Source organism: Limnoraphis robusta CS-951 (assembly GCF_000972705.2).
Window position 1 is genome coordinate 1 of sequence record NZ_LATL02000235.1, and the last position, 41,440, is coordinate 41,440.

Genomic DNA, 41,440 nt, shown 5'->3' on the forward strand with positions numbered 1-41,440 from the left:
CCCGCCCCCTCGCCGTAACCAGCAAACCGTTTTGTAGGGGCGGGTTCTGCAATGATGTATTTCACTCACTAATAACTAATAAAATATTTAATTTTGTTAGGGGGTGGGGCGGGTTTATAAAAGTTGTCAGTTAGTGACATATCTAATTGCAGAACCCGCCCCTACCGATCCGGTGTTCCCTATAAATTACCAACCTAAAGCAGAATAAAAAGCTGTATTTTCTGCATTTTCAGACTCAGAAGAAGCCTTTGAGTCTGTCTCCTCAATCCGAATTTCTGTACAGAATGTAGAAGTATTAAACCCACCGAACCGTTTAACTGCACTGGTTCGCATTCTGACATTAGGACTGGCAAACCAAAAGCGTTCAATCGAACTCATCGTTTCATATTCAGTGACTAAGATTAAAGCATCATCTTCATCCATCTCAAACTGTCCGACAACCGGAACAATTTCCGCATAGCCTCGTTCTCGCAACATTCGACCTTTGCGGGGATTATCCGCATCAGGAACAATAGCAAAAACCGTCGAACCGGAGTGATTTTCATCATCCTTATCCCAAGCCATTTCACCATTCCAAGTCACATAGGCACCTCCGGCTGCAATTGCCGGATCGACATCGTGCATTTTGCAGATTTCAACCACTTTTGGATCATCCGCACTCAGGGCTTCAACGTTGATTTTAGAATGACCCTTTTCAGCTTGTCTAAAAGCTAAATGATGGGTAGTTCGTAAAGACTGCCACTGTCCCGCACTCTGCCGAAAGAATTGCATTGCATCCATGCAGAAACTCTCCCTTTGATTGATTTTATAGGCTAATACCTTTTCTATGATAGGGCTATTCGGGTTCCGGGGGAGACAGTCATCGCTCACCCCCGTCAGCAATTTTTTACCTATTCCCAGTACCCAGTACCCAGTACCCTGATCTAACTATAAACTTTTGCAAAGTATATTAGTGAAAAATTGTACATCATGGACAGATTGTCAAGTAGTTGTTACGATAATTTACAAACAGAGAAGAGCAGAGTAGACGGTCCCACGTTACCTGCTAATTCTGTAGGTAGAAGTTGCACGTCCAAGAGGAGAACACAATGAAAGCACCTGGAAATCTAAGTTTAGAGCAACAGTTCAAGCTCCAAGTCCTGCGGGAGCAAGTTAAGGGTCTGAGCCTAGAAGAAGCTCAAGACTATTTGCTGGAAGTCTTACGCCAAAGTATGGTTAAAGATAATTTGATGCGTCACTGGATGAAAAACCCTTGACGAAGGACAACACAAAAAAGAAGTCAGAAGCACCTCTGTCCTCTGACTTCTATAGATTCTCAATGTAGAGTAGCAATGTTAGAGGTTCTCAAAGTAAGACTGTACCCAAACAAAGAACAAGAAGTGGCTTTAGCTAAAAACTTTGGCTGCTGTCGCATGGTATGGAATTATTATTTAGAGAAAACCAACACTCAGTACAAGGAAACAGGAAAAGGGTTAAGTTATTGCGACATGGCTGCATATTTAACTCAACTTAAAAAATTACCTAATTACTCGTTCCTACAAGAAGCTACTGCTGCTACATTACAGCAATCATTAAAGAATTTAGAAACTGCTTTCAAAAACTTCTTTGCTCACCGAGCTAGATTTCCTAAATTCAAAAACAAGCAGAAAAAACAATCAATTCGTTATCCCGAAAGTTGTTCGATTAAAGGGAATGGAGTCAAACTTCCCAAACTAGGGATTGTTAAAGCCAAACTCTCAAAAACAATTAGCAGCCCAATTAAATCTGTTACCGTGTCTAAGACAAGTACAGATAAATATTTTGCTGCTATTCTGTTTGAATCTGACAATTTACCCCTTGATATCACTGGGAAAATCTCAGGAATCGACTTAGGGTTAACAAGTTTGGTCACCGTGTTTGACGGTGAAACTTACACGAAAGTCGATCCAATTAAACCCACTAGAAAATATGCCAAGCGATTAAAAAGAAGGCAGCAAGCATCATCTCGAAAGACAAAGGGTTCTAATAACCGTAAGAAGCAAGTCAAAAGGGTTGCTAAAGTCCATGAAAAGATAGCAAACACAAGAGTTGACTTCCTTCATAAACTTTCCAGAAAGTTAGTTGACGAGAACCAAGTCATTGTAGTGGAAAACCTTTGCGTTAAAGGATTAGCACGCACCAAGCTAGCAAAATCTGTGTTAGATGCTAGTTTTGGAATGCTAATTAATTTCCTGGGCTACAAAATTGAAAGAGAGGGAGGAAAGTTGATTGAAGTTGACAGATTTTTCCCAAGTACAAAGCTTTGCAATTGCTGCAAATTCAAAAACGATTCATTGAATTTAAGTATTCGTGAATGGGTTTGTCCAAACTGTAAAACTCACCATGATAGAGATGAGAATGCAGCGAAAAACATCAGGGAAGAAGGTCTAAGAATACTGTCAACAAATACTGTGGGACACACAGAAATTCAAGCTTGTGGAGAAGAAATAAGACTCAGTAGTGCTTGCACTAAAAAGCATTCTTCCGTGAAACAAGAATCCCCCGTCACAGCTTAAGCTTGACGGGGGAGTGTCAACAACCCACCTCAAAGTTGAGGTAGAAAGAGTAAAATTGTTCTGTTTTATCCAAAACGACCACTTACATATTGTTGAGTAGATTCTTCTTGGGGATTTTGGAAAATCGTCTGGGTGTCATCAAACTCAACCAAATACCCGAAACGCTTACCCCCTTCAATCGCTTTGGCATTAAAGAAAGCTGTCAAATCTGCAACCCGTGTTGCTTGCTGCATATTGTGAGTTACGATAATAATCGTGTAATTTTCCTTGAGTTCGTGAATTAAATCCTCAACCGAGAGTGTAGAAATCGGGTCGAGAGAAGCACAAGGTTCATCCATCAATACAACATCAGGGTTCACCGCAACAGTCCGAGCAATACAGAGACGTTGTTGCTGACCTCCAGAAAGAGCAAAACCACTTTGACCGAGTTTATCTTTAACTTCATCCCAGAGTACTGCTTGACGGAGCGATCGCTCTACGATCTCATCCATTTGTTCTTTGGTTTTCGCCAATCCGTTCACCTTCACCCCGTAGGCAATATTATCATAAATCGATTTAGGGAAAGGATTCGGTTTTTGAAACACCATCCCTATCCGACGTCGGACTTCTACGGGGTCAATATCGGGGTCGTAGAGGTTCTTATTTTGATAATAAATCTTCCCATCTAAATGGAAAATCGGAATCAAATCATTGAGGCGATTAAAACATCGTAAGATTGTACTCTTACCACATCCAGAAGGGCCGATAAATGCGGTGACTTTATTTTTGGGAATATTCAGAGAAACACCCCGAACCGCCTTAAAATCGCCATAGAAAACGTCTAAATTCTCAGCTTGTAGAACCGTTTCCGTTTCGTTGACCGTTTTTTGATAGCTATAGTCCTTCATAACCCCTAACTTCCTGTAAATTTTTCAAGATTGAATCGTCCAGCACCCAGTGGTACAAATCTCCCAATTATTGAGTTTTCTGACCTTAAAAATCACCTTGACGAGAAGCCCAACGAGTCAGAATACTCGTGATCAAAACCAAAAGAACCAACACCAGGGAGGCAGCCCAAGCAAATTCCTGCAAAATCTTATCGAATCCTCGGGCAAATTCGTAAACCAAATAAGCCAAGGAAGGCAAAGTCGGTGCAAACGGCCCTCTAGGCCAGTTGTTGGTGTAAACCACAGTAAACAGCAAGGGAGCCGTTTCTCCGGCCGCCCGGGCGACTGCTAACGTTACCCCGGTCAAAATCGCCGGAATAGCTGCCGGAAGAACCACTTGTAAAACCGTTTGATAGTTGGATGCGCCAATTCCCACAGAAGCTTGACGGATATCTTGGGGAATAATTTGTAGAGCTTCATCTGTAGTTCGGACAATGGTTGGCAGCATCAATACTGCTAATGCAATGGCTCCGGCGATCACCGAAAACTGTCCGGTTGTCAAGACAATTGAACTATAAGCGAAAACCCCGGCAATAATCGAGGGAACTCCACTCATCACGTTCGTGGCGAAACGAATAGACTGAGCGACTTGACCCCCGCTAAACTCTGATAAGAAGATAGCGGCTAGCACTCCAAACGGAACCGCAATTAAAGCAGCGATCCCAACCACCATGAGCGTACCTAAAATAGCACTGGCAATTCCACCCGTAGTTTGACCCGCAGCAGGAGGCAACTTGGTAAATAAGTCTATATTGAGGCGGCTTCCACCTTTGAGCAAAACGTAAAACAAAACCGCAAACAGAGGAATCACCGTCAGAGCGATGCAAGTCCCAGCAAGGCCCGTCATTGCAACATCTAAAATATCTCGGGGACGACTGCGATCGCGAATTAAACTTTTAGCACCTGAATCGGTGTAAGGTTGAGCATAATTTGACATAGCGACTATGAGGATAACTTCAGTTTAACAACTCGAAACAATTTGCCCATCAGTCTTTGAGCGTAGATTTGTGCCTGAGTTACTGGTATTTTGATTGAACTCGGCTGACAATCATTTGAGCCAGAACATTAACGATCAAAGTCAGCAGAAAAAGCACCATCCCGGCATACATCAACGCCGAAACTTGCAAACCCGAAGCTTCAGGGAATTGGTTAGCCATCAGAGAAGCAATGGTGTTACCAGGAGCAAATAGAGAAATATTGACGTTGTTGGAGTTGCCAATAATCATGGTTGCCGCCATTGTTTCTCCCATCGCCCGCCCCAGTCCGAGCATCACTCCCCCAACAATCCCAGAAAAAGCAGCCGGAATTAAAATTTGGAAAATCGTGATCCAACGAGTTGCACCCAAGCCCATCGAAGCTTGCCGTAAGTCCGAAGGTAAACTAGCCAGAGAGTCCCGAGCAATAACAGTGATAATTGGCAAAGTCATAATCGACAAAATCACACCCGCCGGAAACATACCGGGGCCAGCAGGAGGTGTACTAAAGATGGGAATCCAGCCCAAGCTTTTGTATATAAACATTTGGATGGGTCGTAAAAAGGGAATCAACACAAAAATTCCCCATAAACCATAGACAACACTGGGAATAGCAGCCAGCAGTTCGACGAGAAACGTTAAGATTCTGCGAACTCCGGGAGGAATAAAATCTTCACTCAAAAAAATCGCCGTTCCTAAACCCAAAGGAACAGCTATCAGCAAAGCAATAAAGGAACTAACTAGGGTTCCATAAATCATCGGCCAAGCGCCATAGGTTTCTTGAACCGGGTTCCAGGCGCTCGTAAACAGAAAACCTAAACCAAACTTTTGGAACGCGGGAATCGCTTGCTGGGCAATGGGCAATGCAATCAAAAGCAAAATTCCAGCAATACCCCAAGCAAAAATGCGCGTTAGCCAAATAAAGCCTGAGTCTAGTTTCTTCTCGACATCTGTGCGAGCTCGTCCAACATCTCGAACATTATTTGCGGGTGCAACCATAATTCAGTATTTCGTGAAGGGTTTGTGTGTTTATTGTTTTGATGAATTCTAGAAAACAGAGGAAGATTTTCAAGTAGGCGTGAGCTATGGCAGGCAAAAGGCGTTCATGCAAAAGGCAGTGAAATACTTGCTGTAATAACGAAAAACCACAGTTAACGGTTGGTTTGACAATTGCACACCAGGGTGATCTTTGGCGATCGCCGGATCGTTCCAGTTTCTAATCTGACCGAGAAAAATATCTGCATAAGTCTTCTGAGACAATCTCAGATTCTCCACCCCTGGAAAATTGTAAGCTAAAACAATGCTCTTTGCTGTCATTGGCAGCAAGAAAACCCCTCTTTGAACTCGGGCAATTTCTTCATCGGTCATTGCCACATCACGAGCGCTAAACTGTACTAACCGTTGATACAACGGAGCGGGAAAAGATGCACCCGCGCCCACTAAGTTAACTCGTTGGCCATCGAACGAGCCGATCATTACCAGAACCATTGGTACTGTCGTTGCCTCCACAAGAGGCTAGCACCAACACCGAAGCGACTGCCAAAACCTGAGTGATCCGACTTAAGAGATTGATTAGATTGAGACAAAAGAGTAACCATAATTTAGTGTTTTGAGCGTCCGTTTGTTTTCCTAATCAATCTTGCGAAACCATCCATAAACCGTTTTTCGGGTTAGACAAGCCATTTCAACTGTCTGTTTCGCAGATAATTGACCTGGAAACAAACAGCTTCCCAGTGATCATCACCACCCAGTTAATTTACATTGATCTGGTAATCGGGGCTAATTTGATCGGCAACTGCTGCAACTTTCTCTCTGACGTTCTGAGGCAGTTTAATATAGCCTAAATCGGGGCCGATTTCTTGACCTTTAGTTAAGCCGTATTCCACCATCGCCTCAATGGATTTAGCAACTTCTGGATCGGGGTATTCTTCGTAAATTAGGAGCCAGGTATAGCTAACAATGGGATAGGATTCTTCTCCCTCTGGATCGGGAACAAATGCTCGTAAGTCTGCCGGTAATTCAATGGCTTCTAGTGTTTTGGAGGTTGATTCATCGGTAAGTTCAATGAACTGACCCGACTTGTTTTCTAGGGCTGCCAGAGGTATACCCGCACTCTTAGCATAACCATATTCAATGTAACCAATAGCGCCGGGGGTTTGACTGACCTGAGCCGTTACGCCTTCATTCCCTTTACCGCCAATTCCTACCGGCCACTGTACGGTTTTACCATCTCCGACGCTGTTCTTCCATTCTTCACTAGCAGCACTCATGTGCTTGGTGAATACTCCTGTAGTTCCACTACCGTCAGAACGATAGACTACCGTAATCGGTTGATCGGGTAATTGCAGGCCGGGGTTATCTTCGGCGATCGCTGGGTCATTCCAGTTGGTAATCTTACCCAGAAAGATGTCTGTATAAGTTTGCCGAGATAGCTTGAGTCCTTCCACTCCAGAAAGATTATAAGCTAAACCGATACTTCCTGCTGTTACAGGCAGCATTAAAACCCCTTTTTGAACTTTGGCAATTTCTTCATCGGTCATTGCCACATCGCTAGCGGCAAACTGCACCAAGCCTTGGGTAAACCGTTCGACTCCCGCTCCACTACCCACAGACTGGTAATCAATTTGCAAGTTCTGTGTACCTTGAGAAAATTCTTGAAACCAACGCTGATAAAGAGGAGCCGGGAATGTTGCTCCTGCACCCACTAAGTTTACTTGTTGGTTGAGAACGAGTCTAGCATCGGCCGCATCCCCAGATGCAGCCGGGGCTGTGCCACCACCACCACCTGTTGTATTGGTTGCGGTATCGGTGCCCCCTCCACAAGCGGCTAACGTCGCCACGAGAGCCACAGCCGAAACTTTTGCGATCAAGCTAGAGAGATTGATTGAATTGAGATGAAAAACCATAACAATGGGATTGTTGTGTTGACTGCACGAATACCCTAGAGGATAGCGTCTCACTAACAAATCAAGGTAAAGGAAAGGTTAAAGATTCAGCAAAATTATTAATCAAGAAGCAAATCTTAATCAATCGTCTCAGAAGGAGGCAAAATTTTATAGAATCTCTTTCAATCAACAGATACAACATACAAGCTCAACAGGAACAGGGGTAGCGGGTAACAGCTCCGGGGTGATAAATCACTGAAAAAGTAGTAAGATGGTAAAATTTGGATGAATTTAAAACTACAGAAGCGTAACGTGGTTCAAGTCCCACTCTCAACCCATCTTCAAGGCGACGGCTCAATCTCTTCTCTAGAGAACGTTCCAGCACAGGGAATCTCGCAATCCCTTCAAACCTGGCTGAAGGATCTAGCCGATCGGATCATTTCGGGAGATTCCATCAGTCGCTCAGAAGCGATCGCCCTGACCCAACAAATCACAACGCAAGATGAGATTCTGCTGCTGTGTGAAGCCGCCGATCGCGTCCGTCAAGCCTGTTGTGGTAATATCGTTGATCTCTGTAGCATCATCAACGTTAAATCAGGAAACTGCTCAGAAAACTGTGGCTTTTGTTCTCAGTCGGCTCATCATCCCGGTGACAATTCCCCGGTTTATGGCTTAAAATCCCCTGAAGAAATTCTAGCCCAAGCGAAAGCCGCCGAAGCTGCCGGAGCCAAACGCTTCTGTTTGGTTTCTCAAGGACGCGGCCCCAAATATAGTAGTCCAAAGTCTACTGAATTTGAACAAATTTTAGAGACGGTCAAGCGTATTCAGACTGAAACCCACATCAAACCCTGTTGCGCCCTGGGAGAACTCACCCCCTCACAAGCCACGGCTTTAGCTGAAGCTGGCGTTACCCGCTACAACCATAACTTAGAAGCCTCAGAAACGTTCTATCCCCAGATCGTCAGTACCCACAGTTGGCGCGATCGCGTCGAAACCGTGAAAAACCTCAAAGCAGCCGGAATTCAAGCCTGCACAGGCGGTATTCTCGGGATGGGTGAATCTTGGGAAGATCGCATCGACTTAGCCCTAGCCTTACGGGAACTGGAAGTTGAGTCAGTTCCGTTGAACCTCTTGAACCCCCGAGAAGGAACGCCCCTCAGTGATCAACCCAAACTAGACCCCTACGAAGCCTTAAAAGCGATCGCCATCTTTCGACTGATTCTCCCCAAACAAATTCTTCGCTACGCAGGAGGACGAGAAGCCGTCATGGGTGAACTGCAAAGCCTGGGGTTAAAATCAGGGATAAACGCTATGTTAATCGGAAACTACTTGACGACTCTCGGCCAGTCCCCTGAACAAGATCAGGCGATGCTAGAGTCTTTAGGACTGATCGGAGGAGAAGCACCTGTTTTACAGTGAACAGGGAACAGTCAACAGGGAACAGTCAACAGGGAACAGGGAACAGGGAACAGTGAACAGGTAATAGCTGATAACTGATAACTGAAATAACTGATAACTGATAACTGATAACTGTAAAAGCTGGTAACTGATAACTGATAACTGATAACTGTAATGACTCCTCCCTTGGAATTGCTGTGGGCAATTATTGGCGTTATTTTAACCATCGGTGGCACATTTTTAGAAGCATTTGCTGCCGATCCATCTTGGCTATGGGAACAACAAGAAATCTCGGTTTATTCTTTAGGAGTCACTTATCAAATAGGGGCTGTTTTGTTGGTCGGTTGTATGGGCGGAAAAAATGCAGCCGCTATCTCACAAATTGCTTATCTCGTCCTCGGTTTAACGGTTTTACCTGTCTTTTCTGAAGGGGGCGGGATTGGCTATTTACGAGAACCTACCTTTGGTTATTTACTGGGTTTTGTTCCCGGTGGTTGGGTTTGTGGCATGATCGCCTTTAAAGCTAGCCCAAAGTTAGAACTTTTAGCATTTAGTTGTTTGTGTGGTTTGTTAATCATTCATGGAGTCGGAATCACCTATTTAATTGGTAATCATGTTTTTGAAGGATTCACCACTCAAAATCTATCTTTAATAGACTCCATTCAAAAATACTCCCTTCATCCTCTGCCCGGTCAACTTGGTGTCGCCTGTGCGATTACCGTGTTATCCTATGTATTGCGTGGGTTAATGTTTTATTGAATCAAAATCCCCTAAAAATAGACAGTTGATGTCCGCTTTTCTTTCCCGGTTCCCCGTTTATAAGAAGAATTCAGAACTCAGGAGTCAGAATTCAGTATGAATTCTGTACGAGTGGGTGACGAATATTGGTTAAAACCTCGCCCTCAGTCAAGCGAAAAAAATTAAAATATTCTCGCCTTAAAACTCTATCCCTTTATGGGTAGAGTATTCTGAATTCTGAATTCTGTATTCTGACTCCTGTTTTATGCAATTTCAAAAAAATCCGATTTTTTGGATCGCTGGAATTCTCAGTTTAATTGTCGATCATCTCACGAAATTTTGGATCGTTCAAACCTTAGAACTGACCAATCCTCCCCAAACAATTCCCCTGTGGCCAGATGTTTTTCACTTGACCTATGTGATTAATACCGGGGCGGCATTTAGTTTATTTAGTAATGGGGGGGTATTGTGGTTGCGATGGTTATCGTTGGGGGTAAGTTTAGGATTAATGGGGTTGGCCTGGTGGGGGCCAAGGGTAAATCGTTGGGAACAAATTGGATATGGCTTAATATTAGGGGGAGCGTTAGGAAATGGCATTGATCGATTTGTCTCCGGTCATGTGGTCGATTTTTTAGATTTTCGCCTCATTCAATTTCCGGTGTTCAATTTAGCCGATGTTTCGATTAATATTGGGATTGTTTGTTTACTAATTGCGATGTTTATTGGAGAACAACCCCGCCGCCCTCCGACTGATCCATCCGACAGAAGACCTTAATTCCTCTTTCCCCAACACCCGACATCCAACACACCCCAAGTTCGAGAACTTGCGAGTAAAATGAGTGAAACGCTTTGTGCTGCTTGCCGATCATCGCTCAGTATGACATCAACGAAGCCTCCACAGAAGCCTAGAACCCTTCTGGGTGCTATCACTCAAGTTGTTCAGACCCTTCATGCGAAGGTCAATTTTTCTCGGCTGGTTCTCCAACCCAATGCCCGAGTCCCTGAATTGTGGGTACAAAATGCCGACGCGGATACTGCTGATGTATATCCCCTACTCGGCGATCGCTACACTTTGGGACGTTCCTCTCGTTCTTGTGATATCGTGGTGCGAAACCCGGTTGTCAGTCAGGTGCATCTGTGTCTCGTCCGTCGTGGGCGATCAAGATCGCGACAATTTGTCATCCAAGATGAAAACTCCACCAATGGTATCTATGTCGGGAGTCGTCGCATCGGTCAACTTCCCTTGCGTCATGGAGATTTAATCACTCTCGGCCCTCCTGAACTCGCTAACGGGGTGCGACTGCAATATGTTGATCCCCCCCCTTGGTACAGTCGTTTGCTGTGGTACAGCTTTTTAAGCCTCTGTGGGGTGAGCGCTTCAGCGACGGTGTTGGTCTTAGTTGAGTGGCAAAAATTCTCGGTTCGACCCCTCCCTAAAACGATCACGGGGCCTGTGATTGTATTTTCTCAGGACAATAGCCCCCTACGTCAATCGAGTAATAATGCTCATTTAGAAGTTGAAAATCTCTCGGACGTTTCCAAATATCTCCCCCAAGCCGTAATTGCCTCTGAGGATAGTCGTTTTTATTGGCATTTAGGAGTTGACCCGATTGGCATTACTCGAGCCTTTCTGACGAACGTGGAAGGCGGTACAATTCGTGAAGGCGGCAGTACAATCTCCCAGCAATTGGCAAGAAGTTTGTTTCGCGATTATGTGGGAACAGAAGATTCTGCGGGTCGGAAGTTGCGAGAAGCGATTGTTGCTTTAAAATTAGAAACGATTTATAGCAAAGAGAAGCTGTTATTAACCTATATTAATCGGGTTTTTTTGGGTTTGGATTTGTACGGTTTTGAAGATGCAGCCCAGTTTTATTTTGATAAATCCGCGAAAGAATTAACGCTTTCAGAAGCGGCAACTCTTGCCGGAATTTTACCCGCTCCGAATACGTTTAACCCGATTCAAAATTATCAGCTTGCTGTAGAATATCGCGATCGCGTGATTAGCCGGATGTTAGAATTGCGAATGGTCAGCGAAGAAGAAGCGGATCGAGCGAGGCGATCGCGAATTGAAATTAACCCCAAAGCGAAAGAACTTTTACAAAGCACGGTTGCACCCTATTTCTATGACTATGTATTCACCGAAATTGAAGAACTTTTAGGGGAACAACTCGCCCGAGAAGGCAACTTTATCGTCGAAACGGCGTTAGACCCTCAGTTTCAAAACAAAGCTGAAACTTCCCTTCGCAACAGTCTCAACACAGCCGGGAGGGCGGCGGATTTTTCCCAAGGGGCAATTGTGACGTTAAACTCGACGACGGGGGAAGTGGTTGCGATGGTTGGGGGTGTAGACTATCAAGAAAGTCAGTTTAACCGGGCGACTCAAGCTTTGCGTCAACCGGGATCGACTTTTAAAATTTTTAGCTATGCGGCGGCTTTAAATCAAGGTATTCCGCCGGGAAGTACCTATTCTTGTGAACCGTTAACTTGGCAGGGTCAAAGCTTTCGAGGTTGTGAACGCTCAGGCGGTAGTGTAGATATGTATCGGGGGATGGCATTATCTGAAAATGTTACCGCTTTGCGAATTGCTCAAGAAGTGGGTTTAGATCGAGTGATCACTATGGCACAACAGTTAGGAGTTCGTTCTGATCTTAAAGCGGTTCCGGGGTTAGTCATCGGTCAAAGTGAAGTAACGTTGTTAGAAATGACAGGTGCATTTGGTACGATTGCTAACGCAGGAATATTCAATCGTCCCCACGCGATTAAACGCATTTTAGATAGTAGTGATTGTACGGATATTAACGATATTACCAGTTGTCGGGTGATTTATTCTTATGATCGTGAAAACCCGGTTCGCCCTCAAGCTTTACAGCCGTTAGTTGCCAGTACAATGACTCAATTATTGCAGGGTGTGATCAGAGGGGGAACGGGTCAAGGTGCGTCGCTCGGAGTCGGAGAAGCGGGGAAAACAGGAACAACGGATGATAATGTTGATCTCTGGTTTATTGGGTTTGTACCCGAATATAATTTCACAACTGGCGTTTGGTTGGGAAATGATGATAATTCAGCGACGAATGGCAGTAGTGGGAATGCGGCTCAGTTGTGGAGAGATTATATGGGTCAGGTGTTAGGCATTCAGTAAATAGGGAATAGGGAACAGGGAGCAGGCAGTTTACAGTTTACACCTGACACCTGGTCACTGGTCAGGTGTAAACTGTTTTAGGCTTGTTTCTCAATAATACCGCACCCTAAGCGATCGCCGCCTGCTCCGCCTTGAACTCCTGTTGTGCCTTGATCTTCATCGACGTGTACGATAAAAGCACTACCATCTTCATCGAATAAACTTAACGGCCCAGGTGAGAGTGTGACGCGATTGCTACGATAGGTTAAAACAGCATTTCCTTGGGCATCAGCGACTAAATTGGGTAAGTCTCCCATGTGAAACGGATGATTGGCATCGGGGTCAGTATTTCCAAAAGGACCCGGATCAAAATGTCCGCCTGCCGCCCCAAAATCGGGTTCACATCTTGCAGTTTGATGAATATGAAATCCATGTTTACTATTGGGTGGTAAACCTGTAACTTCGGCTTTGACTTCTACCGTAGGTAAGATTTTTGAGGATTGATTTTGAATTAAAGTGACGATTCCTGAGAGATTAGAATCGGCTGTGCTTTTGATATTAGCAACCGCTACAATTTGATCATTATTGTTGGTTTGGGCAGTGGATTGAAAATTGCCAACCTGATCACAACTCACAACGATGAGCATCAACAACAATCCCAGTAGAACAGATAAAGTTTTTTGACTGGCTTTCATAGTGACGAATTTCTAGAAACTATTACTTATAACTCTTTTTATCAATACTGTAGCTCGACTGAGGGTTGTTGTTCTCTATCTTTGGGAAGTTTTTAAAAAAATACAATGAAAATAATTATCATTTTAATTCACTGTTCCCGCAGTAAAAACACGACCAATGACTTCTTCAATGGGAGGATCACTGATGGTTAAATCTAATACATCCATTTGCGCTAAAATTTGAGCAACGGTATTTGTTAGGGCATCTCGTTGAACCAACAACCGCACAGATTGTCCTTGAATGGATTCTATTTCTCCTGATTTTGCTAATATTTTTTGGAAGATTTCCGGCTGTTCTGGGGAATGATTTGCTAACTCTATTTTGACCTCTCGATAGGGGGAAAATCGTTCTAATAATCCTTCTAAACTGCCATCATATATTAACTCACCCTGATGAATTAAAATCACTCGTTTACACAAGGCTGTAATATCTGCCATATAATGACTGGTGAGCAGAATTGTTGCATGATACCGTTGATTATATTCGGCTAAAAACTCCCTGACTGCCACTTGAGCGTTTACATCTAAACCTAATGTCGGTTCATCTAAAAATAACACTTGGGGTCGATGTAATAAGGCTGCTAATAATTCCGCTTTCATCCGTTCCCCTAAAGACAACTTTCGCACAGGTTGTTTTAACTGTTCTTTGAGGGAAAGCATCTCGCTCAACTCACCCAAACGAGAGCGAAATTCGGAGTCGGAAATTCCATAAACGGCTGCATTAATTCTCAAAGAGTCTAAGGCGGGTAAATCCCAAATTAACTGTTGCTTTTGACCCATAATTAGGGTAATCTTATGTAAGAAGGAAGATTCTCGCTTAAAAGGGGTATGACCTGCAACTTTGACTAAGCCGCTAGAGGGATGAATGAGTCCAGTCAGCATTTTTAAGGTGGTGGTTTTTCCCGCCCCATTTGCACCCAAAAACCCGACAACTTCTCCGGCTTCTAGGGTAAAGGAAACCTCACGCACGGCTTGAACTTGGCGGTAAGTTCGGCTGAAAAAGTGACGCAGGGTTCCTTTTAACCCCGGTTCTTTGACGGCTACGGGAAAGACTTTACTCAACTGTTGGACGACAATAATTGACATAAGCGGTTGGGTTGGGTAGATGCGGAGAAAAAAATCTCCCTCCTTAATTTATCGCGTGTTTTTGCAAAGTGGATCGCAATTAAACCCTAACCGCATTGAGTTGATTAGACCTTATACCAATTCTTTATGAAGCTGCATCTAATTGATCCCCCCGGCTTCGCCACCCCCCTTAACAAGGGGGGATTAAGGGGGGATCATTAAAAGTTGCATGATTAGAAAGAAATGGTGTTAGCAGAAGTCAATTAACATTTGAGATAGGCAGCCCAGACGTAACCTTCCATGATAGAAGTGCGAATAAACGCCCATTTGTTGTTGTCGGAAGTTTTCAGCCATTCGACTTTCACGCCATCGGGTAAACTGCCGATAATTTTACCATTGGGAGTTGAACGCACATTTAGAGGGGTATTTGTGGGATCGGCAACGGAACAAGTGCGAATATTGGCGAGTTGATATTCGGCTTCAGGTAGATGTATCGAGTTGAGTCCAGTTTCCGAGGTGGGGTTGGGAGTCGTTAAGATCCCACTAGCGGAAAATTGGGGAACCCAAGTTAGGGAAATTCCCGTCAAAATCAGCAGGGATTTTCCGAAAAATTTAGCTGGTTTCATGGTGCAAGCGTCCTCGTGTTATGTGAACACGGTAAATGCACCCGCACTGAACTTCAAAGATGGACTGATTATACACTGAATGGGTTAGTTTGATCTATGATATTTTGCTACTATTTCGGTAAACTTTTGTAGGGTTTCTTGATAACGTTGTCCGGCGACTTCTAATAAATCGTTATGATCCGCCCCTTCTACCCAAAATGCTATTTTAGCTTGATTGGCTTTAGCGTAAAGTTGTTGTCCATGCCAAAAGGGGATGACTTGATCGTGATTTCCGTGCAGGATTAATACAGGACTACGAACTTGTTGAATTTTGGCCAGATTGGGAAATTTGTCAAAGGGAAACAGAGGAATACGAGTAACAACGCGAAAAATACTGACAAACGAACTTTCCAAAATTAACCCGCCAACGGGTTGACGAGAAGCCAAATCAACAGACGGCCCGCCCCCCACAGAACGACCATAAACGATAATGTTATGGGGAGGTCTATTTAACGTTTGGGTGAGGTAGTCGTAGGCGGCGTTAATGGCGTGATAGGTTCCTTTTACCGTTGGTTTTCCGGTACTCATCCCATAACCGGGATAGTCATAAGCTAAGACAGAAAAACCCATTTTTTGTAGCTGTTGTAAGCGTCGGCGAGTCAGTCCTAAGTCTTCAGCATTGCCATGACTGTAGAGGATTGTATACTGGGCTTGAGCGTTGGGTAAGTAGAGGGCTGTAATCTGATCGCCATTTGTAGCCCGAAGTTGGATAAAATCATCAGATTGGGTGTAACTAGCAGATGGCGGAAGAAAAATCAGGCGATCAGTCCCGAAGACAGCCCAAATAGCAACCAGAGCATAGATGATCAAGGTTGATTTTAGCAAGCGGCTCACAGAAAATTCTCCTATAATGAGGCGTTTGAGAGTCACTTTGTTCATTATTCTGGCTAATTGTGCTGGGATCATTAGATAACTCAGTTTGCAGTGTTAGGCTGAATTTTTTTCAATTTGTGAGGAACGATAATGGCGATTGAATATCCTGAAGATCTAAGATATACTGATACTCACGAGTATGTGAGACTTGATGGCGAAATTGCAACGATTGGCATTAGCAGTTTTGCAATTAGCCAACTTGGGGATATTGTGTTTCTAGAATTGCCGGGTGTCAACGATGCCGTTGAAAAAGGCGAATCTTTTGGCACTGTAGAGTCTGTTAAAGCCGTAGAAGATTTGAAAGCCCCAGTTAGCGGTACTGTCATCGAATGTAACGACGCTGTTGTAGATTCTCCTGAAGACCTGGCTGATGATCCCTATGGCGAGGGATGGCTCATCAAAGTCCGTATTGATGAAATCAATGACTTGGATGAATCTTTGTCAGCCGAGGAGTATCGTCAGCTTGTTGAAGGGGAGTAGGACTTAAGCGATCAGGACTAGGAACGGCAAAGCATCGATGACAATTCCTGACCCCTAATTTCGGAAACGATGAACAGAGTACCATCTATTAGCCGTCATCTGGGTTGAGTGTATCATAAGTAACTGTTCCTAGTCCCTGAATGATAGAATTTGTTACAAATGAATAAAGAAGTTGTACTTCTAATCTGGGGTAGTCCATCACCATGTAACAGGGTTCAGAAATATTGGGTGAGGTGTACTCTTCCAGTTGATTAAGAAGTTATTTTAATGTGCATCGTTCTGACTCTGAGAGATCAACCGCATACTATTAACCTTTTGGATTTTACCAAAATTTCATGTTAGATTTTCATTCAACCTCCAAAACAGAAGATCCGAATTGTCCCTCTGTCTCAACGGAAACTCATCAATTTTCTTCAACTTCTTCAGCTTCTAAGGATGAGCAACAATTGACTACCTTAACTGATCTTTTTTTGAAACGGCATATAGGCCCCGACTCCAACGCGATCAAACAGATGTTAGAAACGTTGGGATTTTCTGATCTCAATGAACTAATTGATCGCACCGTTCCCGCTAATATTCGCCTCAACCGTTCCCTGAAATTACCTGGGGCTAAAAGTGAATATTCAGCCCAAGCCCAACTGAAAGAAATAGCCTCAAAAAATCAAATCTTTCGCTCATTTATTGGGATGGGATATTCTAACTGTATCACGCCTCCGGTGATTCAACGCAATATTCTCGAAAATCCCGGTTGGTACACCGCTTATACGCCCTATCAAGCGGAAATTGCCCAAGGTCGTTTGGAAGCATTGTTAAACTTTCAAACGATGATTATTGATCTGACGGGGATGGAAATTGCCAATGCTTCTCTACTTGATGAAGCGACGGCTGCGGCGGAAGCGATGAGTATGAGTTATGGCGTTTCCAAAGCGAAATCGGATGTGTTTTTTGTCTCTGAAGATTGTCATCCTCAAACGATTGATGTGGTGAAAACTCGGGCTTTACCGTTAGGGATTGAAATTCTTGTCGGAGATTTTAAAACCTTTGATTTTCAGACTCCTATTTTTGGGGCGTTGCTACAATATCCCGCAACCGATGGGGCAATTTACGACTACCGAGAATTTATCGAAACTGCCCACAAACACAACGCATTAGTCACTGTAGCGGCTGATATTTTAAGCTTAACACTGTTAACGCCTCCTGGTGAATTTGGGGCAGATATTGTCGTGGGAAATACGCAACGGTTTGGGGTTCCTCTCGGCTATGGCGGCCCTCATGCGGCTTATTTTGCCACCAAAGAAGACTATAAACGCCAAGTCCCAGGACGTTTAGTTGGGGTGTCAAAAGATGCCAATGGAAACCCGGCTTTGCGTTTAGCTTTGCAAACCCGTGAACAACATATTCGCCGCGATAAAGCCACCAGTAATATTTGTACCGCCCAAGTTTTGTTAGCGGTTATTGCGGGAATGTATGCCGTCTATCATGGGCCGAATGGGTTAAAACAAATTGCTGAAACTATCCATCAGTTAACCACATTATTAGCCGCAGGATTACAACGCTTAGGCTATGAAATCAGCAGTGAAGCCTATTTTGATACCCTGCGAGTTAACTTAGGTTCTCAACCGTTACAAGAGATTCTCGATGCAGCCAAAGTTCATCAAATTAACCTGCGAACCCTTGATGAAAATACTGTTGGCATTAGTTTAGATGAAACCACAACCATTCAAGATTTAATTGACTTGTGGGAAATCTTCTCAGAAACCGATGAATTGCCCTTCCGAATTGATGAACTTTCGGTGAATTCAACGCTACCAGATGTTTTAAAACGCACGAGTGAATATCTCACCCATCCCGCTTTTAATCGTTATCATTCCGAAACCGAACTCTTGCGGTATATCCATCGTTTACAAGCCAAAGATTTATCGTTAACCACTTCGATGATTCCCTTGGGTTCCTGTACGATGAAATTAAACGCGGCAGCAGAAATGTTACCTGTAACTTGGCCGGAATTTGGGAAAATTCATCCCTTTGCCCCGAAATATCAAACCACAGGTTATCAAATTCTGTTCCAACAACTCGAACATTGGTTAGCAGAAATTACTGGATTTGATGGCATTTCTTTACAACCAAATGCAGGTTCTCAAGGCGAATATGCGGGTTTATTAGTGATTCGTCGTTACCATGAAGAACGAGGCGAAACCAACCGCAATATTTGTTTAATTCCTGAATCTGCACATGGTACAAACCCGGCTAGTGCGGTAATGTGTGGCTTAAAAGTGGTTCCGGTGAAATGTGATTCTGAGGGAAATATTGATATTGATGACCTCAAAATCAAAGCCGAAAAACACGGTAAAAATTTAGCCGCGTTGATGGTAACATATCCTTCGACTCACGGCGTTTTTGAAGAAGGAATTCAGGAAATTTGTGATATTATTCACAACAATGGTGGTCAAGTTTATATGGATGGGGCAAATATGAATGCCCAAGTCGGTTTGTGTCGTCCGGCTGATTTTGGGGCGGATGTTTGCCATTTAAACTTACACAAAACTTTCTGTATTCCTCACGGTGGCGGTGGGCCAGGAATGGGGCCAATTGGCGTTAAATCTCATTTAATTCCCTTTTTACCCGGACATTCAGTTGTCACAATGCAGGATGAAAATTCTCAATCTTTAGGGGCTGTTTCTGCGGCACCTTGGGGAAGTCCGAGTATTTTGGTAATATCTTGGATGTATATCGCCATGATGGGGGCGGAAGGGTTAACCGAAGCGACAAAAGTAGCGATTTTAAATGCTAATTATATCGCTCATTGTTTACAGGATTCTTACCCGATTTTATATAAGGGTAAAAATGATTTAGTTGCCCATGAATGTATTTTAGACTTGCGAGGCGTGAAAAAATCTGCGAATATTGAGGTCGATGATATCGCTAAACGGTTAATGGATTATGGGTTCCACGCGCCGACGGTTTCTTGGCCAGTACCGGGAACTATGATGGTTGAACCGACTGAAAGCGAGTCCAAGGCAGAATTAGACCGTTTCTGTGAAGCGATGATTGCGATTCGGCGTGAAATTTCAGCGATTGAGTCGGGAGACATGGACGGCGAAAACAACGCCTTAAAGAACGCGCCACACACCGCAGAATCGCTAATTGTGGGCGAGTGGAATCATCCCTATTCCCGTGAACAGGCGGCTTATCCGGCGCCTTGGTTGCGAAACCATAAGTTTTGGCCGACAGTTGGACGAATTGATAATGCTTATGGCGATCGCAATTTCGTTTGTTCTTGTTTACCCATGGAGGCTTATTCTGAGAATTAGAATCGCCTAAAATTTTGCGGTAATTATCAGGGAGAGATGTTTAATCTCTCTTTTTTTATGGGGAAAGTCACCACGAAGACACAAAGACACGAAGATTTGCAAGGATCACATGAATTTATCCTATTATTAACAGCAATTTTACCTGAGTTCTTTAGGATGGAACCGTAGAGAGAACGGAGTTGTCATGTATAACAAAATCTCCCCCGTGAATGCAGGTGAAATTAACCGTTTGGCAGAGACATTAATGAATGGTTCGAGTAGTCGTTATCAGATTACGGTGCAAATTGCGAAACGGGCGAAACGATTTCGTTATGAAGATTTTGATAACCCGAATGCTTCTGAAATCAAGCCTGTTTTGCGTGCTATTTTAGAGATGTCTGATGAAGTGACTCAACCGGAATTGATTCTTGATCAGATGGGTTAATATTACCAAAAGTTAAGCAGTTGATAACCCTTTCATAACTCATCTGTCGGGGATTTGTGATAGGATTTAATCAGAGACGTACTCAAGTTCTCAGACCGTATTTGGAAACTTACTCACTTATTCTACCTTTCATGTCTGGGATCTACTTAATTTGGTTAATAATTGCTCTGGTGACGACGTGGGCAGGTTTTAAGACAAAAGATGATGTTCATCGCATTGCCCTAATTTCGATGGGGTTATTTTTCTTCCTGTTGTTTTTGACGATAACTCCTGAATCCATTCAACTGTTTTTTAAGCTGATCTTTTTAATTCTGTTAGTTTTGTGGCGGTTTATCCTGCGTTCTTCTTTGCGTCTGCAACCTCAAAGTGTTCAGCAAGAACCTTGGAATAGAAACTAACTTTTAGGCTTAATTGGGGTTCGGTTTAGCAAAGATAGCGTAAACAATCGAAGGGTAAACGTTCAAATAGCGAACAACTAAAATATGCAGTAAAATATTCCACAATGCCATCGTTAAGGCTGTGGAAATGGCAGCACCGACAATTCCAAATAAGGGGATGGTGATGGCATTTAAAATAACGTTCATTACGGCACTGCATCCAAAAATAATAGCCGATTTATTTTGATGTCCTGTCATCACCATCAAATACCCCACCGAACCCGAACCGACGTTGACTAACTGTCCTAAAATTAAAAGGGTCATGGGTATACGAGCGGCTAAAAATTCTGAACCAAATAAGCTTAAAATCGGGTTAGCAAAGGCTATAATCGCAATAGAAAGAATTAAAGACGGCCAAAAAATCCAATGAGCAACAGTTGTCACTAATGATTGTAAACCTAAGCGATCATTTTGGGTGTAAAGCGTGGTAAAAACAGGTGCAACAACGGTATTAACCGCTTGTAAAACAAACTCTGTCCAAACTGAAGTTTTCGCGGCTGCACTGTAAATTCCCACTGCTTCCGGGCTAACCATTGTTCCAATCATCAAAATATCAGTTTGCTTGAGAACAATAGAAAATACCCCTTGTAGTAACAAAGGAAAAGCCACCTGCAACCATTCAAGGGTCTGATATTCTGGAGTTGGTAACTGATATTCACGCTTGAGTTGATGTTGTAGAAAATACCACTGACTTCCCACAACAATCATCAGAGAGAAAACAGATAGACTCAAAACCCACTCGCTGGTTAAATCGGGGTTAATTTTCCAGAGGATAAAAGCTCCTAAAAATACTAAGCAGGGTTCGATTAAATGAAAAGGAGCATAGGCTAAAAGAATTTTATTAAAAGCCCGAGCAATTTCTAATTGCAGTTTTGCTAAAGCAATAAAAGGGACTAGCCAAACTCCAATTAACAGAGGAGTAAAATAGATCCAACGGGAATCTTGAAAGATGAAAATTAAAACAGTTGTTCCTAACGTTAGGACAATACTAACAACCCCAGTTAACCGCCAAGTCCCTCGAATTAAACCCCTTAATTTTTGCGATTGTTGAGTCACTTGATATTCAACAATAAACCGCAAGACCGCAGTCGGTAAACCCAGCCCACCGAAAATTGCCAGTAATAATGTTAGGGAAATAACATATTCATAAATCCCAAATTCTGCCGTTCCTAACCAACGAGCCAGAAAAATCTGCACAATATAAGTTGTCAGTCCAACCCCTGAAACCTGCACTAAAAAGGCAATTCCCGCACCTTTCGCCAAATTCCGCAGTAAAGGAGAGTCAGAAAAAGGTTGACTCAATCGAGTCCAGATGCGCCGAATTCCCATTGAAAATTGCAGAGAGGTTAACGATTGCGTCTCGTTTTCACTTGGGGCGGAAGAAAGTCCGTTTGCTCATCATAGAAAGCATAGGGCCAAGCAAAGTTAATGGGTTGCATGGGATACTTTTTCACGCTAGAGGAACGTCGCTGGGGTTGAGTCAGAACAAAAATCAAACTCAAGATAAAAATACTACCGCCTAAAAATAGAGCGACAACAATCCCCACCAAAACCCAAAGTACAGCCGCTTGAATGTTAGAGCTGCTTCCGGCAACAGACTGAACCGGAAACGCTTTAGACGGGCCAGAAGTCCAGGCCATCATCCGTTGCTGTTCATTGATTTGCATCAACAGTTGCTCATTCTTGATGCGTTGCTGCTCCGTTTGAGAGGTCAACTGCTCGATTTGCATTCGCTGACGTTCCGTTTGCGTCGTCAACTGCTCAATCTGCATCCGATGGCGCTCAAGTTGAGTGGTCAGCTGTTGGGTTGCGCTTTGCTGCTGCTGAAGTTGGTTTTGAAGCTGCGAGTCCGAATTTGGAGAGTCGTTGGGATTAGTCGGTGTCGCAGTTAGAGGCGGCGGAGGTGGAAGTTGGAATGAATTGTAAGGTTGATTGGGTTGTATTGGGCTAAATGGAAGCGTACCAAATGGCTGATTCGCTTGAGGAGGACTGAAAGGTAACACTCCATAAGGCTGATTACTATTGTTAGATTCAGAAGCATCTTTTGAGTTGCTAGAAGGCAGATCGCCGAACAATAGCCACCCAATGAGCAGTAAGAGGGCGGTCATCACCGTAAACATACACCCTCCCATAAATGCTGTCGTTTGACTCATTCCCTTCTGCTTCACGCCACCATTCCACTCTAACTATAAAGACTTGAATTTCAATGCTAAACCCTTTGTTTTTTCCGGGCTGATCCTTGAACTAGAACCAATTCCCACTCAGGAAGTATAGTGCATTTGAATCACTTCCGACCAGGGGGGCTGACTCCAAACTCTAAAGTTTTACTTTGAGTCAAGGACAGACAGGAATTCAACAACTTTTTGTCCAGCCTGGTAAAATTGGACAACTTTTGATGGCGATCGCACCATCTTCACTTAGAGCTAGCTTGGCTTAACATACTTTAGAAAATGCTCTCCTGTCAATCGGCGCTCAAGAAATAGTTTAATCGACCAGATACTGTCCATTTATCAGGGTTTTACGGCTGATTCGTTTTAGTCTTTCTTCAGAAAACTGTCAAGGTGCAAACCGAAAGACATTCTTTAACTTTTCGGCTTGCAAAAATCAACAAAAGTTGCATCATCCTTGCAATTGCTGTAACCCATGATAAAATCGGTTGCACAAGCCCTCATGCGTTCCTAAAGTGATTTGTTTTGGCTGATTGGGGAAAAAAATAATGAAACTGCAAGCTCTAGCAACCACAATTCTACTCTCTCCACTGTGGTTGATCACCGAAACTCTGGCGGCAGATGACGACGCGATCGCCATCTTGCGATCAACCAATCGCTGTCCAGAATGCGATTTACGCTACGCTGACCTCCGAGGACTCGATCTGCGAGGGGCGAACCTATTCAATGCTAAACTACAAGGGGCTATTCTGCGCGATACAGACCTGCGAAGCGCTAACTTGTACGGCGCCAATCTCTATCAAGCGGATCTATTTCGAGCTAACCTGGCAGATGCCAATCTTTATGAGGCAAATCTCAGATATGCTGATTTACAAGGTGCCGATCTGCGACAAGCCGATTTATCGGGAGCGTCTTTTGCTAGAGCGAACCTTCGCAAAGCCGATCTGCGGGATGCTAATCTATTTAAAGTCAACTTCAGTGAAGCTTTCCTGACTGAAGCGAGTTTTCAAAACGCCGATCTGCGACTATCTACCTTCTTCAGAGCAAACTTAGCCGATGCTGACTTTGAAGATGCCAATCTATTTGGGGCGGATCTTCGCCAAGCCAACCTCAATGGTGCGAATTTCTCTAACGCTAATCTACAAGCCGCCATTTTGATCAACACCAATATCGCTCAAGCGGAATTGTCGAATACAGATCTAACGAATGCGTTGCTTCAAGGAACAGAAGGCGCCCCTATTGTCTGTATTCTCAATCAGGTGGTGAATTGCTTAGTTGAACCGAGATCTCCGGCGGCACCACCCTTCTAAGCTCGAGAATTTCTTTCTGGTGAAAAGCTGACTTGGAAGAAAAAGTTATTGAGAATTAAGACATTTTAAATCAGTGTCTTAACTCATCAATGACTACTATACTAATAACGCTCTCTGTTCAGCTTTTTTGGCGTGATGAAAATCGTTACTTTTAACGTTCGTTTTGATAAACCTGATCCGGGTAACAACGCCTGGGTGTGGCGCCGTCCGGTGATTGCTCAACTCCTGGCTCAATGGGATGCGGATCTGATCGGGACTCAAGAAGGAAAAGCTCATCAATTATTGGATTTGCATCGACGCTTAAGCAATTATCAGAGTGTCGGGGTTGATCGTCAAGGAAATGGCTTGAGTGAATATTGTGCTATTTTTTATGATCAACAGCGATGGCAGTGTCTTCAACAGGGGGATTTCTGGCTGAGTGAAACGCCCAAAATGGTGGGAAGTATAACGTCGGAGTGGAAAAATCCAGTTCCTCGGATGGTGAGTTGGGGCATTTTTTCTAATAATACTCACACTAAACCGATTATAATTTTTAATACCCATTTGGACTATCAGAGTCAGCAAGCTAGAGAGTTAAGTGCTAAGTTAATTGGCGATCGCTTGAGTCAGTTTAATGCTGATCAATACTTGTTTATTGTCACGGGTGATTTTAACGCCGAACCTGAAAGTCTAGCCCGCAAAACCCTACTTCAGCCTCTAACAAATGGCGTAAAACTCTATGATGCACTGGCTGATGTGGATTTAGAAGAACAAATGAGTTATCACGAATTTACCGGAAAAGGGTTTGCCGCAGTCGATACGATATATTATGATAGCCGTTTACACTTAAATCAGGTTAGCGTTGATCGCACTCAAATTGATCACGTTTGGCCGTCTGATCATTTTCCTGTTATTGCTCAGTTCAATGAATAAATCTTATATTTATTTACATGGGTTTGCCTCGAGTCCGAAATCAGCCAAAGCCGATTTTTTGTGCGATCGCTTTCGAGAAAAACACATTAATTTACAAGTTCCCGATCTGAATCAGGGTGATTTTTATCATTTAACTCTAACGCGACAACTGCAACAAATTGAAACGGAATTGAATCTAAAATCTGATCAGAAAAAAGTGATCATCGGTTCGAGTTTTGGCGGTTTAACTTCGACTTGGCTCGCTCAACGAAATCCCTCAGTTGAACGGTTAATTTTACTGGCACCTGCCTTTGAATTTCTGATTCATGTGTTACCAAAGTTAGGAGATGAACCGCTTAAAAAATGGCAAATTGAACGCGATTTATTGGTTTATCATCACGGCGAAAAACGCGAGATTCTTTTAAACTATCACTTTATCGAAGACCTTGAACAGTATGATGATCAACAATTACAGCGTTCTCTGCCGACGTTAATTTTACATGGAAAACAGGATGACATTATCCCCATTCAAGCCAGCCGCAACTATGCCGCCTCACGTCCTTGGGTGAAGCTGGTTGAACTGGAAAGCGATCATATCTTGGGAGATGTTCTACCAGAAATTTGGCAAGAAATCCAATACAATTTAGATTTATTTTAGATGTTTAAAACGAAATCTATTGTAAGATGAAGACTAAAGTCAGATCTCAGCAACGCTTAAATGGTTGAATACAGTCCTGAACCGCCTCGAACCTTAGCGATTGATATCGGGGGGAGTGGTATTAAAATGATGGTGTTGAACCTCGTAGGTGAACCTTTAACTCAACGAGCTAGAGTCGAAACACCTCAACCCGCAACACCCGAATTAGTGATCGCCGCCGTCAGCGAATTAGCTCGTCAACAGGGAGAATTTGAACGGGTTTCTGTTGGTTTTCCGGGGGTTGTTGTGCGGGGAGTCACAAAAACTGCCGTTAATTTACACCCAGAATGGCTAGATTTAGATTTCGCCGGGAAACTCTCTCAACAGCTTGGAAAACCTGTGCGAGTGGCAAATGATGCGGATATCCAAGGTTTAGGGGCGATTTCCGGTCATGGTGTAGAATTTGTAATCACACTCGGCACCGGAATTGGTACTGCTTTATTTTTAAATGGTCGCTTAGTTCCGAATTTAGAAGGCGGACATCATCCTTTTCGCAAGGGTGAAACCTACGAACAACAGCTCGGAAATGCTACCTTAGAAAAAATTGGCAAAAAGCGGTGGAATCTGCGTTTAGAAAAAGCCCTAAAAACCCTACATCGGGTGTTAAATTGTGACCGAATTTATCTCGGAGGGGGCAATACGAAGAAAATCAACTTTGAGTTACCCAACTTTATCGAAATTATTCCCAACGTCACCGGAATTTTAGGCGGAATTCGCTTGTGGGAAAGCGATCTCTGATGAGACAGCGACTTCAACAGAATGCGAAGAAGAGGTCGTCTCTGAAGTGGCTCCTTGATCCTCGGCAACAAAAGCCTTTGTGCTTTCTACATTACTAATAATTTTATCGCAAATCGCATCTAAAGGCAGATCGGTCGGATCATTCCCAAAAGGATTATCCATCAGACTGCCAATTTCATCAACTCCAAGTAGAACCGTTGCGATCGCCATCATGGCAAATCCCACCCACCAGTTTAATTGTGCGACTAAATGAAAGGGTAACAAACAACAGTAAATTAGAATTAATTTTCTCAAAAAACTCACATAAGCTAGGGGTGTAGGTGTGGTAGCAATTCGTTCACAATAAGTCAACCCTTCAACCAGCTTATTGAGTTGATTGAGTATGATCATCTGCTGTATGGGCGTGATAGAATGGCGTTGGCTCAATTGTTTTAGGAAATGTCTAATCCACAATGAAATTTGCAGGGGTGGATTTGAAGCTTGACGACATTGATCTAAAATTTTAGGTGAAACCCATTGATCTAATTCAGTGGTAAGGGTTTGTTGTCGTAGATGAAGTTTGGTTGCGATCGCAAACGCTATTAAGAGTTTGAACAGATCCGTTTTTTCCTGCTGAGTCTTTTGATCAATGGCGGGAATTGTGATCTGAATTTCTCGGGATAAATTCCGAATTTCAACGGTGATCATTCCCCAAGCTTGACGTCCTTGCCAAAAGCGATCATAAGCGGCATTTGTCCGAAAAACTAACAATAAACCTAACACTAAGTTACAAGCGACATTCGTCGTTAAGCTTCCCACGACATTTAATTGTAATGTCGGTTGAACAACATGAACATAAGCAACTCCTATCCCTAAACTGGCAAAAATCAATGAGCGAGGTAAAATTGCCTTGACAACTCCCGCATCTAATTTTAGGGATTGGCGAAACCAGTTTAACGGATTTACACTGAACAGCACCTTTGTATTTTCTTTATAGAGACGAATAACTTTCGGTAAGATTCTAGCTTGAGTCTAAGCTTCATACAGTAACTATTCTATCATTTTAGGCGAGTTTGACGCAAGTTTGATCACAAGATAACCTGTTAAAATCAAGATTTACAAAACTTGAATTCTTGGCAAACTTAAAATTAAAACTCTTATTCTTGAGAAGACATCCTAGCGGCTCAAAGTGTAAAATTCAGTGTAAAATAAAACGGTTGTGCTTGCCAATACACAGATCATAATCTGTTCGCGGTTCGGCGCTTGTAAACCCACTGAATCCTTCAAAATTAGGTCAAATTCCAATAAATCAAGATGATTGAACGTTACACACTGCCCGAAATGGGCAATCTTTGGACAGATGAATACAAACTGAAAACTTGGCTTCAGGTTGAAATTGCCGTCTGTGAAGCCCAAGCCGAATTAGGATACATTCCCTGGGAAGCTGTTGAACAGATCAAAGCCAAGGCAAATTTTGACCTGAAACGAGTTCAAGAAATAGAAGCCGAAGTCCGCCATGATGTGATTGCTTTTCTGACTAACGTTAACGAATATGTCGGCGATGCAGGACGCTATATTCACCTGGGCTTAACCAGTTCCGATGTCTTGGATACGGCTTTAGCCTTGCAATTGGTCGCCAGTACCGATATCCTTTTAGAACGGGTTGAATGTTTGAGTCAAGCCCTACGTTATCAAGCCCAACAACATCGTAATACGGTTATGGTGGGGCGATCGCATGGGATTCACGCTGAACCGATTACCTTTGGCTTCAAACTCGCCGGATGGTTAGCAGAAGTCTGTCGCAACCGGGAACGTTTGGTGCGTCTGCGTCACGATATCGCTGTCGGTAAAATCTCCGGGGCGGTGGGGACTTATGCCAATATCGATCCGCGTGTGGAAGCGATCGCCTGTCAAAATTTGGGACTGCAACCGGATACCGCTTCGACTCAGGTGATTTCTCGCGATCGCCATGCCGAATACTCCCAAACTTTAGCATTATTAGGCGCCTCTATCGAACGATTTGCAGTCGAAATTCGCAACTTGCAACGGACCGATGTTTTAGAAGTTGAAGAATTCTTTTCTAAAGGTCAAAAAGGGTCTTCAGCAATGCCTCACAAACGCAACCCTATCCGCAGTGAACGTTTAACCGGACTCGCGAGAATTTTGCGAGGTCATGCGGTTGTCGCTTTAGAAAATGTAGCCTTGTGGCATGAACGAGATATTTCTCACAGTTCAGTTGAACGGATGATTTTACCGGATTCTTCAACTCTGGCTCATTTTATGTTAGTGGAAACCACCGATTTAGTCAAGAACCTGTTAGTTTATCCTGAAAACATGACCCGTAACATGAATCTCTATGGAGGTGTTGTGTTTAGCCAGCGTGTCTTATTGGCATTGGTTGAAAAGGGTTTAAGCCGTGAAGAAGCTTACACGATTGTACAATCTTGCGCCCATCAAGCCTGGAATACAACCGGGGGAAATTTCTATGATTTAATTGTCCAAGATGAGCGAGTAATGGCGACACTTTCACGATCAGAAATTGATGCTTGTTTTGATCCTCAATACCATTTGAGGCATTTAGAAGAAGTGTATCAACGCTTAGGAATTTGACGCAGAATCTTCGGGGTGAGTTGGGCGAGACTTCAGGAAACTGCTGTTTCAGTTAGCAGTACAGGGAACTGTTCACCGTCTTTCATCTGACCCCAATTTGCTCATTTTATTTCCACTCTTATCGAGTTCTAAAAATGAGAATATGACTCGAAAATTGATTTTATTTATTACGGTATTATTGTCGATTGTGGGATGTCATCTAACGGCTATTCCTTCGGCTGAACTTCAGGGAAACTCTAATCAAGCGATTGCGGTTGAAATGGCACAAAATCCTCCCGAGTCTCCACCAATTCAAGTTTATTCTCCGGTTCAAGAACGAGAAAAATTAGTTGATATTCGTGATATTAATCCCAATATAAAACTGGATATTCGTTACGCGACAACCCAGAACTTTTTAAAACGAAAACTCTATTCTGTTCCTCGTTGTTTGTTGCGGGCTGATGTTGCACAATCCCTCTCAAAAGTGCAGCAAGATCTCGAAGGAATGGGCTTAGGATTGAAAGTTTTTGACTGCTATCGACCTTGGTCTGTCACCAAACAAATGTGGGAAATTTTACCCGATAATCGTTATGTTGCAAACCCCCAAAGAGGTTCTCGTCATAATCGGGGGGCGGCGGTAGATTTAACGTTAGTTGATTTACGCAACGGAAAAGAACTAGAAATGCCCACTGATTTTGATGATTTTACCGATCAAGCCGCCCGAGATTATCCCCATAATTCCCCACAAGTTCGCCGCAATAGTGACTTATTAGAATACAAAATGAAACAATACGGTTTTAGTTCTTTAATTACCGAATGGTGGCATTTTGATGCGGTAGGTTGGAATCAATATTCCCTCTTAGATGTACAACTTGATCGGGTTCCGTGACTGGCTTATTCCCCTAAATTCATTTGACCCCAAAATCCGGTAACAATTCGACTGCCATCTTTGAGAACATGAATTTCTATTTGATCACTCGCCCAAGTCAGTTTATCCGCAAAATCGGGATTAAAAACCCGCACTTTTTGATTCCGGGAAGACACCAAAGAATCCGGTGAATGAATGGCTAAAGATTCGACAAACGGCCCATCAATTAACAAATCTAACTGATCTAACAAGTCTTGAGAACCTGGAGGGGCTTTGGGCGATCGCAATTCTTCTAAGGTAAACCCCGTAAATGACATTACATTAAAACCCTTTGCTTTTAAAAGTTTTGCCAGTTGAGTTAAAGCGGGGGCTTGCCAAAAGGGTTCTCCGCCGGAAAATGTGACGCCTTGGTTGCGAGAATGACTCACAATTTTATCCGCTAATTCTTCAACTTTGATTAATTGATTGACTTCAAAAGACCAAGAGGGAGTATTAAAACATCCCCCACATTCTCGTTGACAGCCTTGTACCCAAACCACCGCCCGACAACCGGGGCCATTGACTTCAGATTCATCAACATAACCCATAATATTCAGATATCCGGGGGGAATTTCTGCCAATAAAGCGGGAGGATTAAAAATTAAGTTGTTCATGGTAAATCCATTTAAAATGTGTTGAAGTAGGCGCAGAAAAATAATTCAGTTCGCTGTTGTGCTTTAGCATGATAGGCTTTGGACTCTCCGCCCAACAACAAAGTGTGATGCCTACTTCATCAATTCTATTGTAGAGAATTAGGAAATCACCTCTCTACATCTGAAGTTTTATTTAAGATTTTAACGGTTATTCAACTTTCACCAAAAATTCATATGGATATCCCCGAAAGTTAGAATCCAATTCTAAGGTATATTGTCCGGTTGTGGGAAGTTCTCCCGTCCATTCACTGCGGCTATCAGTATAAGGATCTCCGGCTAAAAGTTGCCCGTCTGGGGTAACAATACGCGGAAAAACCTGTTCACGACTTTCAACCGTTAGGGTTTGACCTGCTTCTGCATTGAGAAGATAACGATGACTTCCCCCGCCAATAATTTCACCTTTAATAATCGCCGAATTTCCCCCCGGTAAAAAGTTAATCGGTTTCTCTACATTGGCACAACTGCTTTTGGTGCGATTTTTAGCCACCCATCCTTCTACGGGGCTACTAATTTGTAACCAACCAAGCTGTTCACTAACAACAGAAATAAACGTATTATTATCAAGTTGAGCGACAATATTATCATCCTTGACTTCAGGGGATGAACGGACATTCAGAGGTGCTTCTGGATCATTAACCACCGCCATATTAATCCGACAATTCTCTACAGGCGGTCGAATCACCACTGGGTTAGTTTCAGAAGACGGCGGGGAAATCGGGGCGTTAGCGGGTGCAGCAGCGACCGGAGAAGGCGTCGTTGGCGGTGGACTCTGGGAGTTTAAAGTCTCCTCAGTCGGAGGTTGAGAAGAGGGCATCGCCGTAATATAAGCGACTATTACGGCTGTGGCGAGTCCGGCTGCCCCTGCAATCATCAACTGGCTAGGTTTGAAGGACATCAGTATAGACCTCGTTTCTCAGGAAAAATTGATCGTAGCAATTTCGTGTAAGCAGTTTCGGGATAGTACCTGAAACTTCAGGACTTTCTCGGGAAATTTGACATCCAGATTTTAAATGTTCGTCTACCCTGTATATTTTAAATTAAACTTGAGCTGGCTTTAATTGATCGCCAATATCCTATACTTCTATGTTACGATTTAATTCCAATCGACTCCCGCATCAGAAACGTTATCAACTGCTTCAGCACGTCAAAAACGAAGTTAAGCAATATCGGTTACAATCACCTCACAGAGCTGTATTAACCCATTTAGCCCAGGAAACTCCCCCGTTAAAAATGCGGCGAATTTGGGATATCGAAGCCAAGGTGGGAAATCGTCCGAGTTTTCGATTATCGCCTGAGTGTGGGATTATTCCGGTTTTTGATCGCATCGGCGGAAAGCTGTTGATTCTTGGAGGAACCGGGGCAGGAAAAACAACAACGTTAATCGGGTTAACGAAGGTATTGGTTAAACGAGCGTTACGCGATCAGGGAGAACCCATACCGATATTATTAAATTTAGCAAGTTGGACGGATAGTGAACAATCGATTGACAGTTGGATGATTGATCAACTCAATATTAAATATGATATTCCTACAGATTTAGCGAAAGATTGGCTGGAAAAATTACAAATTTTACCGTTATTAGATGGGTTTGATGAAGTCAAAAAAAATCAACATAATTCCTGTATTCTTAAGCTGAATGAATTTTTATCCAGTCAGATTTGTCCTTTACATTTAGTGGTTTGTAGCAGTGTAGAAGCTTATCATAATTGTGAAGCAGTATTGCAGCTTAATGGGGCTATTTTACTGCGTCCGCTCACCAAAAAACAAATTAGAACTTATTTAATGAATGCTCGCAGTCGAGAACTTTGGAATAATATTGAAAAAGATGAAAATTTATTAAAATTAGCGAAAAAACCCCTACTTCTTAGTATGATGACCTTAGCCTATGAAGAAATTTTAATCTCTTCTTGGAAGCGGTTAGGGACCTTAGAAGAACAACGCCAATATTTATTTAATGCTTATATTCGCACTCAAATTGCACCCCATCGCAAACCGTCAACCTCTCGAAAAAACTGGGAAGAACAAAATTTAGAAAAGGTTAGACAGGGCTTAGAATGGTTAGCCAAACGTTTGGAAGAAGAAAATCAGTCTGAGTTTTCGATTCAAGAAATTTCCCCCAGTTGGTTGCAAGATTCTCAACAAGAAAATCAATATAAGATTGGGGTTAAGTTCGTTTCCGGGTTGATTTGGTGGGGAATTATTGCTTTAATTGCTCTCGGGGTCATTTTGAGTTCAATTTTGCTCGTTTTTGGGGGAATAATTCTGGGTTGTATCTGGGCGTTTATCTATCGAAAGTTGGCAATTAGTGACTGGATAGAACAGTTTATTTTACGCGGTTTTTTGTCTTATAAAGGTTATCTTCCTTGGAAAACTAAACAGTTTTTAAATGTCGCAACCAAACGCTTACTTTTACAAAAAGTGGGTGATCGTTATCGGTTTATTCATCGTCTACTTCAACACCATTTTTCTCAACTGTAATTTTTATGATTTGTTGGAGTGAGAAGATATAGAAGAGTTGGAAAGAAGCAAGAACCACCACCAAGACACACCAGACACAAAGAGAGAAAATATTCTTCTTAAAAATTAAGCGATCGCACCAACCAAAACGGCGATCGCATTTTTTTATCCGGTTTTCAGATCAGTGACTTGACTTATTCGCCGCCTTGAAGTTTGAGTAACAGGAAACCGCCTGCTAAACCCACTAAAACGATAGAAAAGCACAAGACTGAAACATAAATGATTTCAGCAGCCATAGATTTTGATGTCTCCTTGATGTTATCCTTTCTAAATCTAGTATTTTAGCGTCCCTTTGGTCAAGCTTTTTTCCTCAACTCAGCAAACACTCGTTAAACCTTGAGAGTTGATTGCTGTCTATTTGCGACTTTTTCGACAATGGCTTTACCAATTTCTAAGGAAGCAGTAGCCGCCGGAGAAGGCGCGTTACAAACGTGCATGGCGTTACGTCCTTCTACAATTAAAAAATCATCCACCAGTTTCCCGTCATTTTTCAACGCCTGCGCCCGTACTCCCGCATGAGTTGGAATCAAATCTTCTGACTGAACTTCAGGAATTAAACGTTGTAAACTGTGAACAAATGCTGCTTTGCTAAAAGAGCGAATAATTTCTTCAATCCCATCTTTTGCGTGTTTGGTGGCGAGTTTCCAAAACCCCGGATAAGTCAGTGTATCAATGGTATCTGCTAAGTCAAAATCTGTCTTTTTGTAGCCTTCTCGCTTCAGGCTTAAAACAGCATTAGGCCCTGCATGAACACTGCCATCAATCATCCGGGTAAAATGAACGCCTAAGAAGGGAAAATTGGGGTTGGGAACGGGGTAAATTAGGGTTTTGACTAGATAACGTTTTTCGGGGATGAGTTCATAGTATTCGCCTCGGAAGGGAACAATTTTTGCTTCGGGTTTAACGCCGCCTAACTGAGTGATTCTGTCACTATACAATCCTGCACAATTAATCAAATATTTCGCTTGAAATTCGCCTTTGTTTGTTTCCAGAATTGAACCGTCTGAGGTGTTTTTAATATTCTCAACTTTCGTCGATAGTTGCAGTTTTCCGCCTTGTTGGGCAATCAGTTCGGCGTATTTTTGGGAAACTTGCGTATAGTTGACAATTCCGGTTGAAAAGACCTTGATTCCCGCTAAACACCGCACATAGGGTTCAACTTCTTTGACCTGTTCGGCGGTGATTTTTTGGAGTTCAAGACCATTTTCTAAACCGCGTTTATAGAGGTTTTCTAAGAGGGGTAATTCTTCCGGTTCTGTCGCAACAATGACTTTCCCACAGACATCATAATCAATGCCATATTTTTGGCAAAATTCCACCATCGAAATACAGCCTGTTCGACAGAGTTTGGCTTTTAAACTTCCGGGTTTATAGTAAATCCCTGAATGAATCACACCGCTATTATTTCCCGTTTGATGAGGGGCAAAACGGTTTTCTTTTTCTAAAAGCAGAATTTTTGCATCAGGATAACGTTCAGCTAACGCCATTCCCGTTGATAAACCGACAATTCCGCCCCCGATAATTGCAAAGTCATACATAAAATTAGACACTCTTGAATTTTAGTCTTTGAGAACTGATCTTACGGTTTTCAGCTTGTTTGAACAAGTCATTTCTGTAAATTTTAATCTATTGCGTGTAAAGTTCATGTAAATTATAATGTAAATCAGCCTTTAAAAGTAAAAGTATATTGATTGATTATGGCGTTTAATCGAATTCGAGTCGCAAAAGATAAAGCAGATTTTGTTAAAGCCTTAACCGAATCAGAAGGCAAAACAGGGCCGTTTCAAACCTATGCAGATGTGATGGTATTTGCCGCAACATTAGGAATGGGGCGCAAAAAACGAGTGCCTCTAGAAGCCATTTCTAAACGAGAACCTTCGCCCATTTCCTTAGAAGTTTTTATTTCTCGCGGCTATGATTTAGTGATAAAACTCATGGCTTTTGTGGAAGTGAATGACCCGCAAATTCTATCCCCTTTTGATGCGGAATCCGAAGAAAAACGGGCGGAAATTTTTGAAGAGTATGCCAATGGGGGTTTAGAAGTATTACTCGAAGAATGTCGAGGAGCAGTCGATTATTCAGATCGAATCTTATTACTGTTGATGTCGGAACGCGATCGCTATAATCAACCCGAACCCGATCAAGAATTTGATTTAACTCGATTTTTGAATTAAAATCTTATTAGATTCATCCTTGATACTTGGTCGGAGTCGATTAGTTGCAACTCTTTTAAGAGAAAATCAACTCACTTCGCCGCTTTTACCCGAATTTAGGTGTTTAATTTCCGGCTTTTTCTAAAAATTTAACCACTGAGCCACCATCTGAGGAACAGGTAAAAGAATCACCAATAATAAACACAGCGTCAGCAATCCTACAAAGTCTCTAATATTATCCAATTCGCTGACATCATTTAAGGCGGGTTCATCATTGAGGGGTAAGACGAACAGCAAAACCGCTAAGATCAAAAACTCCTGTCGAGTCAACGCCAAAATCAGAATTAAAAAGCGAGAAACTTGACCAATTGCCATGCTCGTGCGTTGACCCATCATCGCATGAATCATGTGACCGCCATCAAGTTGACCAACCGGAAGTAAATTAAACGCAGTGACAATTAAACCCAAATATCCAGCGATCGCAACCGGATGAAAATCAATCGCATCAGTAGCCGTTAATTCCGTTCCCAAGGTTAACTTACTCAACACCGTTAACAATAGAGAAAAACTGGGATTAATCGCATCAAAATCTAAAATTCCCACGCTATCAGGGGGCGCCGAAATCACCGTTGAATGAGCCAATCCCCACATCAAAATCGGTAACGTGACGATAAATCCCGCCCAGGGGCCAGCCACACTAACATCAAATAAAGCTTTGCGGTTGGGAAGCGGCGATCGCATTTGGATAAAAGCGCCCAAAGTCCCGAGGAAAAACGGCACGGGCATAAAATAAGGTAAAGTTGTGCGAATGCGATAACATCTCGCCGCCAGATAATGAGCCGATTCGTGAATCCCCAAAATTGCCATCAAAGCCAGCGCATAAGGTAATCCTTGGCGCAATAAATTCGGATCAGATTGCCAAGTTTCAGGAGGCACATCTGCCATCGTTACACCCGCTAACGTCGTTGTAAATAAGGTAATCACCAACAATGCCAAAGCTAACAGGGGTCGCGTTATAGGGTCATTGTCAGTCACCTTTTTAGCGGTTTCAATGTAGGGATTAGGAACCAACGCAAAGAAAGGTTTATCATTCAAATCCGTTTGAAAAACGACAATAAAGCGATCGCCAAATTGCGCCTCAATTTTATCTCGAATCGTTTGATAGACAGTCTCCGGGTTAGACCGGATTTGGCCCCGACAAATCACCGCTTGGGGGCGATGTTCAAGTTTTTGTAAGGGAAAAACCGACCAAGGGAAACACTCACGCAGTTTGTTTTCCTCCGAAGGGGTAATCACTCGGGGAGGAGGCGGTTTCGGTGTTGTTTCCGGGGTCATGCTTGAGAGAGATGTCGTAGACGAATCGATCATTTCTGGCGGCATTTGGCGTCCGAGTTGAACCAGCAACCAGTAAACACAAGGACAAAGAATAAAAGGGATAATGATCAGTTCAGGTGGAATACGCCTCTGTTCACCGTAGACAAGCTGCCAGGTACTCCAAATCAACGCAGGTGTCATCATCACCAGCCATAATATCCAAATCGGTGTACGGGTAATGCGAGCGACACCCCGTCGCAAAATCCAGTACGTTATAAAACCTAATAGGAGCAACCACAACCAAAGAAGCATGATCTAAAATTTCACTGCGACTAAAAACCCAGTCTAAAATCAAAAATTGAAATGAGTATAACTAACAAATAACAGAAGCCATCGACTCAAACTGATGCTTAGACTAAATTCTCTGCTATGCTATTATCCCACACTGAGCAAAACCTGTAGCCGATGAAACTGTTAGCTCAAGATGACAATCTTTAAATTAACCCTTCAAACCTTTCTATGGTGCAACCCCGACCCGTTTCTCAACCTCCAAAGCCTGTACTCGAAAATATTTGGGCTTTTTCTCCCAACCGAGAGACATTAGGGGGAACAGCCTACTTGATGGTCGAAAATCAAACTAATATTCTGATCGATACTCCCGCTTGGGACGAGGTGAACCGGAATTTTATCGAACAACAGGGGGGAGTTCAGTGGTTAGTCATTACCCATCGCGGAAATATTGGTCAAGCACGGGAGATTCAGCACTCAACAGAATGTCATCTTCTCATCCAAGAACAGGAGGCTTATCTGCTCCCGGAAGCAACTGTTACTTCCTTTCAACAGGAGTTTACCCTCAGTCCTCACAGCCAAATGATTTGGACTCCCGGTCACTCTCCTGGTTCGTCCTGTTTCTACTCTAGCTTAAATGGAGGCCTGTTGTTTAGTGGACGTCATTTGTTACCCAATCTTCAGGGTGAACCCGTCCCGTTAAGAACAGCGAAAACCTTTCACTGGCCACGACAAGTTCAGAATGTCAAACGGTTAATTGAGCGATTTTCCCCACAAACGCTACAATTTCTCTGTCCGGGAGCCAATACCGGAGCGTTACGCGGGAAACGGGTGATTGAACAAGCTTACGACAAACTCGCTCGTTTAGACTTAGAAGCGTTATTACAGTTATCAGTCTTGTAGGGGTGGCTTCATCAATTACCTCTACCAGTGACGAGTAACACAAATTTCAACTTCTATTAAGATTTATCAAAATCATTGGGGCTGTTTCCAGGCCAAAGAAATGATCAAACTTGAGTCTAGTGACTGCTTTGAGGATTTTTAGACTCCTGAAAGGCTATCTATTCTCCCGTTCACGCAGATGATCAGAACTTGGTAAAATGCAGTTTGTGAGTTTAGCGATCGCACACACGATTAAATAAATTCATCGAGATTAAATTCGTCGGAAATTTCATTAAACCCCTATGACCTCAAGCGCTGCATATCCTAACGCTCCTGATCTTTGCGCTGATGACTATGTGATCATTGGTTTAGCAACTTGTTTCATCAAACAAGAAGGGGAAGTTCATCAAGTTCAAATTATTGAACCCATTCCCTCAGCCGCCCTCGAAGCTTTACTCAAAGGAATTCCCACGTCTTATGAAATGGCTTGTGCCACAACAGTCGGAGCGGTTCTCACAGGCGAGACTGCCCAAATTCCTGCTGAGTTTCCACCCGAGGTGCAGTTAGCTGATGATTTTAACCAACGGGTTTTCGCTGCCGCCCGAACTTATAAAAGTCGTCCAAACGCTCAATCTCATATTGCTTTAGGGACAGTTTTTAAAGACTTAAACTATTCCTTAGAACGCAAACGCATTTTAAATTCAGAGCGAATTATCAGCACAGAAGATAACGTTAAACAGCACGCTTATACTCATCAAGTCCTTTAATATTGTTTGTTGAATCGGTAGGGTGCATCAAACGGGTTCTTATGAAAGTACATCATAATATAGGTGATTTGATGCACCCGACTACTAGATGATATATTTGTTGTGATGCGCCCATCCTCAAACAAAAATCAATTTAGAATGCAGATTGTTAACAAGTCTGCCTTAGTTCGTTTAGCGATACTTTTCGCTGTATTGCTGATTTTAGGGGCTTGGGCAGGGTTGACGATGTTTTGGATGCCCGAACACAGTTATAACGGCAAACTTCAACCTTTACAAAACGAAGAAATTGCACTTCAAACCTCACTCAAACGAGATATTCAAAAGATAGCAGATGAGATTGGGGTGCGAAATGTAAGTCAATATGAAAATCTGAATGCAGCAAAAACGTTTTTGGAAACTGCTTTAACTGAAGCGGGTTACGAAGTAAAACTCCAGGAATATCAGATTAATAATAAATCATATTATAATCTAGAAGTTGAACGATTGGGAACCGAAAAGCCTAATGAAATTGTGCTGATTGGGGGTCATTACGATTCAGCTTTTACCAGTCCGGGGGCTAATGATAATGGCACGGGTGCCGTCGCTACGCTAGAACTCGCACGAATCTTTGCCCAGAAATCTACCAAGCGCACGGTTCGTTTTGTTGAATTTACCAATGAAGAACCGCCTTTTTTCTGGACAGAAAATATGGGAAGTTTGGTCTATGCCCAGCGTTCGCGTCAGAATCAAGAAAATATTGTGGCGATGTTAAGCTTGGAAACAATGGGCTATTTTTCAGACACGGTAGGGAGTCAAAAATACCCTTTCCCCATTAATTTATTCTATCCCAATCAAGGCAATTTTATTGCATTTATTGGCAATCTCAACTCGGGAAATTTAGTTCGGCAAGCCATTAAATCCTTTCGTCGTTATGCTGAATTTCCTTCAGAAGGTGTTTCTTTACCGAGTTGGATTCCGGGTGTTGGTTGGTCAGACCAATGGGCTTTTTGGCAACAGGGATATCAAGGAATTATGATTACAGATACCGCTCCTTATCGTTACCCTTATTACCACACAGAAGAAGATACTCCTGATAAAATTGATTTCGATAAGCTAACAAGAGTGGTCGCTGGATTAGCTGAAGTTATCTCTGATTTGGCGGAGTAAAGATGGTTGGGGTGCATCAAACAGGTTACTGTTGTGATATGATATCCGACTAATCAATAATCGTGCTGGTAGGGGCGGGTTCTGCCTAGATCTTGACGACCACTCCGAGATTGAGTTAAACCCGCCCCACCCCATAACAAAATTAATAAACCGGACATCATATGAAATTCCATCCAGATGTGGCTGATTTGATGCACCCTACTACTGAGGAGAATTAGAAGAATTGGGAGAATTGTTAACATTAAAAGTTTGCCAAGAGTGAATCGCTTGTACAATAAAATGACCAATCGGGCGATTAATTGCTTGTTCAATCTTTTGACAATTTTCTGAAGTTAAAGTCTCAATCAAACTTTGTTTTAAAACCGGATCACTTTCGAGTTGTTCGACAATTTCCGCCGCCGCTTTCATCTGTTCAGACGTTGTATTAATCGGATAAACCGCTTCTATTTCTTGGATAAACTGTTCAATCACTGACACAATAGCCGCTAAATTAGTAGGCAGTTTATTAGGAGTTTCCGGGGCTTCTTTTGGTGAATGATCAACCCTTGTCGAATTGAGAGAATTGTCGCGATTTTCAGCTTCTAGAATATCTCTTTCTCCTTTGAGAGAAACTTGAACAATTGTTCCTGAAAATTCGGAAGGGTTATCTTCGGAATCTAAAATCGTCGAGTACCAACTTTGTTTACTTTGCAAGAACGAACGAATAATAGCTGTAAATTGCTGGGGTTTTAAAGTTTTACTCCAATCAGTTGGTTGACGATAGGGATTTGGATCATCACTATTTTCAGCCGGAAGACGCAAAAACAAATAATCACAAGTAATATTTCTCAGTTGAGTCGTTAACGTAATACCCCAATCTTGAATAAAAGCCCCCGTTAACGTTGAACCATTCAGATTGGCTTGACTTAATTTCGTTCTCACCAGTTTAGCTTTGGATAAATCAACCCCTTTTAAATTAGTCGAACTGAGATTAGCCCCAATAAAACTCGCCTTTGTTAAATTAGCATTTTGTAAGTTCAGTCCCCGCAAATCTTGATAATCAAAATTCTGGTTTTCGCCTAGACCTGTTTGCAACAATTCCCGAATTTGAGTATTTTCTAAATAAGTATTTCCGCATCGTACCTGATCCAGTTGCTTCGCCCCCCGCCAACGTGTGCGCGTCAATTTAGCTTGGCGAAAATCAGCACTTTTCAAGATAGCATTGGTAAAACTAGCATCCGTTAAATCCGTATTGCGAAAATTTGTTCCGCCCGTCGCTGCTAAATTAACCGCCAAGTTGTGAATTAAAACATATTTTTGATCCCCTTGAATCCCCCGCCAACCGATATAATCAAACCAAAACGTTACTAAAACAGATATTGCGATCGCCATCGCACTCACCCCTCCCGAAATATAACCCGCAATGGCACTCGCAATCGCCGCCACCATCAATACTTTCGCCACACTCATCACCCAGGCTATACGTTCAGCAATCACAAAAATCACCCCAAAAGCGACGGCTGACGCAAACAGAATCGCCCCCGCAAACCCCGCTAACACCCCCGCAATTGCCAATGTACCCAGCAAGGTGACGACATTCGCTAGTCCAGACACCACCCCGATAATAATCCCGACAACGGCAATTTCGATCGCATCAACAAACGCTCCCCAACCCCGTTCAATTCCCCGACGCCCCGCAATCAAAACCAGTACCAGCATTAAGGCCAGAGCCGCCCAACCCGTGTTAGAGTCTTCGGGAGTAGACATATTGAAAAACACCAAGACAAAATAACCCACTAGCACCAAAGCCAGTCCCAACAGAACCAACAACAACCAGGCCACCCCCGAAACGATGATCATCCAAACTTTAGGAAGTCCAGCTTTCACGCCTCGAAACTTC

General features: G+C 42.9%; 40 protein-coding genes. 21 read left to right on the top strand and 19 right to left on the bottom strand.

Annotated features, from left to right (window positions below; translation table 11 throughout):
• Positions 1 to 186: 186 nt before the first annotated feature.
• Positions 187 to 780: a phycobiliprotein lyase gene (locus WN50_RS19955; RefSeq protein ID WP_046277608.1), complete on the bottom strand. Its 594-nt coding sequence runs from the start codon at positions 778 to 780 to the stop codon at positions 187 to 189.
• Between the two features lie 308 nt (positions 781 to 1,088).
• Between WN50_RS19955 and WN50_RS19960 the strand changes: the two genes are divergently transcribed.
• Both WN50_RS19960 and WN50_RS19965 read left to right on the top strand, forming a co-directional pair.
• Complete coding sequence (locus tag WN50_RS19960; protein WP_046277609.1) at positions 1,089 to 1,256, top strand: NblA/ycf18 family protein; 168 nt, start codon at positions 1,089 to 1,091, stop codon at positions 1,254 to 1,256.
• 75 nt (positions 1,257 to 1,331) lie between these two features.
• Positions 1,332 to 2,534 (top strand): RNA-guided endonuclease InsQ/TnpB family protein, encoded by a 1,203-nt coding sequence (locus WN50_RS19965; RefSeq protein WP_046277610.1) that lies wholly within the window; start codon positions 1,332 to 1,334, stop codon positions 2,532 to 2,534.
• A 65-nt stretch (positions 2,535 to 2,599) separates the two neighbouring features.
• Here the strand turns inward: WN50_RS19965 and pstB are convergent, their stop codons facing one another.
• The 5 genes from pstB to pstS all read right to left on the bottom strand — a co-directional run bounded on the left by pstB (position 2,600) and on the right by pstS (position 7,340).
• On the bottom strand, positions 2,600 to 3,421 hold the full coding sequence (pstB, locus tag WN50_RS19970; RefSeq protein WP_046277611.1) for a phosphate ABC transporter ATP-binding protein PstB: 822 nt from the start codon (positions 3,419 to 3,421) through the stop codon (positions 2,600 to 2,602).
• 85 nt (positions 3,422 to 3,506) lie between these two features.
• Positions 3,507 to 4,397, bottom strand: coding sequence for a phosphate ABC transporter permease PstA (gene pstA, locus WN50_RS19975; protein ID WP_046277612.1), 891 nt, complete (start codon positions 4,395 to 4,397; stop codon positions 3,507 to 3,509).
• 79 nt (positions 4,398 to 4,476) lie between these two features.
• A complete protein-coding gene (gene pstC / locus WN50_RS19980; protein ID WP_046277613.1) occupies positions 4,477 to 5,433 on the bottom strand; it encodes a phosphate ABC transporter permease subunit PstC in 957 nt (318 codons plus the stop codon).
• 84 nt (positions 5,434 to 5,517) lie between these two features.
• Entirely contained in the window at positions 5,518 to 5,910 is a 393-nt protein-coding gene (locus WN50_RS19985) for a substrate-binding domain-containing protein (protein WP_342586772.1), read from the bottom strand.
• A 275-nt stretch (positions 5,911 to 6,185) separates the two neighbouring features.
• Positions 6,186 to 7,340, bottom strand: coding sequence for a phosphate ABC transporter substrate-binding protein PstS (gene pstS, locus WN50_RS19990; RefSeq protein WP_046277614.1), 1,155 nt, complete (start codon positions 7,338 to 7,340; stop codon positions 6,186 to 6,188).
• A 264-nt stretch (positions 7,341 to 7,604) separates the two neighbouring features.
• Here pstS and bioB point away from each other — a divergent pair, with 264 nt between their 5' ends.
• The 4 genes from bioB (at position 7,605) to WN50_RS20010 (ending at position 12,594) form a co-directional block, all read left to right on the top strand.
• The gene (gene bioB / locus WN50_RS19995; protein WP_152964877.1) at positions 7,605 to 8,738 is read left to right on the top strand and encodes a biotin synthase BioB; all 1,134 of its coding nucleotides are present in this window, start codon (positions 7,605 to 7,607) and stop codon (positions 8,736 to 8,738) included.
• A gap of 153 nt (positions 8,739 to 8,891) precedes the next feature.
• Entirely contained in the window at positions 8,892 to 9,476 is a 585-nt protein-coding gene (locus tag WN50_RS20000) for a biotin transporter BioY (protein ID WP_046277615.1), read from the top strand.
• 244 nt (positions 9,477 to 9,720) lie between these two features.
• Complete coding sequence (lspA, locus tag WN50_RS20005) at positions 9,721 to 10,230, top strand: signal peptidase II (protein ID WP_046277616.1); 510 nt, start codon at positions 9,721 to 9,723, stop codon at positions 10,228 to 10,230.
• Positions 10,231 to 10,332: 102 nt separating this feature from the next.
• The gene (locus WN50_RS20010; RefSeq protein WP_046277617.1) at positions 10,333 to 12,594 is read left to right on the top strand and encodes a transglycosylase domain-containing protein; all 2,262 of its coding nucleotides are present in this window, start codon (positions 10,333 to 10,335) and stop codon (positions 12,592 to 12,594) included.
• 77 nt (positions 12,595 to 12,671) lie between these two features.
• On the opposite strand, the gene WN50_RS31060 is transcribed toward WN50_RS20010, so the two are convergent.
• The 4 genes from WN50_RS31060 to WN50_RS20030 form a co-directional block, all read right to left on the bottom strand.
• Positions 12,672 to 13,268, bottom strand: coding sequence for a superoxide dismutase family protein (locus tag WN50_RS31060; RefSeq protein WP_053221556.1), 597 nt, complete (start codon positions 13,266 to 13,268; stop codon positions 12,672 to 12,674).
• Positions 13,269 to 13,391: 123 nt separating this feature from the next.
• Positions 13,392 to 14,393, bottom strand: coding sequence for an ABC transporter ATP-binding protein (locus tag WN50_RS20020; protein ID WP_046277618.1), 1,002 nt, complete (start codon positions 14,391 to 14,393; stop codon positions 13,392 to 13,394).
• Between the two features lie 242 nt (positions 14,394 to 14,635).
• Positions 14,636 to 14,998: an SH3 domain-containing protein gene (locus tag WN50_RS31065; protein WP_053221557.1), complete on the bottom strand. Its 363-nt coding sequence runs from the start codon at positions 14,996 to 14,998 to the stop codon at positions 14,636 to 14,638.
• An 84-nt stretch (positions 14,999 to 15,082) separates the two neighbouring features.
• Positions 15,083 to 15,916: an alpha/beta hydrolase gene (locus WN50_RS20030; RefSeq protein ID WP_046277643.1), complete on the bottom strand. Its 834-nt coding sequence runs from the start codon at positions 15,914 to 15,916 to the stop codon at positions 15,083 to 15,085.
• An 84-nt stretch (positions 15,917 to 16,000) separates the two neighbouring features.
• Between WN50_RS20030 and gcvH the strand changes: the two genes are divergently transcribed.
• The 4 genes from gcvH (at position 16,001) to WN50_RS20050 (ending at position 20,523) form a co-directional block, all read left to right on the top strand.
• Positions 16,001 to 16,390, top strand: coding sequence for a glycine cleavage system protein GcvH (gene gcvH, locus WN50_RS20035; protein WP_046277619.1), 390 nt, complete (start codon positions 16,001 to 16,003; stop codon positions 16,388 to 16,390).
• A 335-nt stretch (positions 16,391 to 16,725) separates the two neighbouring features.
• On the top strand, positions 16,726 to 19,701 hold the full coding sequence (gene gcvP / locus WN50_RS20040) for an aminomethyl-transferring glycine dehydrogenase (protein WP_082172501.1): 2,976 nt from the start codon (positions 16,726 to 16,728) through the stop codon (positions 19,699 to 19,701).
• Positions 19,702 to 19,885: 184 nt separating this feature from the next.
• Positions 19,886 to 20,125 carry a DNA-directed RNA polymerase subunit omega gene (locus tag WN50_RS20045; RefSeq protein ID WP_046277620.1) on the top strand — a complete coding sequence of 80 codons (240 nt, stop codon included), beginning with the start codon at positions 19,886 to 19,888 and terminating at the stop codon, positions 20,123 to 20,125.
• A 131-nt stretch (positions 20,126 to 20,256) separates the two neighbouring features.
• Complete coding sequence (locus WN50_RS20050; protein WP_046277621.1) at positions 20,257 to 20,523, top strand: hypothetical protein; 267 nt, start codon at positions 20,257 to 20,259, stop codon at positions 20,521 to 20,523.
• A gap of 9 nt (positions 20,524 to 20,532) precedes the next feature.
• On the opposite strand, the gene WN50_RS20055 is transcribed toward WN50_RS20050, so the two are convergent.
• Together WN50_RS20055 and WN50_RS20060 are read right to left on the bottom strand one after the other, a co-directional pair.
• The gene (locus WN50_RS20055) at positions 20,533 to 21,891 is read right to left on the bottom strand and encodes a flippase (RefSeq protein ID WP_046277622.1); all 1,359 of its coding nucleotides are present in this window, start codon (positions 21,889 to 21,891) and stop codon (positions 20,533 to 20,535) included.
• Positions 21,892 to 21,908: 17 nt separating this feature from the next.
• Positions 21,909 to 22,715 carry a hypothetical protein gene (locus tag WN50_RS20060; protein ID WP_049560452.1) on the bottom strand — a complete coding sequence of 269 codons (807 nt, stop codon included), beginning with the start codon at positions 22,713 to 22,715 and terminating at the stop codon, positions 21,909 to 21,911.
• Between the two features lie 563 nt (positions 22,716 to 23,278).
• Between WN50_RS20060 and WN50_RS20065 the strand changes: the two genes are divergently transcribed.
• From WN50_RS20065 to WN50_RS20080, 4 genes are all read left to right on the top strand, one after another.
• The gene (locus WN50_RS20065; protein ID WP_046277624.1) at positions 23,279 to 24,040 is read left to right on the top strand and encodes a pentapeptide repeat-containing protein; all 762 of its coding nucleotides are present in this window, start codon (positions 23,279 to 23,281) and stop codon (positions 24,038 to 24,040) included.
• Between the two features lie 135 nt (positions 24,041 to 24,175).
• Complete coding sequence (locus WN50_RS20070; protein ID WP_046277625.1) at positions 24,176 to 24,952, top strand: endonuclease/exonuclease/phosphatase family protein; 777 nt, start codon at positions 24,176 to 24,178, stop codon at positions 24,950 to 24,952.
• Entirely contained in the window at positions 24,945 to 25,589 is a 645-nt protein-coding gene (locus tag WN50_RS20075) for a YqiA/YcfP family alpha/beta fold hydrolase (RefSeq protein ID WP_046277626.1), read from the top strand. The genes WN50_RS20070 and WN50_RS20075 overlap by 8 nt, the downstream gene beginning before the upstream one ends.
• 60 nt (positions 25,590 to 25,649) lie before the next feature.
• Complete coding sequence (locus WN50_RS20080; protein ID WP_046277627.1) at positions 25,650 to 26,366, top strand: ROK family protein; 717 nt, start codon at positions 25,650 to 25,652, stop codon at positions 26,364 to 26,366.
• On the opposite strand, the gene WN50_RS20085 is transcribed toward WN50_RS20080, so the two are convergent.
• A complete protein-coding gene (locus WN50_RS20085; protein WP_053221558.1) occupies positions 26,331 to 27,323 on the bottom strand; it encodes a bestrophin family protein in 993 nt (330 codons plus the stop codon). The genes WN50_RS20080 and WN50_RS20085 overlap by 36 nt on opposite strands.
• A 336-nt stretch (positions 27,324 to 27,659) precedes the next feature.
• Here WN50_RS20085 and purB point away from each other — a divergent pair, with 336 nt between their 5' ends.
• Positions 27,660 to 28,955: an adenylosuccinate lyase gene (gene purB, locus WN50_RS20090; protein WP_046277628.1), complete on the top strand. Its 1,296-nt coding sequence runs from the start codon at positions 27,660 to 27,662 to the stop codon at positions 28,953 to 28,955.
• A 142-nt stretch (positions 28,956 to 29,097) separates the two neighbouring features.
• Positions 29,098 to 29,823: a M15 family metallopeptidase gene (locus tag WN50_RS20095; RefSeq protein WP_046277629.1), complete on the top strand. Its 726-nt coding sequence runs from the start codon at positions 29,098 to 29,100 to the stop codon at positions 29,821 to 29,823.
• A gap of 5 nt (positions 29,824 to 29,828) precedes the next feature.
• Here WN50_RS20095 and WN50_RS20100 read toward each other — a convergent pair whose 3' ends face one another.
• Both WN50_RS20100 and WN50_RS20105 read right to left on the bottom strand, forming a co-directional pair.
• Positions 29,829 to 30,455, bottom strand: a complete 627-nt coding sequence (locus WN50_RS20100; protein ID WP_046277630.1) for a 4Fe-4S single cluster domain-containing protein — start codon at positions 30,453 to 30,455, stop codon at positions 29,829 to 29,831.
• A 187-nt stretch (positions 30,456 to 30,642) separates the two neighbouring features.
• Positions 30,643 to 31,389, bottom strand: a complete 747-nt coding sequence (locus WN50_RS20105) for an SH3 domain-containing protein (protein WP_046277631.1) — start codon at positions 31,387 to 31,389, stop codon at positions 30,643 to 30,645.
• A 188-nt stretch (positions 31,390 to 31,577) separates the two neighbouring features.
• Between WN50_RS20105 and WN50_RS20110 the strand changes: the two genes are divergently transcribed.
• The gene (locus WN50_RS20110) at positions 31,578 to 32,972 is read left to right on the top strand and encodes an NACHT domain-containing protein (protein ID WP_046277632.1); all 1,395 of its coding nucleotides are present in this window, start codon (positions 31,578 to 31,580) and stop codon (positions 32,970 to 32,972) included.
• 173 nt (positions 32,973 to 33,145) lie between these two features.
• Here WN50_RS20110 and petM read toward each other — a convergent pair whose 3' ends face one another.
• A complete protein-coding gene (gene petM / locus WN50_RS20115; RefSeq protein WP_046277633.1) occupies positions 33,146 to 33,247 on the bottom strand; it encodes a cytochrome b6-f complex subunit PetM in 102 nt (33 codons plus the stop codon).
• A gap of 93 nt (positions 33,248 to 33,340) precedes the next feature.
• Positions 33,341 to 34,561 carry an L-2-hydroxyglutarate oxidase gene (gene lhgO / locus WN50_RS20120; protein WP_425354828.1) on the bottom strand — a complete coding sequence of 407 codons (1,221 nt, stop codon included), beginning with the start codon at positions 34,559 to 34,561 and terminating at the stop codon, positions 33,341 to 33,343.
• A 147-nt stretch (positions 34,562 to 34,708) separates the two neighbouring features.
• Between lhgO and WN50_RS20125 the strand changes: the two genes are divergently transcribed.
• Entirely contained in the window at positions 34,709 to 35,185 is a 477-nt protein-coding gene (locus tag WN50_RS20125) for a DNA phosphorothioation-associated protein 4 (RefSeq protein ID WP_046277635.1), read from the top strand.
• A 120-nt stretch (positions 35,186 to 35,305) separates the two neighbouring features.
• Here WN50_RS20125 and WN50_RS20130 read toward each other — a convergent pair whose 3' ends face one another.
• Positions 35,306 to 36,790: a site-2 protease family protein gene (locus tag WN50_RS20130; RefSeq protein WP_046277636.1), complete on the bottom strand. Its 1,485-nt coding sequence runs from the start codon at positions 36,788 to 36,790 to the stop codon at positions 35,306 to 35,308.
• Positions 36,791 to 36,997: 207 nt separating this feature from the next.
• On the opposite strand from WN50_RS20130, the gene WN50_RS20135 reads away from it, so the two are divergent.
• From WN50_RS20135 to WN50_RS20145, 3 genes are all read left to right on the top strand, one after another.
• Positions 36,998 to 37,669, top strand: coding sequence for an MBL fold metallo-hydrolase (locus WN50_RS20135; RefSeq protein ID WP_046277637.1), 672 nt, complete (start codon positions 36,998 to 37,000; stop codon positions 37,667 to 37,669).
• Between the two features lie 281 nt (positions 37,670 to 37,950).
• Entirely contained in the window at positions 37,951 to 38,415 is a 465-nt protein-coding gene (locus tag WN50_RS20140) for a hypothetical protein (protein WP_046277638.1), read from the top strand.
• Between the two features lie 138 nt (positions 38,416 to 38,553).
• Entirely contained in the window at positions 38,554 to 39,561 is a 1,008-nt protein-coding gene (locus WN50_RS20145) for a M28 family peptidase (protein WP_200906322.1), read from the top strand.
• 201 nt (positions 39,562 to 39,762) lie between these two features.
• Here WN50_RS20145 and WN50_RS31070 read toward each other — a convergent pair.
• Positions 39,763 to 41,440 (bottom strand): pentapeptide repeat-containing protein (locus WN50_RS31070; protein WP_200906323.1); only part of this gene is annotated, 1,678 nt, incomplete at its 5' end.

Coding starts and splice junctions, on each gene's coding strand:
- WN50_RS19955 (WP_046277608.1), bottom strand. CDS start 780: ATGGATGCAATGCAATTCTTTCGGCAGAGTGCGGGACAGTGGCAGTCT.
- WN50_RS19960 (WP_046277609.1), top strand. CDS start 1,089: ATGAAAGCACCTGGAAATCTAAGTTTAGAGCAACAGTTCAAGCTCCAA.
- WN50_RS19965 (WP_046277610.1), top strand. CDS start 1,332: ATGTTAGAGGTTCTCAAAGTAAGACTGTACCCAAACAAAGAACAAGAA.
- pstB (WP_046277611.1), bottom strand. CDS start 3,421: ATGAAGGACTATAGCTATCAAAAAACGGTCAACGAAACGGAAACGGTT.
- pstA (WP_046277612.1), bottom strand. CDS start 4,397: ATGTCAAATTATGCTCAACCTTACACCGATTCAGGTGCTAAAAGTTTA.
- pstC (WP_046277613.1), bottom strand. CDS start 5,433: ATGGTTGCACCCGCAAATAATGTTCGAGATGTTGGACGAGCTCGCACA.
- WN50_RS19985 (WP_342586772.1), bottom strand. CDS start 5,910: ATGATCGGCTCGTTCGATGGCCAACGAGTTAACTTAGTGGGCGCGGGT.
- pstS (WP_046277614.1), bottom strand. CDS start 7,340: ATGGTTTTTCATCTCAATTCAATCAATCTCTCTAGCTTGATCGCAAAA.
- bioB (WP_152964877.1), top strand. CDS start 7,605: ATGAATTTAAAACTACAGAAGCGTAACGTGGTTCAAGTCCCACTCTCA.
- WN50_RS20000 (WP_046277615.1), top strand. CDS start 8,892: ATGACTCCTCCCTTGGAATTGCTGTGGGCAATTATTGGCGTTATTTTA.
- lspA (WP_046277616.1), top strand. CDS start 9,721: ATGCAATTTCAAAAAAATCCGATTTTTTGGATCGCTGGAATTCTCAGT.
- WN50_RS20010 (WP_046277617.1), top strand. CDS start 10,333: ATGACATCAACGAAGCCTCCACAGAAGCCTAGAACCCTTCTGGGTGCT.
- WN50_RS31060 (WP_053221556.1), bottom strand. CDS start 13,268: ATGAAAGCCAGTCAAAAAACTTTATCTGTTCTACTGGGATTGTTGTTG.
- WN50_RS20020 (WP_046277618.1), bottom strand. CDS start 14,393: ATGTCAATTATTGTCGTCCAACAGTTGAGTAAAGTCTTTCCCGTAGCC.
- WN50_RS31065 (WP_053221557.1), bottom strand. CDS start 14,998: ATGAAACCAGCTAAATTTTTCGGAAAATCCCTGCTGATTTTGACGGGA.
- WN50_RS20030 (WP_046277643.1), bottom strand. CDS start 15,916: ATGAACAAAGTGACTCTCAAACGCCTCATTATAGGAGAATTTTCTGTG.
- gcvH (WP_046277619.1), top strand. CDS start 16,001: ATGGCGATTGAATATCCTGAAGATCTAAGATATACTGATACTCACGAG.
- gcvP (WP_082172501.1), top strand. CDS start 16,726: ATGTTAGATTTTCATTCAACCTCCAAAACAGAAGATCCGAATTGTCCC.
- WN50_RS20045 (WP_046277620.1), top strand. CDS start 19,886: ATGTATAACAAAATCTCCCCCGTGAATGCAGGTGAAATTAACCGTTTG.
- WN50_RS20050 (WP_046277621.1), top strand. CDS start 20,257: ATGTCTGGGATCTACTTAATTTGGTTAATAATTGCTCTGGTGACGACG.
- WN50_RS20055 (WP_046277622.1), bottom strand. CDS start 21,891: ATGGGAATTCGGCGCATCTGGACTCGATTGAGTCAACCTTTTTCTGAC.
- WN50_RS20060 (WP_049560452.1), bottom strand. CDS start 22,715: ATGAGTCAAACGACAGCATTTATGGGAGGGTGTATGTTTACGGTGATG.
- WN50_RS20065 (WP_046277624.1), top strand. CDS start 23,279: ATGAAACTGCAAGCTCTAGCAACCACAATTCTACTCTCTCCACTGTGG.
- WN50_RS20070 (WP_046277625.1), top strand. CDS start 24,176: ATGAAAATCGTTACTTTTAACGTTCGTTTTGATAAACCTGATCCGGGT.
- WN50_RS20075 (WP_046277626.1), top strand. CDS start 24,945: ATGAATAAATCTTATATTTATTTACATGGGTTTGCCTCGAGTCCGAAA.
- WN50_RS20080 (WP_046277627.1), top strand. CDS start 25,650: ATGGTTGAATACAGTCCTGAACCGCCTCGAACCTTAGCGATTGATATC.
- purB (WP_046277628.1), top strand. CDS start 27,660: ATGATTGAACGTTACACACTGCCCGAAATGGGCAATCTTTGGACAGAT.
- WN50_RS20095 (WP_046277629.1), top strand. CDS start 29,098: ATGACTCGAAAATTGATTTTATTTATTACGGTATTATTGTCGATTGTG.
- WN50_RS20100 (WP_046277630.1), bottom strand. CDS start 30,455: ATGAACAACTTAATTTTTAATCCTCCCGCTTTATTGGCAGAAATTCCC.
- WN50_RS20105 (WP_046277631.1), bottom strand. CDS start 31,389: ATGTCCTTCAAACCTAGCCAGTTGATGATTGCAGGGGCAGCCGGACTC.
- WN50_RS20110 (WP_046277632.1), top strand. CDS start 31,578: ATGTTACGATTTAATTCCAATCGACTCCCGCATCAGAAACGTTATCAA.
- petM (WP_046277633.1), bottom strand. CDS start 33,247: ATGGCTGCTGAAATCATTTATGTTTCAGTCTTGTGCTTTTCTATCGTT.
- WN50_RS20125 (WP_046277635.1), top strand. CDS start 34,709: ATGGCGTTTAATCGAATTCGAGTCGCAAAAGATAAAGCAGATTTTGTT.
- WN50_RS20130 (WP_046277636.1), bottom strand. CDS start 36,790: ATGCTTCTTTGGTTGTGGTTGCTCCTATTAGGTTTTATAACGTACTGG.
- WN50_RS20135 (WP_046277637.1), top strand. CDS start 36,998: ATGGTGCAACCCCGACCCGTTTCTCAACCTCCAAAGCCTGTACTCGAA.
- WN50_RS20140 (WP_046277638.1), top strand. CDS start 37,951: ATGACCTCAAGCGCTGCATATCCTAACGCTCCTGATCTTTGCGCTGAT.
- WN50_RS20145 (WP_200906322.1), top strand. CDS start 38,554: ATGCAGATTGTTAACAAGTCTGCCTTAGTTCGTTTAGCGATACTTTTC.